Source organism: Paeniglutamicibacter sp., from assembly GCF_046714615.1.
Classification (GTDB): Bacteria; Actinomycetota; Actinomycetes; order Actinomycetales; family Micrococcaceae; genus Paeniglutamicibacter.
Map to the genome: position 1 here is coordinate 1 of NZ_JBKKAP010000081.1, position 57671 is coordinate 57671.

At 64.8% G+C, this 57671-nt stretch carries 49 protein-coding genes and 3 tRNA genes (1 of these 52 running past the window's edge); 12 read left to right on the plus strand and 40 right to left on the minus strand.

From position 1 onward, the window contains the following. Nucleotides 1-73 precede the first annotated feature (73 nt). The 3 genes from ACLQ7E_RS09150 to ACLQ7E_RS09160 are packed head-to-tail and all read right to left on the minus strand — an operon-like array spanning nucleotide 74 to nucleotide 3231. Complete coding sequence (locus ACLQ7E_RS09150) at nucleotides 74-1708, minus strand: tripartite tricarboxylate transporter permease (protein WP_411732331.1); 1635 nt, start codon at nucleotides 1706-1708, stop codon at nucleotides 74-76. A 15-nt stretch (nucleotides 1709-1723) separates the two neighbouring features. Beyond that, nucleotides 1724-2227: a tripartite tricarboxylate transporter TctB family protein gene (locus ACLQ7E_RS09155; protein WP_411732276.1), complete on the minus strand. Its 504-nt coding sequence runs from the start codon at nucleotides 2225-2227 to the stop codon at nucleotides 1724-1726. Continuing rightward, nucleotides 2224-3231 (minus strand): Bug family tripartite tricarboxylate transporter substrate binding protein, encoded by a 1008-nt coding sequence (locus ACLQ7E_RS09160; RefSeq protein WP_411732277.1) that lies wholly within the window; start codon nucleotides 3229-3231, stop codon nucleotides 2224-2226. The genes ACLQ7E_RS09155 and ACLQ7E_RS09160 overlap by 4 nt, the downstream gene beginning before the upstream one ends. Nucleotides 3232-3489: 258 nt before the next feature. Here ACLQ7E_RS09160 and ACLQ7E_RS09165 point away from each other — a divergent pair, with 258 nt between their 5' ends. Together ACLQ7E_RS09165 and ACLQ7E_RS09170 are read left to right on the plus strand one after the other, a co-directional pair. Then, entirely contained in the window at nucleotides 3490-5064 is a 1575-nt protein-coding gene (locus ACLQ7E_RS09165; protein ID WP_411732332.1) for an ATP-binding protein, read from the plus strand. Next, entirely contained in the window at nucleotides 5061-5732 is a 672-nt protein-coding gene (locus tag ACLQ7E_RS09170; protein ID WP_411732278.1) for a response regulator, read from the plus strand. Before ACLQ7E_RS09165 ends, ACLQ7E_RS09170 begins: the two co-directional genes overlap by 4 nt. Nucleotides 5733-5738: 6 nt before the next feature. On the opposite strand, the gene ACLQ7E_RS09175 is transcribed toward ACLQ7E_RS09170, so the two are convergent. Both ACLQ7E_RS09175 and ACLQ7E_RS09180 read right to left on the minus strand, forming a co-directional pair. Next, nucleotides 5739-6269, minus strand: coding sequence for a MaoC family dehydratase (locus ACLQ7E_RS09175; protein WP_411732333.1), 531 nt, complete (start codon nucleotides 6267-6269; stop codon nucleotides 5739-5741). A gap of 141 nt (nucleotides 6270-6410) precedes the next feature. After that, a complete protein-coding gene (locus ACLQ7E_RS09180; protein WP_411732279.1) occupies nucleotides 6411-7574 on the minus strand; it encodes an acyl-CoA dehydrogenase family protein in 1164 nt (387 codons plus the stop codon). A gap of 246 nt (nucleotides 7575-7820) precedes the next feature. On the opposite strand from ACLQ7E_RS09180, the gene ACLQ7E_RS09185 reads away from it, so the two are divergent. Both ACLQ7E_RS09185 and ACLQ7E_RS09190 read left to right on the plus strand, forming a co-directional pair. Continuing rightward, entirely contained in the window at nucleotides 7821-8435 is a 615-nt protein-coding gene (locus ACLQ7E_RS09185; protein WP_411732280.1) for a TetR/AcrR family transcriptional regulator, read from the plus strand. A gap of 37 nt (nucleotides 8436-8472) precedes the next feature. Next, nucleotides 8473-8937, plus strand: a complete 465-nt coding sequence (locus ACLQ7E_RS09190) for a GNAT family N-acetyltransferase (RefSeq protein ID WP_411732281.1) — start codon at nucleotides 8473-8475, stop codon at nucleotides 8935-8937. Nucleotides 8938-9021: 84 nt separating this feature from the next. Here ACLQ7E_RS09190 and ACLQ7E_RS09195 read toward each other — a convergent pair whose 3' ends face one another. The 11 genes from ACLQ7E_RS09195 to pdhA form a co-directional block, all read right to left on the minus strand. After that, entirely contained in the window at nucleotides 9022-10728 is a 1707-nt protein-coding gene (locus ACLQ7E_RS09195; RefSeq protein ID WP_411732282.1) for an ABC transporter ATP-binding protein, read from the minus strand. Next, the gene (locus ACLQ7E_RS09200) at nucleotides 10725-11765 is read right to left on the minus strand and encodes an ABC transporter permease (RefSeq protein WP_411732283.1); all 1041 of its coding nucleotides are present in this window, start codon (nucleotides 11763-11765) and stop codon (nucleotides 10725-10727) included. The genes ACLQ7E_RS09195 and ACLQ7E_RS09200 overlap by 4 nt, the downstream gene beginning before the upstream one ends. 40 nt (nucleotides 11766-11805) lie before the next feature. Further along, nucleotides 11806-13323 (minus strand): ABC transporter permease, encoded by a 1518-nt coding sequence (locus tag ACLQ7E_RS09205; protein ID WP_411732284.1) that lies wholly within the window; start codon nucleotides 13321-13323, stop codon nucleotides 11806-11808. 115 nt (nucleotides 13324-13438) lie between these two features. Continuing rightward, entirely contained in the window at nucleotides 13439-15241 is a 1803-nt protein-coding gene (locus ACLQ7E_RS09210) for an ABC transporter family substrate-binding protein (RefSeq protein WP_411732285.1), read from the minus strand. Nucleotides 15242-15695: 454 nt separating this feature from the next. Continuing rightward, nucleotides 15696-17396: a dipeptide ABC transporter ATP-binding protein gene (locus ACLQ7E_RS09215; protein ID WP_411732286.1), complete on the minus strand. Its 1701-nt coding sequence runs from the start codon at nucleotides 17394-17396 to the stop codon at nucleotides 15696-15698. A 4-nt stretch (nucleotides 17397-17400) separates the two neighbouring features. Then, nucleotides 17401-18360, minus strand: coding sequence for an ABC transporter permease (locus ACLQ7E_RS09220; RefSeq protein WP_411732334.1), 960 nt, complete (start codon nucleotides 18358-18360; stop codon nucleotides 17401-17403). Between the two features lie 40 nt (nucleotides 18361-18400). After that, nucleotides 18401-19327 carry an ABC transporter permease gene (locus ACLQ7E_RS09225; RefSeq protein ID WP_411732287.1) on the minus strand — a complete coding sequence of 309 codons (927 nt, stop codon included), beginning with the start codon at nucleotides 19325-19327 and terminating at the stop codon, nucleotides 18401-18403. Nucleotides 19328-19494: 167 nt separating this feature from the next. After that, nucleotides 19495-21135, minus strand: coding sequence for an ABC transporter substrate-binding protein (locus tag ACLQ7E_RS09230; RefSeq protein WP_411732288.1), 1641 nt, complete (start codon nucleotides 21133-21135; stop codon nucleotides 19495-19497). Nucleotides 21136-21364: 229 nt separating this feature from the next. Then, nucleotides 21365-22765 (minus strand): dihydrolipoamide acetyltransferase family protein, encoded by a 1401-nt coding sequence (locus ACLQ7E_RS09235; RefSeq protein WP_411732289.1) that lies wholly within the window; start codon nucleotides 22763-22765, stop codon nucleotides 21365-21367. Nucleotides 22766-22773: 8 nt separating this feature from the next. After that, a complete protein-coding gene (locus ACLQ7E_RS09240) occupies nucleotides 22774-23781 on the minus strand; it encodes an alpha-ketoacid dehydrogenase subunit beta (RefSeq protein ID WP_411732290.1) in 1008 nt (335 codons plus the stop codon). Then, complete coding sequence (gene pdhA / locus ACLQ7E_RS09245) at nucleotides 23778-24908, minus strand: pyruvate dehydrogenase (acetyl-transferring) E1 component subunit alpha (protein WP_411732291.1); 1131 nt, start codon at nucleotides 24906-24908, stop codon at nucleotides 23778-23780. The genes ACLQ7E_RS09240 and pdhA overlap by 4 nt, the downstream gene beginning before the upstream one ends. A 184-nt stretch (nucleotides 24909-25092) precedes the next feature. Here pdhA and ACLQ7E_RS09250 point away from each other — a divergent pair, with 184 nt between their 5' ends. Further along, on the plus strand, nucleotides 25093-25614 hold the full coding sequence (locus ACLQ7E_RS09250; RefSeq protein ID WP_411732292.1) for an Lrp/AsnC family transcriptional regulator: 522 nt from the start codon (nucleotides 25093-25095) through the stop codon (nucleotides 25612-25614). Between the two features lie 142 nt (nucleotides 25615-25756). On the opposite strand, the gene ACLQ7E_RS09255 is transcribed toward ACLQ7E_RS09250, so the two are convergent. Beyond that, a complete protein-coding gene (locus ACLQ7E_RS09255) occupies nucleotides 25757-27385 on the minus strand; it encodes a cation acetate symporter (RefSeq protein ID WP_411732293.1) in 1629 nt (542 codons plus the stop codon). A 3-nt stretch (nucleotides 27386-27388) separates the two neighbouring features. Beyond that, a complete protein-coding gene (locus tag ACLQ7E_RS09260) occupies nucleotides 27389-27733 on the minus strand; it encodes a DUF485 domain-containing protein (protein ID WP_411732294.1) in 345 nt (114 codons plus the stop codon). A 241-nt stretch (nucleotides 27734-27974) separates the two neighbouring features. Between ACLQ7E_RS09260 and ACLQ7E_RS09265 the strand changes: the two genes are divergently transcribed. Genes ACLQ7E_RS09265 through ACLQ7E_RS09280 form a run of 4 tightly spaced genes read left to right on the plus strand, consistent with a single transcriptional unit; the run spans nucleotide 27975 to nucleotide 31843 of the window. Continuing rightward, nucleotides 27975-29174, plus strand: a complete 1200-nt coding sequence (locus ACLQ7E_RS09265; protein WP_411732295.1) for a sensor histidine kinase — start codon at nucleotides 27975-27977, stop codon at nucleotides 29172-29174. Nucleotides 29175-29220: 46 nt separating this feature from the next. After that, nucleotides 29221-29937: a LytR/AlgR family response regulator transcription factor gene (locus ACLQ7E_RS09270; protein ID WP_411732335.1), complete on the plus strand. Its 717-nt coding sequence runs from the start codon at nucleotides 29221-29223 to the stop codon at nucleotides 29935-29937. Beyond that, entirely contained in the window at nucleotides 29934-30362 is a 429-nt protein-coding gene (locus ACLQ7E_RS09275; protein ID WP_411732296.1) for a hypothetical protein, read from the plus strand. The genes ACLQ7E_RS09270 and ACLQ7E_RS09275 overlap by 4 nt, the downstream gene beginning before the upstream one ends. Continuing rightward, complete coding sequence (locus tag ACLQ7E_RS09280; RefSeq protein ID WP_411732336.1) at nucleotides 30362-31843, plus strand: cation acetate symporter; 1482 nt, start codon at nucleotides 30362-30364, stop codon at nucleotides 31841-31843. Before ACLQ7E_RS09275 ends, ACLQ7E_RS09280 begins: the two co-directional genes overlap by 1 nt. Before the next feature lie 101 nt (nucleotides 31844-31944). Here ACLQ7E_RS09280 and ACLQ7E_RS09285 read toward each other — a convergent pair whose 3' ends face one another. The 6 genes from ACLQ7E_RS09285 to rpsB form a co-directional block, all read right to left on the minus strand. Then, nucleotides 31945-32529 (minus strand): DivIVA domain-containing protein, encoded by a 585-nt coding sequence (locus ACLQ7E_RS09285; protein WP_411732297.1) that lies wholly within the window; start codon nucleotides 32527-32529, stop codon nucleotides 31945-31947. 138 nt (nucleotides 32530-32667) lie between these two features. Beyond that, on the minus strand, nucleotides 32668-33600 hold the full coding sequence (locus ACLQ7E_RS09290) for a phosphatidate cytidylyltransferase (protein WP_411732298.1): 933 nt from the start codon (nucleotides 33598-33600) through the stop codon (nucleotides 32668-32670). After that, on the minus strand, nucleotides 33600-34157 hold the full coding sequence (gene frr / locus ACLQ7E_RS09295) for a ribosome recycling factor (protein ID WP_411732299.1): 558 nt from the start codon (nucleotides 34155-34157) through the stop codon (nucleotides 33600-33602). Before frr ends, ACLQ7E_RS09290 begins: the two co-directional genes overlap by 1 nt. Nucleotides 34158-34256: 99 nt before the next feature. Continuing rightward, entirely contained in the window at nucleotides 34257-35000 is a 744-nt protein-coding gene (gene pyrH, locus ACLQ7E_RS09300) for a UMP kinase (protein ID WP_411732300.1), read from the minus strand. A 206-nt stretch (nucleotides 35001-35206) separates the two neighbouring features. Next, a complete protein-coding gene (gene tsf, locus ACLQ7E_RS09305; RefSeq protein ID WP_411732301.1) occupies nucleotides 35207-36046 on the minus strand; it encodes a translation elongation factor Ts in 840 nt (279 codons plus the stop codon). Between the two features lie 142 nt (nucleotides 36047-36188). Next, nucleotides 36189-37106 (minus strand): 30S ribosomal protein S2, encoded by a 918-nt coding sequence (rpsB, locus tag ACLQ7E_RS09310; protein WP_411732302.1) that lies wholly within the window; start codon nucleotides 37104-37106, stop codon nucleotides 36189-36191. Between the two features lie 433 nt (nucleotides 37107-37539). Between rpsB and ACLQ7E_RS09315 the strand changes: the two genes are divergently transcribed. Beyond that, nucleotides 37540-38061, plus strand: a complete 522-nt coding sequence (locus tag ACLQ7E_RS09315; protein ID WP_411732303.1) for a M23 family metallopeptidase — start codon at nucleotides 37540-37542, stop codon at nucleotides 38059-38061. Here the strand turns inward: ACLQ7E_RS09315 and ACLQ7E_RS09320 are convergent. From ACLQ7E_RS09320 to dusB, 13 genes are all read right to left on the minus strand, one after another. Next, nucleotides 38058-39248 carry a glycosyltransferase gene (locus ACLQ7E_RS09320; RefSeq protein WP_411732304.1) on the minus strand — a complete coding sequence of 397 codons (1191 nt, stop codon included), beginning with the start codon at nucleotides 39246-39248 and terminating at the stop codon, nucleotides 38058-38060. The two genes, ACLQ7E_RS09315 and ACLQ7E_RS09320, sit on opposite strands and share 4 nt — an antisense overlap. 284 nt (nucleotides 39249-39532) lie before the next feature. After that, nucleotides 39533-39606: transfer RNA gene (locus ACLQ7E_RS09325), tRNA-Ile, on the minus strand. 126 nt (nucleotides 39607-39732) lie between these two features. Continuing rightward, complete coding sequence (locus ACLQ7E_RS09330; protein ID WP_411732305.1) at nucleotides 39733-40920, minus strand: glycosyltransferase; 1188 nt, start codon at nucleotides 40918-40920, stop codon at nucleotides 39733-39735. A gap of 92 nt (nucleotides 40921-41012) precedes the next feature. Next, a complete protein-coding gene (locus tag ACLQ7E_RS09335) occupies nucleotides 41013-41924 on the minus strand; it encodes a DMT family transporter (RefSeq protein ID WP_411732306.1) in 912 nt (303 codons plus the stop codon). Then, the gene (locus ACLQ7E_RS09340) at nucleotides 41912-42532 is read right to left on the minus strand and encodes a CDP-alcohol phosphatidyltransferase family protein (RefSeq protein WP_411732307.1); all 621 of its coding nucleotides are present in this window, start codon (nucleotides 42530-42532) and stop codon (nucleotides 41912-41914) included. Before ACLQ7E_RS09340 ends, ACLQ7E_RS09335 begins: the two co-directional genes overlap by 13 nt. Nucleotides 42533-42691: 159 nt before the next feature. Then, nucleotides 42692-43567 carry a phage holin family protein gene (locus ACLQ7E_RS09345; RefSeq protein ID WP_411732308.1) on the minus strand — a complete coding sequence of 292 codons (876 nt, stop codon included), beginning with the start codon at nucleotides 43565-43567 and terminating at the stop codon, nucleotides 42692-42694. 162 nt (nucleotides 43568-43729) lie between these two features. Next, nucleotides 43730-43802: transfer RNA gene (locus ACLQ7E_RS09350), tRNA-Asn, on the minus strand. A gap of 95 nt (nucleotides 43803-43897) precedes the next feature. After that, complete coding sequence (locus ACLQ7E_RS09355; RefSeq protein ID WP_411732309.1) at nucleotides 43898-45580, minus strand: ABC-F family ATP-binding cassette domain-containing protein; 1683 nt, start codon at nucleotides 45578-45580, stop codon at nucleotides 43898-43900. A 90-nt stretch (nucleotides 45581-45670) separates the two neighbouring features. Beyond that, nucleotides 45671-47095 carry a lipase maturation factor family protein gene (locus ACLQ7E_RS09360; protein ID WP_411732310.1) on the minus strand — a complete coding sequence of 475 codons (1425 nt, stop codon included), beginning with the start codon at nucleotides 47093-47095 and terminating at the stop codon, nucleotides 45671-45673. Between the two features lie 143 nt (nucleotides 47096-47238). After that, nucleotides 47239-47314, minus strand: a tRNA-Asn gene (locus tag ACLQ7E_RS09365). 67 nt (nucleotides 47315-47381) lie between these two features. Beyond that, on the minus strand, nucleotides 47382-49259 hold the full coding sequence (gene dnaG / locus ACLQ7E_RS09370; protein ID WP_411732311.1) for a DNA primase: 1878 nt from the start codon (nucleotides 49257-49259) through the stop codon (nucleotides 47382-47384). Between the two features lie 72 nt (nucleotides 49260-49331). After that, entirely contained in the window at nucleotides 49332-50615 is a 1284-nt protein-coding gene (locus ACLQ7E_RS09375; protein WP_411732312.1) for a deoxyguanosinetriphosphate triphosphohydrolase, read from the minus strand. Between the two features lie 8 nt (nucleotides 50616-50623). Continuing rightward, nucleotides 50624-51820 (minus strand): tRNA dihydrouridine synthase DusB, encoded by a 1197-nt coding sequence (gene dusB / locus ACLQ7E_RS09380; RefSeq protein ID WP_411732313.1) that lies wholly within the window; start codon nucleotides 51818-51820, stop codon nucleotides 50624-50626. A 129-nt stretch (nucleotides 51821-51949) separates the two neighbouring features. Between dusB and ACLQ7E_RS09385 the strand changes: the two genes are divergently transcribed. Further along, nucleotides 51950-52963 carry an LLM class flavin-dependent oxidoreductase gene (locus ACLQ7E_RS09385; RefSeq protein ID WP_411732314.1) on the plus strand — a complete coding sequence of 338 codons (1014 nt, stop codon included), beginning with the start codon at nucleotides 51950-51952 and terminating at the stop codon, nucleotides 52961-52963. Nucleotides 52964-53044: 81 nt separating this feature from the next. On the opposite strand, the gene ACLQ7E_RS09390 is transcribed toward ACLQ7E_RS09385, so the two are convergent. From ACLQ7E_RS09390 to ACLQ7E_RS09400, 3 genes are all read right to left on the minus strand, one after another. Next, nucleotides 53045-53962: a GNAT family N-acetyltransferase gene (locus ACLQ7E_RS09390; protein ID WP_411732315.1), complete on the minus strand. Its 918-nt coding sequence runs from the start codon at nucleotides 53960-53962 to the stop codon at nucleotides 53045-53047. A gap of 4 nt (nucleotides 53963-53966) precedes the next feature. Then, nucleotides 53967-55352, minus strand: coding sequence for a glycine--tRNA ligase (locus tag ACLQ7E_RS09395; protein ID WP_411732316.1), 1386 nt, complete (start codon nucleotides 55350-55352; stop codon nucleotides 53967-53969). A 1038-nt stretch (nucleotides 55353-56390) separates the two neighbouring features. Continuing rightward, nucleotides 56391-56627 carry a hypothetical protein gene (locus tag ACLQ7E_RS09400; RefSeq protein ID WP_411732317.1) on the minus strand — a complete coding sequence of 79 codons (237 nt, stop codon included), beginning with the start codon at nucleotides 56625-56627 and terminating at the stop codon, nucleotides 56391-56393. A 186-nt stretch (nucleotides 56628-56813) separates the two neighbouring features. Between ACLQ7E_RS09400 and ACLQ7E_RS09405 the strand changes: the two genes are divergently transcribed. Beyond that, nucleotides 56814-57671, plus strand: the 5' portion of a protein-coding gene (locus ACLQ7E_RS09405; RefSeq protein ID WP_411732318.1) for a helix-turn-helix transcriptional regulator. 2040 nt of this gene lie beyond the right edge of the window; only the first 858 of its 2898 coding nucleotides appear in the window; it begins with the start codon at nucleotides 56814-56816; the stop codon falls past the right edge of the window.

Genomic DNA, 57671 nt, shown 5'->3' on the forward strand with positions numbered 1-57671 from the left:
AAGCAGCTGTGGCCCTCGCTTACCCCGGAACGGAAGGGGAAACGAGGGCAACAGCGAATTGCACCTTGATCGGCTAGGAGCGCCGTCGGCCGCCACGACGGGTGGCGTGGTGCTCTTCGGGCTTCGCGTGTCCGTCTTCGCCGGTCGTGCCGACTTCGGTTTCACCGGCAACGGCCGTCTCTGCATCGGGTTCCGCCAGGACGGGTTCCGTGAATTCCTCGAGTTCGGCTGCCGCCTTCGGGAACAGGCGGCGCAGCAGCCTCGCGACCAGCGGCCACAGCAGGACCACGGCGATGATCACGTAGGCGACCACTGCGACCGGTTCGCTGAACAGGCCCGCCGGATCGCCGGCGCTCAGCTGCAGCGACTTGCGCAATTGCGCCTCGGCACGGGGGCCAAGGATCACGCCAATGATCAGCGGCAACACCGGGATGCCGAAGCGACGCATCGCGAAGCCCAGCAGGCCCAGCACCAAGAGCAGGACCAGGTCGAAGGTCTGCAGGTTCACCGCGTAGGCGCCCAGCGTGGCAAAGAACAGGATGCCTGCATAGAGGTATGGCCGCGGCAATTGCAGCAGCTTGGCCCAGAGCGGTGCCATGGGGAGGTTGATCAGCAGCAACAGGGCGTTGCCGATGAACAGGCTGGCGATCAACGCCCACACCAGCACCGGTTCCTCCTCGAAGAGCAGCGGGCCCGGCTGGATGCCGAACTGCATGAGTGCCAACAGCATGACCGCGGCGGTGGCGTTGGTCGGCAGGCCCAGGGCCAGCATCGGGGTCAGCGTTCCGGCGGCGGCGGCATTGTTGGCAGCCTCCGGCCCGGCGACGCCCTCGATGGCACCGTGCCCGAATTCCTCCGGGTGCTTCGAGAGCTTCTTCTCGGTGACGTAGGACAGGAACGTGGGAATTTCCGCACCGCCTGCAGGCAACGCGCCGAACGGGAACCCGAACGCGGTTCCACGAAGCCACGGCTTCCAGGAACGCTTCCAGTCCGCCTTGCCCATCCACGGGCGCCCGACGGGAATCGTGTGGGTGGCGGTCTTGCGCAGGTGCGCGGCGATCCACAGTGCCTCGCCGATGGCGAAGATCGCCACGGCAACCACCACGATGTCCAAGCCGTCGGCGAGCAGCGGCTGGCCGAAGATCAATCGGCCCTGTCCGCTGACCGGGTCCATTCCGACCAGGCCAATGGCCAGGCCCAGTCCCAGCGCGGCAAAGCCGCGCAGCTTGGAGGATCCCAGGACTGCGGTCACGGCAATCAGCGCCAGCAGCATGATAGCCAGGTAGCTCGGGTTGCCCAGGGACACGGCGAACTTCACCACCCACGGTGCGATGGTTGCCAGCAGTGCGGTGCCGATGGTGCCGGCGACGAAGGAGCCGATGGCTGCGGTCGCCAGCGCCTGGGCTGCGCGACCTGCCTTGGCCATCTTGTGGCCCTCGATGGCGGTGATGACCGTCGAGGATTCTCCCGGGGTGTTCAACAGGATCGAGGTGGTGGAGCCACCGTACATTCCGCCGTAGTAGATCCCGGCGAACATGATCATCGCGGCGGTGGGTTCCATCCCGTACGTCACCGGCAGCAGCAGCGCAATGGCCATGGCCGGGCCGATGCCCGGCAGCACGCCGACGGCGGTGCCCAGAAGCACGCCCAGCACGGCGAAGAGCAGGTTGATGGGGGTTGCCGCGGTGGCGAACCCCTGCATCAGCATGTTGAATGTTTCCACTTAGAGCACTCCCTTGAGCAGTCCGACCGGCAGGTGGATGCCCAGCCCCAGATAGAAGCCGTAGAAGGTGCCCACGGCGAGGGCCACGGAAATCAGTCCGTCACGGATGTAGTTGCGTCCGCCCAGTGCCAGGACGCTGCCCCAGAACAGGATGGTCCCGGAAATGACCCAGCCGAGCATGTCGATGAAGACGATGTTGACGATGAAAACGAGCCCCAGCGGCACCACGACCTTCCAGTCGATGGGCGTTCCGATCTCGATGTCCTCGCCGTCCTCGGGCTCCGCCGCACCCCCGCGCAGGACGTTGATGGCCAGCATGACGGCACAGATAAGAAGCAGTGCGCCGACGATGTAGGGAACCGTCTTGGGCCCCAGTCCGTCGGACTGCCGGTAGGGCACGTTCAGGCCAAACGCATCGATCAGCACAATGGCCCCGACCGCCCCGAGCAAGGCCGCGAAGCCCAGCTCGGAGCGGTCCTTGAGCCAGATGGCTACTGGTTTCATGCCAAGCCAAGTGCGGTCAGGACGTCGGAGACCCGCTTGTCCTGATCGGTGAGGAAGGTGGAGAACTCATCGCCGGTGATGAATGCATCGGTCCAGCCGTTGTCGGTCAGTGCCTGCTTCCATTCCTCGGACTCGTGCATCTTCTCCAGCGTGGAGATCCAGCGGGCCTTGGCTTCTTCGCTGATGCCCGGAGGGGCAACGAGCCCGCGCCAGTTGCTGAATTCCAGGTCGATGTTCGATTCCTTCAGGGTTGGGGCGTCAACGCCCTCGAGGCGCTCGGCACCGGAGGTGGCCAGCACGCGGACATCCCCGGATTCGATCTGCTTAAGGAACTCGCCGGCACCGGATGCCGCAAAGCCCAGCTTGTTGCCCAGGATCGCCGGCAGCAGGTCGCCGCCGCCGTCGTAGGAAACGAAGTTGACCTTGGTCGGGTCGATGCCCACGGTCTGGGCAAGCTGCATCGGCAGCAGGTGGTCAGGCCCGCCGGGCGACGAGCCGCCGCCAACGGCGACCTTGGAGGGATCCTTCTTCCACGCCGCGACGAGATCGTCGATGGTCTTGTACGGGGAATCCTTGGAGACCATGATGGCCCCCGGCTCCTGGATGAGACGGGCAATCGGCGTGGTGTCGGTCAGCCGGGCGTCGGTGTCGTTGGTGTAGCTCGCGCCCACCACGCCCAGGCCCATGAGCATGCCCAGGTCGTTGTTGCCCTTTTCGTTCACGATGCGGGCCAGGCCCACGGTGCCGCCGGCGCCGGCAAGGTTGAAGACCTCGATCGACTTGGCGATTTCGGCTTCCTCCATGACCTTGGCACCGACGCGGGCGGTGGTGTCGTAGCCGCCGCCGGGGCTGTTGGGGACCATGATGCGCAGGCCGGTGACCGGTCCGGTTTCGGTCGCGCTGTTGGAGGCCCCGGCGTCGTTGCCGGTTACTCCACAGCCGGTGGCGGCGAGCATAATGCCGGCGGCAACTGCTGCCAGCCGCAAGATATTGGTTCGTCCCATTGTGATTCCCATCTCAAATGCGAGTGAATGATGAGCACCACATTAGGGCGCGATCGCCCGAGGGCAATTCTTGTGTTCGCAAAGAAAGTTTTGTTCATTGTGTTCACGGTCACATTCGTTGCCCAGGCCCGGTTTGGGTAGAGTACACGCGGATGGCACTTGACGGATCCGGCGATTGGCGCCGGGTCCAGCTTGGCACGGAAGGGACCGCCGGTGTCCAGGCAAACCATTGCCCCACGATTCAGCCGCACCGCCCGGTTGTCCCTCGCAGGACAGTTTCTGGGACTGCAATTGCTGATCCTGCTGGCAGTCATGGTGGGAGTGCTTGCCATGTCCCTGGCCCAGGCAACCCAAACATTTGAACGGGTCGAGTCCCGGCGCTCGCTCTCTGCGGCCGAAAACCTCGCCTCGATCCCCCTGGTGCGGGCCCTGCTGCCCGAGGCCAAGCCCCGTTTCGGTTCGGCTCTTCCCTCCATTGCCGAATCGGTGCGTTCGGTCTCCGGCAGCAGCGAATCGCTGCTGGCCAATGCCCAGGGCATCGTGGTGACATCCTCGGATCCGTCCCTGCTCGGTGAGCAATTTCCCCTCGGCGAATCCGACGTCATGCAGGGCCGTGCCTGGACGGGAGCAACTGTGCGCGGGGACAACAAGATGTTGGAGGCCCATGTCCCGGTGCTGGATGACAACGGAAAGCTCGTTGGCTTCGCCGCGGTGGGGCGGACCTACCCCTCATTCCTGGAAAGGTTGTTGGAGGCCACCCCGAACTTGCTGGTCTATCTGGGGGTTTCAGTGGCCCTGGGAACCCTCGGGTCGCTAATGCTCTCCCGCCGCGTCAAGCGACAGACCATGGGCCTGGAACCGGCGGAAATCACCGGCCTGGTCGAACACCGCGAAGCCATCCTGCACGGAGTCAAGGAGGGCGTGGTCGCCATCGACCTGCGTGAACGCATCACCCTGGCCAACGACGCCGCGCGCAGGCTGCTGGACTGGCCAGATGACTGCGAGGGCCGAACGCTCCAGGACCTCTCCATCGACGCGGCGCTGCGCGAGGTGCTGACCGAGAAGCAGGCGGACGCCGACCGGCTGGTACTGGTCGGCGAGCGCCTGGTGGTGCTCAACCGCCGACCCATGGAATCCCGCGGCCGACTGGTCGGGTCGGTGACCACGCTGCGTGACCGCACCGAATTGACGACCCTGGAAAAGGAACTGGGGGCAACGCGCATGACGACCGAGACGCTGCGCGCACAGACCCACGAATTCGCCAACCAGCTGCACACCATCTCCGGGCTGATCCAGCTGGAGGAATACGACGAAGTGCTCTCCTATGTGAACGGTGTGAGCTTCAGCCGGACCCGGCTGCTCGATGATGTCACTAACCGGGTCGCCGATCCCACGGTTGCCGCGCTGCTCATCGCCAAGTCCGCCCTGGCCTCGGAGCGGGGCGTGGGCATCGACCTGGATCCCGCATCGCGCCTCGGCCGGGTGGACGAGGCCCTCTCCCGGGACCTGACCACCGTGGTCGGCAACCTGGTGGACAACGCCATCGATGCGGTGGCCGGGCGCGAAAGCGCAAGGGTCGACGTCCGGGTCTCCGAGGAGAACGACCAGGTCGTGGTGCGGGTACACGATTCGGGCGAGGGCATTGACTCCGGGAACGTTGCTAAGATCTTCGTTCAGGGCTACACCACAAAGACCTCGTCGTCCGAGGCCGGGCGCGGCTTCGGCCTGGCGTTGACCCGGCTGGTGTGCTTGCGCCGCGGCGGCGACGTCACCGTGGCCAATGACGAAGGGGCCGTCTTCACGGCCCGTCTGGGGAAAAAGGTGCAGTCATGATCAAGGTGCTCATCGTCGACGATGATTTCATGGTCGCGCGAATCCACTCCGGGTTCGTGTCGCAAATGCCCGGATTCGAGGTCGCGGGCGTCGCCCGCACCGGGGCCCAGGCCCTGGCCGAGGCCCGCCGCATCCAGCCGGACCTGGTCCTGCTGGATATCCACCTGCCCGACATCTACGGGTTGGATTTGCTGGTCCAATTACGCGCCGCCGTCCCGGAGCTCGACGTCCTGGTGATCAGCGCCGCCCGCGAGGCCGACACCGTACGCCGGGCGCTGCGCGGCGGCATCGTGCATTACCTCATGAAACCGTTCACCCAGGAGGACCTGCACCAGCGCCTGGAACACTACCGCAGCACCTACCGTTCGCTGGGATCCTCCGACACCGCCGAGCAGTCCGACGTGGATGCCGTCTTCTCCATGGCCGGTTCCGACAAGCCGCTGCCCAAGGGCTGTGGGGCGGAGACCATGGAACGGGTGCAGGCGACCCTGCGCCTGGCCGAGACGGACTTCTCCGCGCTGGAGGTCGGCGAGATGCTGGGCCTCTCCAGGGTCAGCGCGCGGCGCTACCTGGAATACCTCCACGAGACCGGGGCGGTGCAGGTGGACCTGCGCTACGGCGGCGGCCGCCCGGAGCGGCGCTACAGCTGGCGCGGCCCGCGGCCCTAAGGCGGACTAGACCCAGTCGTCCTCGCCGAAGGACCCGTTCTGCAGTTTCAGGTGGGCCTCGCGCGTGAACATCAGGCACACCCGCGTCGCCTCGGCGACGGTGATGCCGTCCTGGTTCTTGCCCACATGGGAAAACGTTGCCACCCCGAGCCCCGGCCTGGAGTTGGAGGGGCGCAGGTCCACGATCCGCGTCTGGGTATAGAGCGTGTCCCCCGGGAAGAGCGGATGCGGGAACCGCACGTCGGTCAGGCCCAGCTGGCCCATCAGCGTCCCCTGGGTCAGCTGCGACACCGACTGCCCCACCATGGTGGCCAGGGTGAACATCGAGTTCATGACCCGGCGGCCAAAGGGCTGGGTCGCGGCGAATGCAGCGTCCAGGTGCAACGCCTGGGTGTTCATGCTCAACGCGGTGAACAGGACGTTGTCCGCCTCGGTCATGGTGCGCCCGGGCGAGTGCACATAGACCGCCTCGGGATCCAGTTCCTCAAAGTACAGGCCCCGCTCGTGGATTTCACGTACATCGTCCTGCTCTGCCATGTTCCTCACGCCCCTCGTCCTGGTGTGGGGTTTCGACGGCGCCGTGCCTCCCGTTGAAGGGAGCGGTGCGGCGGACGAAGCGACCCACGAAAATCCTTGTTCTCGTATCCTACAAACTTTCGGGCCGTTCGCCTTCGATTCCTAGAGACCCAGCGAACGGGCGATGAGCAGCAGCTGGACTTCGGTGGTGCCTTCGCCGATTTCCAGGATCTTCGAATCCCGGTAGTGCCTGGCCACCAGGGATTCGTTCATGAACCCGTAGCCGCCGAAGATCTGCGTGGCGTCGCGGGCATTGTCCATGGCAGCCTCGCCCGCAACCAGCTTGGCGATGGCGGCCTCGGTCTTGAAGTCCTGGCCGGCGAGCATCTTGGCTGCGGCCGCATAGTAGGCCAGGCGAGAGGTGTGCACCCGGGCCGCCATCCGGGCGATCTTGAAGGAGATTCCCTGGTTCGAGCCGATGGGCTTCCCGAAGGTCGTCCGGGTCTTGGCGTAGGCGGTTGCCTCGTCCAGGCAGCCCTGGGCCGCCCCGGTACCCAGCGCGGCAATGGCGATGCGCCCCTCATCCAGGATGGACAGGAAGTTGGCATAGCCGCGCCCCCTCTCCCCCAACAGGTTTTCCTCGGGGACCGAGGCGTTCTCGAACCTCAGCGGGTGGGTGTCAGAGGCGCGCCAGCCGACCTTGTCGTAGGCGGGGTCAACGGTGTATCCCGGGGTGTTCCGCGGCACCAGGATCGTGGAGATCTCCTTGGCGATGGAACCGTCGGCCTTCGTTTGGGTGCCGGTGACGGCGGTGACAGTCACCAGCGTCGAGATGTCGGTTCCGGAGTTGGTGATGAATTCCTTGGACCCGTTGATCACCCAGGCCCCGTCCTTCAGCGCCGCCGTCGTGGCGGTGCCCCCGGCATCGGATCCCGCGCCGGACTCGGTCAGCCCGAACCCCGCCAGTTCCGCCCCGGAGCACAGCGCCGGAAGCCAACGCTCCTTCTGGGCCTGGGTGCCGAAGCGGTGGATGGGCATGGCCCCCAGGCTCACCCCCGCCTCCAGGGTGATGGCCACCGACTGGTCAACCCGCGCCAGTTCCTCGATGGCCAGGGACAGCGCGAAGTAGTCCCCGCCCATGCCGCCGACGTCCTCGCCGAAGGGCAGGCCGAACAGGCCCATCTCGCCCATTTGGGCGATCACCGCGTAGGGGAAGGAGTGCGCCGCATCGTGCTTGGCCGACACCGGCGCCACGACCTCCCGGGCGAACTCGCGCACCGTCGTGGCGAGTTCCAGGTAGTCCTCGTTGAGTTCCAGGTTGATCATGTTTCCCTGTGCCCCTTTCGCTGGTCGGCATGGCTGCCGGATTGCCTGCGGCCGGGTGGGCCGCGTCGCCGCACGGTGCGCTGTTGCGCGCCGCTTGGGCTTTGCCGGTTGACCACGTATTGTTAGTGATCATTAACTGAGTCCGAGGTTAGTGGCGTGCGGCACACTTGTCCAGCCTCCCGGAGAAAGTTGCACCGGCAGCCCATTGGCGGCCGCCGGGGCCCAGGCACGAAGGAACGGTGGAGGGTGAACGGCATTCCCAAGGACCCTGCATCGACCGACCGCGAACGCGCCAAGGCGCAGCGACGCGAGGACCTGCTGACCGAGGCCACCAGGCTCTTCGCCATCCACGGCTATGCCGGGGTTTCGCTGGAGGATCTCGGAGCCGCCTGCGGCATCAGCGGACCGGCGGTGTACAGGCACTTCTCCGGCAAGTCGGCGGTGCTCATCGCCCTGCTGGTGGGCATGAGCCAGGATCTGCTGGACGGCGGCCAAAAGGTTGCCGGCGCCGGCGGCACCGCCGCCGAGACGGTGAAGCGGCTGATCGCCTTCCACACGGACTTCGCCTTGGCCCGCCCCGACATCATCCAGGTCCAGGACCGAAACCTGGAGACCCTGCCTGCAGCCGAACTGCAATTGGTGCGGAAGCTGCAACGCTCCTACATCGCACTGTGGACCGAGCAGCTGCACCTGATCCACCCGCAGGAAACCAACGCCGTCATTCGGTTCCGGGCCCATGCGGCCTTCGGCTTGCTCAATTCAACCGCGCATTCGGCGCACTCCCCGCGCACCTCCAAGGCCGGGTTGCGCAAGCTGCTGAACCAGATGGCGGCATCGGCCTTGTTCACACCGGTAGGCTAGGGCCTAGACGATCACCACAACTAGAGAGGCAGTGACCGTGCATCTACGGCCTTTGCAGCCCGAAGACCTGGATCAGTTCTTCGAACACCAGCAGGACCCCGAAGCCAACCTCATGGCTGCCTTCACGGCCCGGAACCCGGCAGACCGCGGGGTCTTCGACCACCACTGGGGCTTGATCATCAATGATCCCCGGGTCATTGTGCGCACCATCGAGCACGACGGCGAAGTTGCAGGTTCGATCCTGGTCTTCGAAAACGAAACGATCCCGGAGATCAGTTTCTGGACCGCCAGCCGCTACTGGGGCCAGGGCATCACCACCACGGCCGTGGACGCGTTCCTGGCCGAGTACACCGCCCGTCCGCTGCGCGCCCGCGTGCCGCAGGACAACATCGGCTCCATCAAGGTCCTGGAACGACGTGGTTTCAAGGTCATCGAAGAGTCGGCCGATTTCTCCAACGCCCGCGCCGCGGTCGTGAAGGAATTCATCATGGAGCTCAGCTAGCCCCGCCCGCAGACTTCGCCCCCCTGGGGGCATGACAGAGGCCGGGAAACCCTTCGGGGCTTCCCGGCCTCTGTCATGTGCGGGCTATCGGTTTTCCGGCGTCTCCAATTCGAGCAGCAGGTGGCGCGCCTCGCGGCGGATGGCCTGTTCGCGGGGCTCGGGGACCGGGGCCGCGGCCAGCAGCCGGCGGGTGTAGTCGTGCTGCGGTGCGTGCAGCACGTCGCGCACCCGCCCCTGTTCCACCGATTTCCCGTCCTTCATGACCACCACGGTGTGCGCCAGCAGGTCCACCACGGCCAGGTCGTGGCTGACGAAGAGGCAGGCGAACTCGTAGCGTGCCTGCAGCTCCTGGATCATTTCCAGCACCGCGGCCTGCACCGAGACATCCAGGGCGCTGGTCGGCTCGTCCGCAATCAACAGCTCCGGGTCCAGGGTCAGCGCCCGGGCGATGCACACGCGCTGGCGCTGGCCGCCGGAGAGCTCGTGCGGGTAGCGGTTGATCACCGTGCGGGGCAGGTGCACCGCATCGAGCAGCTCGGAGGCGCGCCTGATGCGCTCGGCACGGTTGCCAACCTTGTGCACCACCATCGGTTCGGTGATGCAGTCGCCGATCGGGAAGCGCGGGTTCAGCGACGCCGCGGGGTCCTGGAAGATCACCCCGATCTTGGCGCGGATCGCCCGTGCCGCCTTGGGCCGCAGCGTGGCGAGGTTGGTGCCGTGGACCGCCAGCACGCCCGAGGCCACGGGCAGCAGCCCCAGCACGGCCTTGGCGACTGTCGACTTGCCGGACCCCGACTCCCCCACGATGCCCAGGATCTGCCCGCGCGCGAGTTCGAAGGACAGGTCGTCGACGGCCCGGAACTTGGTGCCGCGCATGTCGTATTCCAGCACCAGGTTCCTGGCCTCGAGCACCAGCGTGCGGTCAGGGTCCACCGGGGCCATCGGCTCCGGCACCCAGGTCCCCGTCACGTCGACGGCTTCCAGCCGGGGCACGGAGGCCAGCAACTTCTGCGTGTACGGGTGTTGCGGGTGGTTCAGCACCTGGTCCACGGTGCCTGTCTCCACCAGCGAGCCGTGGAACATCACCGCAACGCGGTCGGCCAGGTCGGCCACCACGCCCATGTTGTGGGTGATCAGCAGGATCCCGGTGTTCAGCTTGTCCTTGAGCTCGCGCAGCAGATCCAGGATCTCGGCCTGCACCGTCACGTCCAGCGCGGTGGTCGGCTCGTCGGCAATGATGACCTTCGGGTCGCAGGAGATCGCCATGGCGATCACGATGCGCTGGCGCTGGCCGCCGGAGAACTGGTGCGGGTACTGCTTGATGCGCTTGCGCGGGTCAGGGATGCCGACCATTTCCAGCAGCTCGATGGCACGCGCGGTGGCCTCCTTGCCGTAGGCCAGGCCGTGCAGTTCCAGGGATTCGGTCAACTGGCGCTCGATGGTGAGCACCGGGTTCAGGGCCGTCATCGGTTCCTGGAAGACCATGGCGATGTCGGTGGCGCGCATCTTGCGCATCTTGTTCTCGGCCATGCCCACCACGTTGACCCCGCCGACCAGGGCCTTGCCGGTGATGTAGGCGTTGGAGGGCAGCAGCCCGATGGCGGCGGTGGAGGTCACCGACTTGCCCGAGCCCGATTCGCCCACCAGCGCCACGACCTCGCCGGGGTACACCTCAAGGGAGAGTCCCTTGACCGCGTGCACGTCGGAGAACTCGGTCTCGAAGGAGACGGACAGGTTCTCGAAGCTCAGCGCCGTTGCGTTTTCGCCTGCCAATGGTGAGGAGATGCTCATTCGGAAACCACTTCCTTCTGCTTGCGGCGCCTGGCCTTGCGGGTCTGGCGCGGGTCAAAGGCGTCGCGCAGGCCGTCGCCCAGGAAGTTGACGCTCAGCGCGATCGCCAGGATGATCATGCCCGGCCACCAGAACAGCCACGGCCGGTTGGTGAACGCGTTCTGGTACTGGCTGATGAGCAGGCCCAGGGAGGAATCCGGGGCCTTGACCCCGAAGCCGAGGTAGGAGAGCGAGGTCTCCAGCAGGATGGCACCGGCAATCGCGAACGTCGCATTGACCACGATGACGCCAATGGTGTTGGGCAGCAGGTGCTTGAAAATCACGCGGCTGGTTTTCGCGCCCATGGATTGGGCCGCCGCCACGTATTCGCGTTCGCGCAGCGAGAGCACCTCGCCGCGCACCAACCTGGCCAACCCGGTCCAGGTGACCAGGCCAAGCACCAGGGCCAAGGCGATGGTGGTGTTGCCCGTGCGGGAGGCGATCTGCCCCAGCACCGCGGCAAGGACCAGGAGCGGGATCACGATGAACAGGTCGGTCATGCGCATCAGCACGGCATCGACCCAGCCGCGGTAGTACCCGGCCACGGCACCGACGACGGCTCCGATCACGGTGGCAACGATCCCGACGATGACGGCGATGATGATCGACTGCTGGGTGCCGCGCATCACGAGCGCGAAGTAGTCCTTGCCCGTGGAGTCCTGGCCGAAGGGGTGCTCACCCCAGGCCAGGCCGGAACCTCCCAGCCAGGAAGGCAGGAGGGAGAGCGTGGGACGCCCCGCGTCGATGACGGTTCCGGCCGTGGTGTAGTCCTTGCCCCACCAGCCCGGGATGCCCGCGTAGCCGATGGAGGTGAAGGCCATGACGGCAATGAAGAGAAGTGCCACCGTCGAAATCATGGCTGCCCGGTGGGCGAAGAAGCGGCGGCGGACCAATTGGCCCTGGCTGAGCGAGACGGAGTCCTTGCGCGCCAGCGCCGCGTCCTCGGCCTCGGCCAGCAGGAGGGCCGGGGCCTCGGCCGGATCTTTCTCGATGGTCATCTCCGGTCCTCCCGTGCCTTGAAGTGGTTCGTTTGCTTGTTCATACCCTGATCCTCGGGTCCAGAATTGCGTAGAAGATGTCGGCCAGCATGTTGAACACGACCGCAGCGGTGCCCGTCACCAGGAAGAATGCCATCACCGGGGCCGGGTCCACCTGCGTCAGGCCCGTGCGGAACAACTCGCCCATGCCCTTCCAGCCGAAGACCGACTCGGTGATCACCGCGCCGCCGATCAAACCCGCGAAGTCGAAGGCGGCGATCGTGGCGATGGGGATCATCGCGTTGCGGAATGCGTGGCGGAAAATCACCGTGCGCTCGCTCAATCCCTTGGACCGGGCGGTGCGGATGTAGTCCTGCTGCCCCACTTCCAGCATCGAGGAGCGCGTGTACCGGCTGTAGCTTGCCAGCGAGATGATCGCCAGCAGGATGGTGGGCAGCAGCAACTGGGTTCCCTTGTCCAGGAAGTCCTCCCAGAAGGTGCCGGCAAAGTTCGGCGTTTGCGAACCGATGGTTGCGATCGGCCGGGGCTTGAGCAGCAGGAAGCCGGGCCAGGCCCGGAAAATGTGGTCGAGCGTGGTCAGTCCCGCCATGACCAGCCCGGTGGCGATCGAGACGCCCATCGCCGGTCCGCCCAGGCGCCCACCCATGAACTTGCCGATGAGTGCAGGGATGACTACGGCCAGGATGCCTCCGGCGACGAGGATGAACCAGTTCGGGTTCTCCAGCACGCCAAAGGCCACGAAGTAGATGACGGCTCCCAGTGCCACGGTGGCCAGCGCCGGGTAGAGCACCTTGGTGTTCCGCAGGCCCACCGACATGGCAGTGCCGCTCAGTGCCACGCCGAGCCCGAGCAGCAGCACTCCCCCGAATCCCAGCTGCGGGAAGCGGAAGAAGTTCAGCCAGGTGAGGTACGGGACGACGATGGCCACGAAGGCCGCTGCCACGGCGAAGGTGATGATGCGCCGCTTAAGCGGGCCGGCCAGGAAGACCTGCATCAGGAAGCCGACGAGCAGCGCCATGGCGGCGATCTGCAACGGCGAGAAGGCCGGGTCGCGCATCCAGTCGTTGTAGCCGATGGCCAGGTATTCCTTGAGCAGCACGGCCGCCCAGAAGACCGGAAGCGAGAAGAACAGGAAGGTCATGAAGGTGACGCCGTAGTCCAGGCCCGAGTATTGGCGGACGGCGGTCAGCACTCCGATGGCGATGCCAAGGACTGCCGCAAGCACGGTGGCCAGCAGGACCAGGCGCAGGGTGGAGCTGGCGGCCAGGGCGAGTAGCGCGTTGACTTCCACGCCCTGCCGGCTGGTGCCCAGGTCGCATTGGAGGGCGAAGCACTTGCCGACACCCACCAGCCAGGTCCCGTAACGCTGGTACCAGGGCATGTCCAGGTTCATGAACTCGATGCGCCGTTGCATCAGGCTTTCGCGGTTTTCCGCGTTGCTTTCCCGGAGCTCGGCCAACGGGTCCCCGGCGTTGATCACGAGGACGTAGAGCAGGAGCGAGGCGGCGAACAGGATCCCTATCGACGCGCCAAGCCTGCGGAGAATGAATCTCAACACAGCAAGTAGCTACCTTTCCTAGCCTAAGTGTCCGTGGCCTGTAGGCCTACGGACACGTGGGGCCCGACGCTGGTTGCGCCAGGCCCCACATGTGTACCGTTTTACCGCCGGGCGGCTATTCGGCTCGGACCCACTGTTCCGCGTTCCAGACCATCCCGTTCTGCGTGGCCGTCTTGCGGACATTCAGCACGTCCCCGGCGGAGGCTCCCAGGCCCGGGTGGGCGAAGACAGGGATGCCGAAGAGGTCATCCCAGAGCAGCTTCTCGATCTTCTTGGTTTCCTCCGCGTGGACGTTGGTGTCCAGCGTGGTTGCCAGGCGCTTCCAGGCCGCGTCGACCTCGGGGTTGGAGTACTTGCCGTAGTTCTGTGGCTTGTCCGTGGCGTAGATGTTCTGGCCGGAGGCAATCTGGCCGGATCCGGCCCAGGCGAACAGTGCCACCTCGTAGTCGCCGCGTTCCATGGTTCCGCCCGGGGCGAAGAAGTCCGCGTTGCCTGCGTCGACGATCTCGAAGCCGGCCTGGTCGCAGGAGGACTTGATCATGGCGACTTCATCGGTACGGCGCGGGTTCGGCGCCGAGTATCCGATGCGGACCTTCGGCTTGTTCACGCCCTCGGTCTCGAGGATCTTCTTGGCGCCCTCGATGTCGACGTTGTCGTACTGGCCGGCGTAGGAGGCCGCCACGACGTCGTCATAGCTGTCCTGGAATGGGAAGACCTCGCGGGCGTTCATGACCTCGGCCTCCGGGTTCAGCGGCTTGATCAGGTTCTCCACGATCTGCTGGCGCGGGACACACATGGCGAAGGCCTTGCGCAGCTCCAGGTTGTCGGAGAAGAGCGCATCCTTGGTGAAGTTGAAGTCAAGGTGTTCCCACGTGAGCGAGTCGCCCTGGTGGATCTGCACCGAATCGCCGAGGGCCTTGAGCTGGTCGAGGGTGTCGACCGTCGGCTGGGGCTCGATGACGTCAATATCGCCATTCTGCAATGCCTGGACCATGGTGTCGGGTGCGGCAAAGCGGATGACGAGTTCCTTGGTTGCCGGCGGTGTGCCGTAGTAGTTCTCGTTCGCCACCAGGGTCACGGACTGGCCGGCTTCCCAGCTGCCGAGCTTGTACGGGCCGGAGACGGGAATGAGGTCGGCGGCGGGAAGCTTGCCCGGGGCGGTGTTCCATCCGGTGTTCCAGAAGGCTGCTGCCTTCTTCAATGCTGCGGAATCGCCGGAAAGAATTGCCTCGGACAGTTCGGCGGTGCTCATGCCTGCCTGCTTGGCCACGACGTGCGCGGGGCTGTAGATCATGGTCTGGATGGCGAAGTCCGGATCGGGATTGGCGTAGGTAACGGTGAATTCCTTGCCCGCTGCATCGCCCTCGGGTCCCTTGGGGATGGTCTGGCCGAGGTCCTGTGACACCGAGTTGAACAGCGGTTTCTTGCCGTCGGCAAGATTCGTGTTCTGGACGCCCCAGGAAAGGATCGCGTCGGCCACCGTGATGTCGGTGCCGTCTGACCACTTGGCTTCCGGGTTGATGGTGTACTTGACGGTCATCGGATCGTCGCTGACGACCTCGTACTTGCCCAGGTCCTCGTTCGGGTAGATCTTTCCGTCAGTGCCGAAGTACGTGAAGCTGGCAAAGAGGCGGTCGGTGACGGCGGAGTTGTACGTGCTGTAGGACTCAGGTGTCTGGCCGTTGTAGCTGATGAAGTCCTCGGCGCCAACCGAGTAGCTGACCGAGTCATCCTTGGTTGTGATGTCGCCAAGATCGGCGAGACCGGTATTTGCCGGCTCGACACTGAACTTGCCGCTGGGCTCGGCCGCCGGCGAAGTCGCGCCTGGTTCATTCTGGCCGCCGGGGGCACATGCACTCAGCGCAAGTGCGAGCGCAGCACCCACTGCAACAGCCTTTGAAATACGTTGGAAACGCATTTCTCCTCCTAATTAGCTTGGTCTAAATGAAGCCGGGGATCTCACCCGGATGCGGTCCATGCAGTGTGCGATGCCCCACAATTTAGAACCATAGCGCCGATTTCACCGGATGGATATAAAAACACCGCTTCATATTTACCAGCCATTCACGCCTCCACTTAGTGACTCGCGTCACACCGAGCGCCAGTGCGGAATATGATGGGCGCTACAACCGCGAAAAATCAAGGATTCACTTCACATTGAGCTTTGCCAACTACTACTCACAAGTAGGCTGTCGTGGTTGGCCCGGCTTTATAACAGTTTGGAAACATGGCCGCGAAAGGCGTTTCGCACCACCTGGATCGGCTTGCTGCAAGGGCTCTCGGGGTTAAGCATTTGGAGGAGCGAACCTTCCGGTTCGCCCCTCCAAATGCCGTCTTCTATTGCGGGATTGTCACCAACCCCTCACTTGCTTCTACAGCCTCAAGGTGGCACCCGGGATCGAGCGGAGCAGGTTCTTGGTGTACTCGCTCTGGGGGTTGTTGAACACCTCGTCGGTGGTCGAGTGCTCGACGATCCGGCCGTTTTGCATCACGCAGACATCGTCCGCGATCTGGCGCACCACGGCCAGGTCGTGGGTGATGAACAGGTAGGTGAGGTTCAGTTCCTCCTGCAGCTTGTTGAGCAGGTTCAGGATCTGCGCCTGCACCAGCACGTCCAGGGCCGAAACGGCCTCGTCGCAAATGATCACCTCCGGCTGTAGGGCCAGCGCGCGGGCAATGGCGATGCGCTGGCGCTGGCCGCCGGAGAGCTCGTTGGGGAACCGGTGCATCGTGGATGACGGCATCGAGACGTGTTCCAGCAATTCCCTGACCCGGTTCTGCCGGGACTTGGCGTCCCCGATTCCGTGGATCCTCAGCGGCTCCTCGATGGTGCGGTAGATGCTGTACATCGGGTCCAGGGAACCGTAGGGGTCCTGGAAGATCGGCTGCACGCGGCGGCGGAACTTGAAGAGCTCCCGCTCGTTGCTGTCGGTCATGTCCTGGCCATCGAAGCTGATGGAGCCCGAGGTGGGTTTGAGCAGGCTCAGCACCATCTGGGCCACGGTGGACTTGCCCGAGCCCGACTCCCCCACGATCGCCGTGGTGGTGCCGCGCTTGACCGAGAAGGACACGTTGTCCACCGCGGTGAAGTCCTCGCTGCGACCCAGACCCTTGCGGATCTTGAAGACCTTTGTGAGGTCCTTGATCTGCAGGACGTCGTCGTCGGTGATGACGTGGTCGGCCTTCACCACGGCGTTGACTTCCTCAGCCACCTCCGTCGGCTGGGACTGCAGTCGCTTGGAGGCCAGGGACGGGGCCGCGGCAACGAGGCGCTGGGTGTATGGGTGGCGCGGGTTGCGCAGGAGTTCCAGTGAGGGACCGGCTTCAACGACCTGTCCCTTGTACATCACCACGATCTTCTCGGCACGTTCGGCGGCAAGACCCAGGTCGTGGGTGATCAGCAGCACGGCGGTGCCCAGCTCGCTGGTCATGGTGTCCAGATGATCAAGGATCTGTTGCTGCACCGTCACGTCGAGGGCACTGGTTGGTTCGTCCGCGATCAGCAGGCGCGGCCGGCAGGCCAGGCCTATGGCGATCAGCGCGCGTTGGCGCATACCGCCGGAGAACTCGTGCGGATACTGCCCGGCACGCTTAGCGGCGTTGGGCAACCCTGCATCGGACAAGACCTGGGCCACTTGCTCCTTCGAGTTTTTTCCCACCAGGCCATTGGCCTTCAGGGTTTCCTGGACCTGGAAGCCGATCTTCCACACCGGGTTGAGGTTGGACATCGGGTCCTGGGGAACCATGCCGATCGAGCTGCCGCGCAGCTCGATGATGCGGTTCTCGCTGGCGTGGGTGATATCTTCTCCGTCAAAGATGATCTGGCCGCCGGTGACCTTGCCGTTGCCGGGCAGCAACCCGATGGCCGCCAGCGCGGTGGTGGATTTTCCGGATCCGGACTCCCCCACGATGGCCACGGTCTCCCCGGGCATCACCGTCAGGTGCGCCTTGCGCACCGCATTGACCGGCCCCTCCGGGGTGGAAAAGGTGATGGCCAGGTCTCTGATTTCAAGCAGTGGACGGTCCTCTTGCGCCGATCCGTTCACGGTGGGTCCCTTCAATAATTGGCTCATGTTGCTAGCCCTTCCGTGACTTTGGATCGAGTGCATCGCGCACGGCGTCACCGAGCATGATGAAGCTCAGCACCGTGACGGACAGCGCCAGTGCGGGCCACATGAGGATCTGAGGATCGTTGCGCAGGGAGATCTTTGCGTCGGAAATGTCATTGCCCCAGCTCATGATGCTTGGCGGAAGCCCGATGCCCAAGAAGGACAGGGTCGCCTCGGCAACGATGTAGATGCCCAGCGAAATGGTGGCGATCACGATGACCGGAGCCAGTGAATTGGGCACCACGTGCTTGACCAGGGTCAAGAACTTGGACAGGCCCAGCGACCTCGAGGCCATGACGTAATCCGAGCTCTTGGCTTCGATGACCGCGCCGCGGGTGATGCGGGCCATTTGCGGCCAGCCGAAGATCGCCAAGGTGATGATGACGGTCCAGATGCTTCGGTTGTCTCGGAATGCCGGCAACTGCATGATGATGATGGCGCCAAGGATCAGCGGCAGGGCAAAGAAGATGTCGGCCAGACGGGCCAGGATCGCATCCAGCCAGCCACCGTAATACCCGGCAAGTGCACCAAGGATGCCGCCGAAGATGACCACCGCGATGGTGGTGAACAACCCGACCAACACCGAAGCCTGGGCACCGTAGATGATGCGTGCGTAAATGTCGCAGCCCTGGAACGTGAAGCCCAGGGGGTGCCCCGCCGAGGGGCCCTGGCGTGCAAATCCCAAGGAGCAGGTTTGCGGATTGGTGTGGGTGAACAGCCCAGGGAAGGCTGACACGACGATCACCAAGATGATGAGCAGCGCGGAAATGATGAACAGCGGCTGGGTGCGCAACGATCTCCAAGCCTGTGCCCACATGCTTAGCGGGGTCGCGGTTTCGTCGACCTTGTCGACGCTTTGCAGCGGGGTTTCCTCCAGCGGGGCCACGTAATGCTCGATCCGGCGGCTGGAGATCTTGCCGGCCCGCACGCGGGGTGCGACCGGTTCAATAAATTCGGGAGTTGGGTTCTCAGACAAGGCGGATCCTTGGGTCGAGCCACGCGTAGAGCAAATCGACGACGAGGTTGGCGATAACGAATACAAGCACGAGGACGCTGACAACTGCCACCACGGTGGCGCTTTCGCCCTTGAGGATGGCCTGATAGAGCAGGTTGCCGATGCCCGGGACGTTGAAGATGCCCTCGGTGACGATCGCGCCACCCATCAGTGAGCCGAGGTCGGCACCCAAGAAAGTGACCACGGGGATCAGCGAGTTGCGCAGGATATGGACCACCACTACCCGACGGCGGCTCAGGCCTTTGGCCGTGGCGGTGCGTACGTAGTCTGCGTTTTTGTTCTCGATGATCGAGGTGCGGGTCAGTCTCAGCACATAAGCCAGGGACACCAGCCCCAGCACCGCGGCCGGCAAGACCAATTCCCCCCAAGGGGCGCCGGCTCCTACTGTCGGTTTGGCCCAGTCCAGTTTCACGCCAACCACAAACTGCAGCACGAAACCCAAGACGAAGGTGGGGACGGCGATGACAAGCAGCGAGGCGACCAGGACGGTCGAGTCGAAGAACTTGCCCTTTTTCAGGCCGGCAAAGACACCGAAGATTATGCCAAAGACGGCTTCGATGGCCAGCGCCATCACAGCCAGACGTGCGGTCACGGGCATGGCCCGGGCAATGACATCGGAGACGGCCTGGCCGGAGAACGTCTGCCCGAGGTCGAAGGTGACCAGGTTCTTCAGGTAGAGGAAGTACTGCACCCAAAAAGGCTGGTCCAGGTTGTACTGGGCCCGCAGTGCGGACTCGACGGCGGGGCTCATCGGCTTGCCGCCAGAGAGCGCCGCGATGGGGTCGCCTGGGGTGGCAAAGACGAGGAAATAGACTAGCAGGGTGGCCCCGAAAAATACGGGGATCAGCTGCAGGAACCGTTTCAGGGTGAATGTGATCATGGAGCTGCCACCGTGGGTGTCGGGATTGCGGTTGAGTCGATCAACGGACTACTCCTTGTAAGGAAGTTTTGGGCGGAGTGGGTAACGAAAAGTTGCCGCTAAACGCAAGTAAGGAGGACCCGGGTCGGGCCCCCCTTTCTCACGTGTTGCATCAGCGGCGAGACGGACTACTTGCCGACAATTTCGTTATAGACCGGCACACGGTTCCAACTGAACTTCACGGCGGAGACATTCTCGCTCCAGCCGCCTTGGACTGCCTGGTACCACAGAGGGATGACCGGCAGGTCCTTGAACAGGATCTCCTGGGATTCGTTAAAGATCTTGTTGCCTTCCTCGACGGAAGTTGCACTAAGTCCGTCTGCCAACTTCTGGTCGAACTCTTTGCTGGAGTAGTCGCCGTCGTTGGAGCCTGCACCAGTTCCGTACAGCGGGCCAAGGAAGTTGTACAGCGACGGGTAGTCGGCCTGCCAACCGGCACGCGAGGCACCGGTGAGCTTCTTGGAGACCACCAGTTCGCGCATTTCCTTGAACGTCGGAATCGAGTTCAGCTCGGCCTTGATCCCCAAGGTGTTGGAGATCTGGTTAGCCATTGCCGTGATGTATTCCTTGTTGCCGCCAGTATCGATGTTCGAGGTGACGGTGAAGGCCTTGTCGGCCGGCCACGGATCGATTGCGTCGGCTTGGGCCCACAGCTCCTTGGCCTTGTCGGCATTGAAGGTTAGCACCTCGCTACCCGGCAGGGCGTCGGAGTAACCATCGAGGACCGGGGAAGTGAACTCCTTGGCAATCTGCTTATTGCCGAAGAAGATGTTATCAATGATCTGTTGGCGGTCGATCGCCATCGAAATCGCTTGGCGGCGCAGCGCACCGGCCTCGCCCTTGAATTCCGGCAGGTAGTTAGGAATGGTCATGGTGGCGTTGCCTGCGTAGGCCTGGTTGACCGAACGGTCACCCAAGTCGTTCTGGTAGTTCTGAAGCTGGCTCGGCGGGATCTCGTCAAGCACATCAAGGTTGTTGCTCAGCAGGTCTTGGTAGGCGGAATCGGTGGAACTGTAGATCTTGAACGTCACGCCGCCGTTGGCCGCTGTGCGGGGACCCGAGTAGTCGGCGTTGGGGACCAGATCAATCTGGACATTGTGCTTCCAGCCGTCCTCGGCCAACTTGTACGGGCCATTGCCGGCGGGCTTTTCGCCGAAGGCCTTCGGATCCTCGAACGCGGCTGCGGGCAGCGGGAAGAAGGCGGTGTAGCCAAGGCGAAGCGGGAAGTCGGACTCGGCGCGGCCCAGTTCGACGGTGAAGGTGGTGTCGTCGACGACCTTCAGGCCGTCCATCGTGTCCTCGGTTGCACCCTCGGCGCTGACCTTGTCGTAGCCCTTGATGGACTCGAAGAAGTACGAATTCAGCTGGGCGTTCTTGGCGGCTGCGCCGAAGTTCCAGGCGTCGACGAACGACTTGGCCGTGACGGCCTCGCCATTGGTGAACTTCTGTCCGGATTTGATCTTGATGGTGTAGTTTTTGGCGTCGGTGGTCTCGATGGACTCCGCCAGCTCATTGACCGGCTTGCCGGTGATGTCGTAGCTGACCAGCCCCGTGAAGAGCAGGTCCATCACGCGCCCGCCGCCGACTTCGTTGGTGTTGGCCGGCAACAGGCCGTTCTGCGGTTCGGTCCCGTTGGCCGTGATGACCTTCGACGAATCGCCGCCGGTGGTTTCGTCGGCTTCGTTTCCGCCGCCGCCGCCACAGGCGGTCAGGGTCAGGGCCAGGGCTGCGGAAAGCACAAGGGCCTTCGAGGTGCGGTTGTAACGCATTCTTTCTCCTCAACGAGTTTGTTTGGCTGGCGTGAGCGCGTGGTTCTTGCCCCGCCAACCATGGTGAGTCTCATCACTCACAAGTGACACTACTCATAAATCTCTGAAACAACTAATGAACGACTGCCTTGAAACAGAATCTTAATGATTCTGCAACTTATGACCACACGACATACGCAACCCTTTGTTGTAGGCATTCTGACAGTGGCCGTCGCACGGCCGGGCGCACCTACACCAAGACCATCAACATCGACGGGTCTTCAAGGATTTGCCCGATTTCCGAGAGGAACCTGGCTCCCTGCTCCCCGTCGACCACGCGATGGTCAAAGGACAGCGAGAGGACCATTACCTGCCGCAGGGCAATCTCGCCCCGGTGTTCCCAGGGCATTTTGCGCACCTGTCCCATGGCAAGGATTCCGGCTTGCCCGGGCGGCAGGATCGGGGTGCCTCCGTCCACGCCAAAGACGCCCACATTGCTGATGCTGAAGGTCCCTCCGGACAGCTGCGCCGGGGTGATGCTTCCATCGCGTGCGGCACCTGTCAGTTCCCCGATTTCCCGTGCCAGCGTCGCCAGGTCCATGCCCTGGGTGCCGTGGACGACCGGGACCATGAGCCCGCGATCCGTTGCAGCGGCAATTCCGAGGTTCACGTGGCCAAACTCGACGATTTCGCCGTGTTCCCCGTCCCAGTGGGAGTTCAAGGTGCGGTGCCGGGCCAGGGCCAGCGTGACCACCTTGGCCACCAGGGTGGTCAGGGTGATTTTCACGTCGGCCAGGCGCGGCGAGGTCCGCAACCTCTGGAGCAATGCCATGGTCTCGGTGACATCCACACTCAGGAACTCGGTGACATGCGGCGCGGTGAAGGCGCTGGCAACCATGGCCGCGGCGGTGGCCTTCCGCACGCCCCGGATGGGGGTGCGCGTCTCGCCCCAGCTGTCTGAGGTTTCGCGCGGCGACTGGGCCTCGGTGCTCTCGATGCCCGCGCCCGCGGAGGCACGCAGGACATCGTCGCGCGTGATCAACCCTTTGGCTCCGGTGCCCTTGAGCGAACCCAGGTCGATGTTGTGGTCGCGGGCGAGCTTGCGCACCGGCGGGGTGGCCCGCAGGTGGCCGATCCCCCGCGGTTCCTCGCCGCCGGCATCAACCATCCGGAGCCCGGGATTCGGGGGCGCGGGTTTCGGGTCCGCGGCGTCGGCGTCGTCGGCGGAACCCCGACCGGAGGGAACCGCCCCTGACTTCACCGGGGTTTCGCGCGGAGCTTGGACCTTGCGTTCCCGGCGCGCCGGGTGCCCGTTGGATTCGACGGCGGCCCCGTAGCCGACCAGCGTCGGCTGGCGCTTGGCCGGGGCCCCTCCCCCGCCCTGCGGGTCCAGCTCGGCCGTGCCCGAATGATCCGGCACGTCGAAGGAAATGAGCGGGTTGCCGACCTCCACGACGGCACCGACCTGCTCATAGACCTTTTTCACGACCCCGCTGAACGGCGAGGGAAGTTCCACGACAGCCTTGGCCGTCTCGACCTCGGCAATGACCTGGTTCAGTTCCACGCTGTCGCCCACGGCAACGCGCCAGGACAGGATCTCTGATTCGGTCAGGCCCTCGCCCAGGTCCGGCAGCTTGAAGAGTTTCTCCATGGTGGCGTTCATCCTTCCTCTCCCAGCAGGTCCGGCGTGCGTCGCATGGCCCGGTCGACCCCGTCGAGGATCCGGTCAAGATCGGGCAGGTGGTGGCTTTCGAGCTTCGAGGGCGGGTAGGGGATGTCGAATCCGGTGACCCGCACCGGGGCGTGGTCAAGGTGGTCGAAGCAGCGCTCGGTGAGGCTTGCCGCCAGCTCCGCGCCGATGCCGCCGAATTTCGAGGCCTCGTGGGTGATGACCACCCGGCCGGTCTTGCGGACCGAGGCGGAAAGGGTCGCGAAGTCCACCGGTTCGATGCTGCGCAGGTCGATGACCTCGATGTCGATGCCCTCGTCCTGGGCCGCTGCCGCGGCATCCATGGCGGTTTTCACCAGCGGCCCGTAGGCCACCAGCGTCAGGTCCGTGCCCGCGCGCACCACGTTGGCGCGGTAGAGCGACCCGGGGTCCGGCACCAGGTCGGTGTCCACCTCGCCGCGCACGTGGTAGCGGCGCTTGGGCTCGAGGAAGATCACCGGGTCGTCGTCCGCGATCGCCTGCTGCAACATCGTGTAGGCGTCCTGCGGGTTCGAGGGCGAGACCACGCGCAGCCCCGCGGTGTGGGCGAAGTAGGCCTCGGGCGATTCGGAGTGGTGCTCGGGGGAACCGATGCCGCCGCCAAAGGGGATGCGGATGGTCACCGGCAGCTTGACGTTGCCGCGGGAGCGGAAGTGCATCTTGGCCAGCTGGGCGACGATCTGGTCGAAGGCCGGGTACACGAATCCGTCGAACTGGATTTCCACCACCGGGCGGTAGCCGCGGAACGCGAGCCCGATGGCGGTGCCGACGATGCCGGATTCGGCCAGCGGGGTGTCGATGACCCGGTGCTGGCCAAAGTCCTTTTGCAGTCCGTCGGTGATCCTGAAGACGCCGCCGAGCTTGCCGATGTCCTCGCCCATGAGCACGACCTTGGAGTCGCGTTCCATGGAGACGCGCAACGAGGTGTTCAGGGCCTGTGAAAAGGTGAGGGTTTTCATTTGGTTCCCTGCCCATGGGCGGCAAAGCCGGCGAGGTAGTTGGCGTAGTTCTCGCGTTGTTCCTCCAGCCCCGGGTGGGGATGGCTGTAGACGTGGGCGAAGAGGTCGTCGACGACAGGGTCGGGCATCGTGGTGATGGCCTCGCGCAGCCCGGCCGCCAGCTCGTTGGCCGCGGCCTCGGAGCGCCTCTTAAGTTCCGAGAGGTCCGCGCCGAGGGTGTCCAGGTGCGCGGCGATCCTGTCCAGCGGATCCTTCGCCGCCCATTCCTCCAGCTCCAGGGCGTCGCGGTAGCGCGTGGGGTCATCTGCAGTGGTGTGTGCGCCCATCCGGTAGGTGACCGCCTCGATGAACGCCGGCCCGCTGCCGGTGCGCACGTGGGCCAGGGCCGCGCGGGTCGCGGCCATGACCGCGATGACATCGTTGCCGTCAACGCGCCAGGTGGCCAGGCCGAAGCCCTTGGCCCTGTCGGCAATGTGCCCGGTGGTTTGCCGGGCCACCGGTTCGGAGATGGCCCAGTGGTTGTTCTGGCAGAAGAACACCAGCGGTGCCTGGTAGCTGGCGGCGAAGACCATGGCCTCGCTGACATCGCCCTGGCTGGTGGCCCCGTCCCCGAAGTAGGTGATGGCGGCGGCCGAGGAGCCGTCGAATTTCAGTCCCATGGCATAGCCGGCCGCGTGCAGGGTCTGCGCCCCGATGACGATCTGCTGGTTGGCCATGTTGACCTCGTAGGGGTTCCAGCCGCTGGGCGCGGCTCCCCGCCACATGCGCGACATGTCGCTGGGGGCAACTCCGCGGCAATAGGCCACCCCGTGTTCGCGGTAAGAGGGGAAGATGAAGTCGTCGTTTTCCAGCGCCCGGCCGGATCCGATCTGTGCGGCCTCCTGGCCCAGCAGCGGGGCCCAGAGGCCCAGCTCGCCCTGGCGTTGCAGGGCGGTGCCTTCGGAGTCCAGCCTGCGGATGCAGGCCATGTCGATGTAGAGCTTTTCCAGGGCGGGGACATCAATGTCCTTCACCCAGTCATCGAGATCCGCACAGGGATGGCGGGTGCCGTCGGGGGCGATCACCTGGAGGTAGGTATCGGGGCCCTCGGGGGCCGATGAGTCAAACGTGGGGGACACGGTCAGCATCCTTTGCGTCGATGGCGAATCAGGATCGGCATTCCGGTGGGACGTGCCGTTCCTGCGGGTGCGGCCTCGTCGCCGCCACCTATCTGTGATGCTACTCACGTAATGCAGTGCGCACAATCCTTCTTCGATCGATTGTGCAGCTTGCACTATCCGGTGAGCTCACACGGTGCTAATCTTGCGCATTATGCAACAACTTGATGCCACTGACCTGCGGATCCTCACCGCGCTGAGCCTCCGCCCCAAGGCCAGCGCCGTGGCGCTGGCCACCGAGCTGGGCCTGAGCCGCAACACCGTCCAGGCGCGCCTGGTGCGGCTGGAAACCAGCGGGGCGCTGCTGCCCTTCGAGCAGCGGGTGAACCCGGCGGCCCTGGGATTCGGGCTGGTCAGCTTCGTGCACATCCACGTGCGGCAGCGGTTGCTCGGCAGCATCGTGGAGCGGCTGCGGGCGATCCCGGAGATCATCGAGGCGCACGGGGTGACCGGCTCCGCCGACATCCTGGCGCGCGTGGTGGCGGGCAGCGCGGAGGAACTCTTTCGGGTCAACGGGCAGATCCTGGCCATCGAGGGCGTGGAACGGGCCGATACCTCCCTGTCGATGGCCGAGCTCATCCCCCACCGCACCACCGCCCTGATGGAGATGCGGCTCGGGTCCCTGCCGGGCGCCGCGGCACCGACCCGGGAACCGGGGTCCCCCGCCGCCGGCTGATTTGCCGTCGTCGGCGCTCGGGAAAACGCGGAAACACGACAAAGGCGGTGTCGTTTCCCTATGGGGGAAGAAAACGACACCGCCCTTGCGCCTCGGTGGAATCGGGCCATTGCCCTCCTTCATCGTGGATGTTGCATAGCTGCTAGTGGTCGACGGCCTTTTCGGCACCAACACCTGTCAGCGAGCGGACTTCCATTTCCGCGGACTTGAGCGGATCTTCGGTGTTCTTATCGAGAACCGAGCCCAACCAGCCCAGGAAGAAGGCCAGCGGGATGGAGACGATGCCCGGGTTAGAGAGCGGGAAGATCGAGAAGTCGGCTCCGACGATCATCGAGGTCGGCAGACCGGACATCACCGGGGAGAAGACGATCAGGATGATGGCCGAGGCCAAACCGCCAACCATGGACCAGACAGCGCCCTGGGTGGTGAACTTCTTCCAGAACAGCGAGTACAAGATGGTCGGCAGGTTCGCCGATGCTGCCACAGCGAAGGCCAAGGCCACCAGGAACGCAACGTTCTGCCCCTGAGCGCCAATGCCACCGAGGATGGCGAAGATGCCGATGACCACCACGGTACGGCGGGCCACCTTCATTTCCTTCTCCGGGGTGCTCTTGCCCTTGGCTATCACCGAGGCGTAGACGTCGTGGGCGAATGAAGCAGCTGCGGTGATGGTCAGACCGGCGACCACGGCCAGGATCGTGGCGAAGGCAACGGCCGAGATCAGGCCCAGCAGAAGCGGGCCGCCGAGTTCGAAGGCCAGCAGCGGGGCCGCGGAGTTCACGCCGCCCGGGGCGGCCTTGATCTTGTCGGCACCAATCAGTGCGCCGGCGCCGTAGCCAAGCACCAGGGTGAAGAGGTAGAAGCCGCCGATGAGCCAGATGGCCCAGACGACCGACTTGCGGGCTTCCTTGGCGGTGGGAACCGTGTAGAAGCGCATGAGCACGTGCGGCAGGCCGGCGGTGCCAAGCACCAGGGCCAGGGCCAGGGAGATGAAGTCAATCTTCGAGGTCTCGGACTTGCCGTAGGCCAGACCCGGGTTCAGGATATCGGGGGTACCGGCGGATTCAACCGCTGCACCTAGCAGTGCAGAGAAGTTGAAGCCGTAGTGTGCCAGCACCATGATCGTCATGACAAAGGCGCCGGCGATCAACAGGCAGGCCTTGATGATCTGTACCCAGGTGGTTCCCTTCATGCCGCCGATGAGCACGTACACGATCATCAGCGCGCCGACCACGACGATGACCAGGGACTGGCCCAACTTGCCATCGATCCCCAGCAGCAGCGACACCAGCGCGCCGGCGCCGGCCATCTGTGCCAGCAGGTAGAAGACGCAGACCGCGAGGGTCGAGATCGCCGCGGCAATGCGCACCGGTCGCTGCCGCAGGCGGAAGGAAAGCACGTCGGCCATGGTGAACTTGCCGGTGTTGCGCAGCAGCTCGGCGACCAGCAGCAGGGCCACCAGCCAGGCGACCAGGAAGCCGATGGAGTAGAGGAAGCCGTCGTAGCCGTTGATGGCGATGGCCCCGACGATGCCCAGGAAGGATGCGGCCGAGAGGTAGTCGCCGGCGATCGCTGTGCCGTTCTGGGTCCCGGTGAAGGACCGTCCGCCGGCGTAGTAGTCCGCGGCGGTCTTGTTGTTGCTCGAGGCCTTGAGCACCACGATCAGCGTGATGCCCACGAACAGGCCGAAGATCCCGATGTTGACCCACGGGTTGCCGACCTTGGTCGATTCCGCGGCCGCGGCGAGGACCGATGAAGAGAGGACGTTCATGGCCTACTCCCCTTCCTGTGCTTCGAGGCGCTTGCGGATCGCAGTGGCCTTCGGGTCAAGCTTCTTGTTGCTGTAGGACACGTACGCGGCGGTGATGCCGAAGGTGGAAACAAATTGCAGCAGGCCCAGCAGCAGTCCGACGTTGAAGTTGCCCCACACCTTGATGGACATGAATTCGTGCGCGTAGTCCGCCAACAGGACGTAGGCGAAATACCACAACAGGAAAATGACTGCCATGGGGAAAACAAAGCTGCGGTGCGTCTTGCGCAGTTCGCGGAACTCTTCCGAGTCCTGTTCCTTCTCAAAATCGATGCCGGTTCCAAGGTCCGACTCCGGGGTGGTGCTCATGACTCCTCCTTCACAAGGGGCTCAAGGCGCCAGGAGCTGTACCTTGCCCGATTCGACCGGTCCAGGCCGGTCTGTGGGGTACGCCACCTGGCATGGTGACTAGGATCACTCTGTGCCATGGGCGCACCGCCCGGGAAGAGCGCGGGGCGCGGCAACCTGCAAACGGTCCCCCGGATGCGCCAAGCGGCACCGGCCGACGACGAACGGCATGCCGGTCCGGGCTCCGCGTAGGCTTGGGAACATGCTCTCCACCGCACTGCAGATGACCCTGATTGTCACCACCGTTGTGGTCGGCGGCGCCCTGGTGGGCTTCCTCGGGTTCAGGATCGCGCGCTCCACCAAGGACCTGGGCACAGACGCCGAGAAGGCCACGTTCGAGACCCTGCATCGGGTCTCGGTCGCCGCCCCGCACCTGGCCCAGGGCCTCACCCCGGAGGGCGCCGCCGCGGCAGGGAAACACCTGCGTGCCCTGCTTGCAGCCCAGGCGCTTCTCATCACCGACACCTCCGCGGTGCTCGCGGTGGACGGCACGATCCCGGACACAGGGGAAAACGGCACCGCCGCGGCGCTGGAACTATCGGCCGCCGCGCTTTCAACCACCCGCACCCAGGTCAAGCGCTCGGATTCCGGCGACATGGTCTGCGCCCCGATCATGGTCGGGGACGCCCCGGTGGGCACCGTGTGCGCGTACATCCCGCGCGCCGGGGCCGGGTTCGTGCGCGCGGTGGCCGAGGTCGCCGCCTGGGTGGCCGCGCAGGTGGGACTGGCCGAGCTGGATGCCTCCCGGGCGCTGCTCATGGAGGCGGAGGTCCGCGCGTTGCGCGCACAGATCAGCCCGCACTTCATCTACAACTCGCTCAACGCCATCGCCTCGTTCATCAACACAGACCCGGCCCGGGCGCGCGAGCTGGTGGTCGAGTTCGCCGACTTCACCCGCTACTCCTTCCGCCGGCACGGGGACTTCACCACGCTCGCCGAGGAACTGACGGCCATCGACAGGTACCTGCTGCTGGAGAAGGCCAGGTTCGGCGATCGCATCAGGGTCTCCCTGGCCATTGCCCCGGAGGTGCTGGCCACCGCCATCCCGTTTTTGAGCCTGCAGCCGCTGGTGGAAAACGCGGTGCGCCACGGCCTGGAGTCCAAGCCCGGCGGCGGAAGGATCACCATCAGCGCCTCCGATTCCGGGGAGTACGCGTTGATCACCGTGGAGGACGACGGGGTCGGCATCGACCCGGTGGCCCTGGCGGCGGTGCTCGCCGGCACCACCGAATCCGTCCACGTGGGGCTGCGCAACGTGGACGTGCGCCTGCGCCAGGTCTACGGGGATGCCCACGGGCTGGTCATCGACACGGCCCCGGGCGCCGGCACGCTGATCACCATGCGCATCCCCAAGTTCCGCCCCGGGGTCGAGCCCTCGGCCCCGGGCATGGCGGCCCACTAGCGCGCCGGGCCCGGCTCCCCGCCGGCGGGCGGGTAAAATGACGTGCATGATTAACGTGGTCGTCGCCGACGATGAACTGCCTGCCGTGGAGGAACTGGCGTATTTGTTGTCGCTCGATTCACGGGTGGGCACCATCCACCGGGCCAACTCCGGGGCCGAGGCCCTCAAGGCCCTGGAGGAATTCGAGGTCGACGCCCTTTTCCTGGACATCCACATGCCCGCACTCTCCGGGCTGGACATTGCCCGGGTCATCTCCCGTTTCACCCGTCCCCCGGCGGTGGTCTTCGTGACAGCCGACGAGGACCAGGCACTGGAGGCCTTCGAGCTGGCCGCGGTGGACTACGTGCTCAAGCCGGTGCGTCCCGAGCGCCTGGCCGAGTCGGTCCGCCGCATCTGCGAGCTGGCCGAGGAGGACACCGCGAAACCGGAGATGGTCACGGTGGAGAAGGGCGGGATCACCAAGATGATCCGCCGGGATGAGATCCGCTTTGTGCAGGCCCAGGGCGACTACGCCCGGCTGCACACCAACGACGCCAGCTACCTGATCCGGGTCCCGCTCAACGACCTGGAACAGCAGTGGGGGCCTGCAGGCTACGTCCGCATCCACCGCTCCTACCTGGTGGCCATGGACAAGATCGACACCGTCAAGCTGGCCACCGGCAAGGCCGTGGTGGTCATTGGCGGCACCGAGCTTCCGGTCTCGCGCCGCGCCCTGCCGTACCTGCGCGAGAAGCTGGCCGCGAATCGAGTCCGGCCACTGTGAGCGAGTCCGGCGCCGCCGCCGAGCCGCCGCGCGAATCCCCCGAGCCCAGCCCGGCCCCGGTACCCGATGACATGCTGCCGGCGCCCACCGGCACCCGGGTGCGGGTCAGTGCACCCGCAGGCACCATGCTGAACATCGCCCGCCGCTCGGCCCCGGATGCCGCCGACACCTTCTACGTCCACTCGCTGATCCGCTCGCAGCTGCGCCTGGCCGCCTCGGTGGCCCTGGGCTTCCTGTTGCTGCTGGTGGGCCTGGCCGTCATGGTGTTCACCTGGCCGCAGATCAACGACATCCGCCTGGCGACCATCCCGTTGCCGTGGTGGCTGCTGGGCGTGGGGGTGTACCCGCTGATCATGCTCTGCGCGTTCCTGTTCAACCGGGCGGCGGCACGCAACGAGGCCAAGTACCGGAGCATCGCCAAATGATCAATCCGGCGGTGGCCCTGCTCTCGGTGTTGCTGGTGTCCCTGGCGACTGTGCTCATTGCTGTCAACGGGCTGCGGCTCTCGCGCACCACCGGCGACTTCTACGTGGCTTCGCGCACCGTCAAGCCCTGGTGGAACGCCAGCGCCATCGGCGGGGAATACCTTTCGGCGGCATCGTTTCTGGGGATTTCCGGGCTCATCGTGGTCTCCGGGCAGGACGGGCTGTGGTTCCCCATCGGGTACACGGCCGGCTACCTGATGCTGCTGCTCTTCGTGGCGGCCCCGTTGCGCCGCTCGCGCGCCTACACGATCCCCGACTTCGCGCAGATCCGGCTCGGGTCCATGAAATTGCGCCGCCTCACCAGCTTCCTGGTCGTGGTCATCTGCTGGCTGTACATCGTCCCGCAACTGCACGGGGCCTCGCTGACGCTGGCCATCAGCACCGGGCTGCCGGGCTGGCTGGGCTCGCTGCTGGTGATGGGGATCGTGTGCCTCACGGTGCTGGCCGGCGGCATGCGCTCGATCACCTTCGTCCAGGCCTTCCAGTACTGGCTCAAGCTCGCGGCTCTGACCGTCCCGACCGTCTTCCTGCTGCTGCACCTGGGCCTGACCGGGGAATCGGCGACCCTGGGCGGTGCGGTCTTCGATCAGACCGGCGACCAGTCGGCGAGCAAGGGCCTGTACTACAACATCTCGCTACTGGTCGCCCTGCTCTTTGGCACCCTGGGACTGCCGCACGTGCTGGTGCGTTTCTACACCAACCCCGACGGGCCCTCGGCCCGCAAGACCACCGCGATCGTGCTGGGCCTGCTGTCCCTGTTCTACCTCTTCCCCACGGTGCTGGGCATCCTGGGCCGGGCGTACACCCCGGAACTGGCCACCAGCGGGAACGCCGATGCCACGGTGTTGCTGCTGCCCGGGCTCATCGTGGGCGGGACCGCCGGGGACGCACTGACAGCGATCATCATCGGCGGAGCATTCGCCGCGTTCCTCTCCACGTCCTCGGGCCTGGTGGTCTCGCTGGCCGGCACCATCTCGCAGGACCTTTTCCGCGGCACGGTGCGCGGATTCAGGATCTCCACGGTCATCGCCACCGCCATCCCCCTGCTGCTGGCCATGGGCACCTCCAGCCTGGCGCTGGCCGGGGCCATCGGCTCGGTCTTTGCCTTCACCGCCGCGACCATCTGCCCGCTGCTGCTGCTGGGCATCTGGTGGCGCGGGCTCACCGTCGCCGGGGCCATTTCCGGCATGGTGACCGGCGCCGTGGCCTGCGGGGCGGCCCTGATGCTGGCGGCCTCGTTGCCCAACGAGCGGGATTCGTTCCACGCCCTGCTCGCCCAGCCCGCCGCCTGGTGCGTGCCGCTGGCGTTCCTGGTGATGATCTTCGTGTCGCTGGCAACCAGGCACCGCGCGCCGGGGCGCATCGACCAGGTCATGGCCCGGCTGCATGTTCCCGAGCCCCAGACCGGCCCGTTGCCCTGACGCGATTCGCTCGCGAGGCCCGGGCCGTGGCACAAAAAATGCGGTTGGCCTGATGTCAGACACCAAACCAACCGCATTGAATCCTTCGGGTGCCCCCGACGCTAGTCGATCGAGGCCATGAGCTCCACGACGCGGTCCAGGAACGCATCGACCTGCGATTCCTCGTAGCCGTGCTCGCCCTCGGCCCGGCGGAACTCCGCCCGGCGCACCGCATCCACGCTCATCGGGACGTCCTTCTCAAAGTAATCGATGAGTTGGGCGCAGAGCTTGTCCACGTCCTGCACGTTGTAGCTCGAGGCACTGGCTCGCGAGGGCCGGCGGAAGCGTTCGCCCGGGGACCGGTGCAGGCGTCCGCGCAGGATCGCCGAGAGCCGCCCGACCTGCTGCAGCCAGGCGTCTTCGCCGTTGGTCTGGATCAGGGCGTCGCGTTCCCGCTGGGCAAAGACGTCTTCAAGCCGATCCAGCGCGCCGTCTACCTCGCGGGCGCTATAGCCGCCGCGCTGGGCCGGGAAGACGGTGCGGCGCACCATGTGGCTGGTGACGATCGAATCATCGTCGCCGTCGCCGTTGAACGTGGCGCGGGCGCGGGAGAGGAACACATCCACCTGTTTGGTGTTGTAGCCGAATTCCTTCTCCCCCACGCGCTCAAACGGTGTAGGGGCCGGCTGTGCCTTGTCCTGACTCACAATTCTTTCCTTGATCCTGGTATTGCGTACCGGAAGACCGGCACCTTGGTGCTGCGGGTGGTGCGATGGCCCGGTTTCGACCGGGGCGGGGTGGCGCCTGCCTGCATCTCCATCTTAGGGAACCTTTGGCACAGCCGCCTAAAGCGCGCCGGGTATCAGCAAAATGGTGAGGATATACGTCGTCGGAATGGCGAAAACCACCGAATCGAGTCTGTCCATGACTCCGCCGTGGCCGGGCAGGATGTTGCTCATGTCCTTGATGCCCAGTTCCCGCTTGACCATGGACTCGGCCAGGTCCCCGGTCGTCGCGGCAACAACCGTCGCAACCGCCAGCGGGATGCCGACCCACCAGGGTGCGTCCAGCAGGAACACGGCCGCGGCGATACCCACCACGGTGGCCCCGGCAACCGACCCGGCAAAGCCCTCCCAGGACTTCTTGGGGCTGATCTTCGGGGCCATGGGGCGTTTTCCGAACAGCACGCCCACCAGGTACCCGAACGTGTCGTTGGCGACCACCAGCAACAACATGGTTGTCACCAACAGGTGCCCGTCCGGCTCGTTCAACAGCAGCACCGCAAAGCTCAGCAGCAGCGGCACCCACGTCAGGACGAAGATGCTTGCAACGATCGAGGCCACGGACTTGGCCGGGCCCTCGATGATGCGCCACAGGAAGACCAACAGCGCGCTGGCGGTGAACGCCATGCCCAGCGCCTCGAGGCCGCCGTAATACGCGGAAAACGGCAGGGCCACCCCGGCAACCGCCAACGGGACGAGCGGCGTGTCGACTCCCCCGGCGTTCAGCGCCCGGGAAACTTCCCAGCTGCCCACCACGCCAAAGACCGCCACCGTGGCGACGAACGCCAGCGGCAGCCAGAACAGTCCGGTCAGCACCACGGCCAACAGCACGACGCCCACGACGATGGCCGCAGGCAGGTCGCGTCCGGCCCGCGAGGTCTTGGCCGGCTTGGCCTTGCGGCTGCGCCTGGTCGGTGGTTCAAGCCCGCCGGGTTCCGGCGACGGCTCCGGAAGGGACCCCGCGGCTCCTTCGCTCGGCTCGGTGGGGTTGGGCATTAGACTTCCAGCAGCTCGGCTTCCTTGCGCTTCAGCAGGTCATCGATGCCGTCGGTGTGGGACTTGGTCAGCGCGTCGAGGTCCTTTTCGGCGCGTGCGCCTTCGTCCTCGCCGACTTCGCCGTCCTTGACCAGCTTGTCGATGGCATCCTTGGCCTTGCGGCGCAGGTTGCGCAGCGCGACCTTGGCGTCCTCGCCCTTGACGCGCACGACCTTGACGTACTCCTTGCGGCGTTCCTCGGTCAGCACCGGCATGATCACGCGGATGGCCTTGCCGTCGTTGGACGGGTTGGCGCCGACCTCGGAATCGCCCAGGGCCTTTTCGATCTCGCGCAGTGCGGAAACATCGTAGGGGCTGATCATGATGGTGCGCGCGTCCGGGGTGGCGAAGGATGCCAGTTGCTGCAGCGGGGTCGGGGTGCCGTAGTAGTCCACCATGACCTTGGCGTACATTCCCGGGTGGGCGCGGCCCGTGCGAATCGCGGAGAAATCTTCCTTGGCGGATTCGATGGTGCGGTCCATCTTGTCGGCAACTTCGGCGAGGGTTTCCTCAATCACGGTCTACTCCTTTGAATCGGCCCCCCAGTGGATGGGCTGGCCGGGTAATTTTGGGCTTGTGAACAATCCTATGCCACGCGGAGGCATGGCACGGGGTACCTAGACGGTGACGCGGGTGCCGATCTTTTCGCCAAGGATCGCGCGGGTGACGTTTCCGTCGCCCTCCATGCCGAAGACCATCATCTCCAGCTTGTTGTCCTTGCACATCGTCATGGCGGTCTGGTCCATGACCCGGATGTCCTTGATGAGTGCCTCGTCGTAGGTGAGGTGCTCGAGCTTGGTGGCGGTCGGGTCCTTCTTCGGGTCTGCGGTGTACACGCCGTCGACCCCGCTCTTGGCCATCAGGACCACGTCGGCGTCGACCTCGAGGGCGCGCTGGGCGGCCACGGTGTCGGTGGAGAAGTACGGCAGGCCCGCACCGGCACCGAAGATGACCACGCGGTCCTTTTCCATGTGGCGGATGGCGCGGCGCGGAATGTAGGTCTCGGCGACCTGCGCCATGGAGATCGCGGACTGGACGCGGGTGTCGACACCGGCCTGTTCCAGGAAGTCCTGCAGGGCCAGGCAGTTCATGACGGTGCCAAGCATGCCCATGTAGTCGGCACGCGAGCGGTCCATGCCCGAGGCCGAGAGCTCGGCGCCGCGGAAGAAGTTGCCGCCGCCAACCACGATGGCGACCTCGACCTTGCCCACTGTCGCGGCGATCTGCTCGGCAATGCCACGCACGGTGACCGGGTCTACGCCCAGCTTGCCGCCGCCAAAGACCTCTCCGGAAAGCTTGAGCAAGACCCTCCGGCGACGCGGCGTCTGGGTGTGTTCGGTCGGTTCGAGGGTTGCGTCCATGGGGTTGTCATTCCTCCTGCGTGCGGGTCGGTTCGGGCCCACGTCGTTGCTGTTTGGGGTGGCCCGCCCGCAAGCGCTGGCGGGCTGGGGGCTGGCAGGAAAAAGGGGCGGCCACCTTGCAGTGGCCGCCCCCGTTACCTTGGTGTGAAGCAATCGGTCTCCGGTGCCTGGGCCCCGTGAACCAATTTACCTGCTAGTGAAGCTAATTAGGCTCCGACGCGGAAACGCGTGAAGGCGGTGGCTGCAACGCCGGCTTCTTCCAGCACCTTGCCCACGGTCTTCTTGGTGTCCTTGGCGAATGCCTGGTCGACCAGTACCATTTCCTTGAAGAAGCCGGTCAGGCGGCCTTCAACGATCTTGGTCATGGCGGCTTCCGGCTTGCCCTCGGCGACTGCGGTCTCCTGGGCGATGCGACGTTCGTTCTCTACGGTCTCGGCAGAGATCTCGTCGCGCGACAGGAAGGAAGGTGCCATTGCAGCGGTGTGCACTGCAACGTCGTGTGCCACGGTGGCGGCGGCTTCGCCGGCGCCATCCACTGCAACGAGGACGCCAACCTGTGCCGGAAGATCCTTGGCGGTCTTGTGCAGGTACGCATCAACCGATGCACCCTCAACACGGGACAGGCGACGGACGATAATCTTCTCGCCCAATACTGCGCCCTCTTCGGTGACGAAGTCGGCAAGGGCCTTGCCCTCGACGTCGACGGCCAGCAGGGTTTCCAGGTCGGCTGCGGCCGAGGAAACGGCAACTTCCAGGACCTTGGCTGCCAGAGCGATGAACTTGTCGTTCTTGGCGACGAAGTCGGTCTCGCAGGAAAGCTCGATCATGACGCCGACGGTACCGTCGATGACCTTGGCGGCAACGAGGCCTTCCGAGGTCGAGCGGCCTTCGCGCTTGGTGGCGCCCTTGAGGCCCTTGATGCGGATGAGCTCCATGGCCTTGTCGGCGTCGCCGTTGGCCTCGTCGAGGGCCTTCTTGACGTCCATCATGCCAGCGCCGGTGCGCTCGCGCAGAGCCTTAATGTCAGCAGCGGTGTAGTTTGCCACGTGCAACCCCATTCATAAGTGGTTTTGAGCTTTTTCGCCGAAGGACGGGCCATTGTGGCCCGTCCCGCGGTTTGTCCCTGGCTGCCGGAGCTCCTCCCGCTAAAGGGAGGGGCACCGGCAGCCCGGGACCTTGGTTTTGTGACTACTCGGCCGAAGCGGCCGGTGCTTCCTCGGCTGCCGGAGCAGCTTCAGCGGCCGGTGCTTCCTCGGCTGCCGGAGCAGCTTCAGCGGCAGGCGCTTCTTCAGCAACCGGAGCGGCTTCAACAGCAGCTTCAGCGGCAGGTGCCTCGGCCTTGTCGGCCTCGAGCAGTTCGCGCTCCCACTCGGCCAGCGGCTCGGCCGGAGCTTCGGTGTTGCCTGCAGCCTTGTTGTTGCGGGCGATCAGGCCAGCGGCAACGGCGTCGGCAACGACGCGGGTGAGCAGGTTGACGGAGCGGATGGCGTCGTCGTTGCCCGGGATCGGGTACTGGACTTCGTCCGGGTCGCAGTTGGTGTCGAGGATGGCAACAACCGGGATGCCCAGCTTGCGTGCCTCATCGATGGCCAAGTGCTCCTTCTTGGTGTCAACAACCCAGAGGACCGAAGGGGCCTTCGTCAGGTTGCGGATACCGCCAAGGTTGGTCTGAAGCTTGGTCAGCTCGCGCTTGAGCAGCAGCAGCTCCTTCTTGGTGTGGCCCGAACCGGCAACATCCTCGAAGTTGATCTCTTCCAGTTCCTTCATGCGCGAGATGCGCTTGGAGACGGTCTGGAAGTTGGTGAGCATGCCACCGAGCCAACGCTGGTTGACGAAGGGCTGGCCAACGCGGGTAGCCTGGTCAGAAATTGCTTCCTGAGCCTGCTTCTTGGTGCCAACGAACAGAACGGTGCCGCCGTGGGCCACGGTCTGCTTGACGAAGTCGTAGGCGCGGTCGATGTACGACAGCGACTGCTGCAAGTCAATGATGTAGATGCCGTTGCGCTCCGTGAAGATGAATCGCTTCATCTTCGGGTTCCAACGACGGGTCTGGTGTCCAAAGTGAACGCCGCTGTCGAGCAGCTGGCGCATGGTTACGACTGGCATGTCGCAACTCCTTCCGGCAGTAGCTGGCCGGCCCATCACTGGGCCGCGGTAACTGCCATGGTTATCGGTTGATGGTGCGCATCCGGAATTGGACGCGACCCCTGGCATGAGCAGAACGGCAAACCGTTCCTTACCTGGCCCCTCCCGAAGTAATTCGGACCGCGGGCCTGGCAGTCGCACACAAGCAACCGCCACGTACATGGGGTTTTCGGGTGTGGATGACTCATACGCGAAGTCGGTTTCATGCATTCCCTCCATCAGCGCAAGCGTCAAGAGGGCACAGGGAACCGCATGCTCAAGTGTACTACAGGCAGGTGGACCGAAAATTGACCCATCCGCACAGGAACAAGGGAGGTGCATCACAAGCCGGCGGCCTCCACAGGGCGGCGGGCATCGGACTGCGGGGCATCCGGGCCGAATCATGCTTGGGGACATGAAAATCGTTTCGTCCCTGGCAGGTTTCATGATCGGCGCTGTCGTGCTGCTGGCCCCGGCGGGCGTGCCTCCGCCCGACGCCGACATGGCAAGCCGACGGGTGGCCCCGGCCGGCGCGTGGAGTTGGCCATTGCCCCCGGTGCCGCGGGTCGTGCGTGGATTCGACCCGCCTGCCCAGCGTTGGCTCAGCGGTCACCGGGGGGCGGACCTTGAGGCTGACCCCGGCGACCCCGTCCGCGCGCCCGCCGGAGGCATCGTCTCCTTTGTGGGAACCATCGTGGATCGGCCGGTCATTGTCATCGACCACGGCTCCGGATTGCTCTCCAGCTTCGAGCCGGTGCGCAGCACCCTGGCGGTCGGCGCCATCGTCTCCACCAATGATGAGATCGGCATGGTCGGAACCGGTGCGCACTGCGATGCGCGTTGCCTGCACTGGGGACTGCGACTGGACGGGGAATACATCGATCCGTTGCTCACGATCATCGACACCCGCCCCTCGATCCTCCTGCCGCTGGATTAGCTGCCGGGCAGGCTCCGGGACCTGAACTCGCGATCCGCTTCCTCATAGACCTTGACCATGAGTTGGGTCTGCCGGCTTTGCAGGAACGATGCCGGGTCAAAGGCGGACGTTTGCGGGCCGTGGCCCGACCGCAGCTGGTCGACGCACTTGCCCAGGGCCTGGGCGAGTCCGGCAATTGAGTCGTCCTCGGTGAGCCAATAGACCCCTTCCGGCAGGTCCTCGGCGATGCTTCGGTCGCTGAGCAGCGAGGGCGTGCCCAAGGCCGCCGCCTCGTAGACGGTCATGCCTTGGGTCTCAAACCCTTGGGACGTCTGGATCAGGGCGTCGGCCCGCCGCAGCTCCGCAAGCATTTGCCCGTAGGGAACCTTGCCGCGGATGATCACGCTCGGCCTGTCCATGGACCTGGCCTTGGCTTCCGCCTTGGCCCTGTCGGCGCCGTCACCGAAGACATGGATCTCGGCGTCTATATTGGCGATTGCCACGGCGTCCAGGAACGGAAGCAAGCGCTTCTCAGCACTGAATCTGCCGACCCATGCCAGCCTGGGTCGCGGGTTTGGTTCAGTGGGCGGCTGGGCCAGCAACCCGGCCGCAAGCTCATCGTCCATGCCGTTGGGAACGACATCGACGTGGGCGAAAACGCCTTCGTCCTGCAGCAGCCGGGCGAAATGGCTGGAGGGTGCGGTCACGTGTTGGGCATGGTCGGTGAACCGGCGCAGGTAGGTCCATGCATCGGCCGCCACCGGCAGACGGGTGTGCAGGAACGCCTTTTGCGCAAAGCCGAACCCGCGCTGGACCAGGCCCGGCAGCGGCATCGTTGCGGCGATTCCCACATCTAGCCGGTTGTGCATGGTGTGGACGACCGGAAGGTTGTTGTCCTTGGCGAAGCGGTAGCCAATGATGGCCTGCCAGAAATCGGCTTGGACGTGCACCACATCGACGGACTCGCGGGGGGCCATGGCCGTGGCCAGCATCCTGTCGCTGCCTTTGCCGGGAATGGCCATCGAATACTCCCCCGGCCCCAGCGGGACCGAAGGCAGCTCGATGACCGCCGGGTCGGCGGTGTGCTTGCCCCGGTACCTGGGCGAAACGATCGTCACCCGGTGTCCCGCCAGCTCGAGGAACCGCCGCTGCAACCGGACGGAGGTTTGCATTCCACCCAGGGTGTCGGGGTGCTGGTCGACAAACATAACGCAATGCATTGACCGGGCTCGTCCTTTCGGCGGTTGGGCGTGAAGATGAAGGTTCGGCAGGCGAAGCATGTCCGGGCGAAAGGCCGCAGGGTTCCCTTCGCTGCCGCAAACCGAGCCTATCGGAGAAGCAACTGCCACCGGGGAAAGCCACGGCGGGTCGTCTCGCGGGAAGCCGGATGAACGCTGCACCGTCCGGAAACTCCCACCAAAACTACCCTCAAACGCGAAAAACGGCCTAGCCAAAATCCCTGATAGCAGGGTCTGGCTAGGCCGTTCACGTGTAGGGCGGGTGGGGCTTGAACCCACGACAAAGGGATTATGAGTCCCCTGCTCTAACCAACTGAGCTACCGCCCCAACATTGGGATGATCGATCGATCCACCGCCAACGGCGGCAATCGGTGAAACATCCCCAGCCATCCTAATGGATTCCCCTGCGGGTTTTCATCTTCCCCTGCCAAAAACCCATGGCCATCACGGGTATTAAGGAAGGAAGTCCTCCGCCACGGCACCGCGGTAGATCGCCTCGAAGGTGTCCATGGTCTTGCTGTGGCTGTGCAGGGCTGCTTTCGCGTGCCCCGCCTTGCCCATGACCGCCTGATCCTCGGGTGCCATAGCCAGGATCGAGTCCAGCTTGTCGGCCAATTCAGCGCGGTCACCTGGCTCGAACAGATAACCGTTGACGCCGTCATCGACCAGGTGCGGCAACGCCATCGCATTGGCCAACACCACCGGCTTGGATGCCGAAAGCGCCTCCAGCGTCACCAGGGACTGGAGCTCGGCGGTTCCGGGCTGGCAGAACACGTCACAGCGCAGGTAGGCGCTGCGGAGTTCCTCATCATCGACGTGTCCCAGGAAGTGCACGCGGTTCGCAATGCCCTTTTCCCGGGCCAGCTTTTCCAGCGGAGCCCGCTGCTCACCGCCACCGATGACTTCCAGGTGGGCGTCGGGCACGGTCTTCATGAGCGTCAGGGCGTCAATGATTTCATTGACATTCTTCTCCACAGCCAGCCTGCCCACGAACAGGATCGTGGGATACGGGTTGCGGTCGATCGACTCCATGGCCCCGAGCTCATAGTTGCTGGAGTCGATCCCGTTGGACAGCGGGAGGACCGTGCCCAATCGCGCATACTGGGTCATGGCCCGGGCTGCCAGCGGGGTCGGCGTGGTGACGACATTCGCCTTGCCCATGATCTTGCCCATGTCGCGCCAGGAGTTGCGTGCCACGATCCGCTTGAACCACTGGGGGAAGGGCAGGAACGGATCCAGGTTCTCCGGCATGAAGTGGTTGGTGGCCACGGTCCGGATGCCCTGCTTCTTGCCGAAGGCCAGGGCTCCCTGGCCGATCATGTAGTGGCATTGGGCATGGACGACGTCAGGCTTGATCTCGTTGAGCAACTGCTTGATTTCCGGGTTGATTTCCCAGGGGAAGCAAATGCGGAAGTATTCGTGCGTCGGCACCGCATGCGAGCGCAGCCGGTGAACGGTTGCCTCGGGCAGGACCTCGGTGACCGTGGGCCCCGTGTCCGGCCGGGTGGCCATGACGTGCACTTGGTGCCCACGCTCGGTCATGGCCGTGGCCAGTCGATAACAAAATACTGCTGCGCCGTTGACATCCGGATGATAGGTATCCGCCGCAATCACGATCTTCAATGGTTTATCGCCCGTCACGGGGTGTGTTCACTCCTTGACATGACCGCATTTCGAGGCCACGGTTGTCGTTTCATTGTCTTGGTTGGGCAATCGCAGGAATTCGGTGAAGTCTATTTGCCATCGCTGACCTTGGTGCGTCGTTTGGCTTCGGCCTTGCGTTCAAGCACGTCCGGGTGATGTCGCGACAAGGCGATCACCCCTACGATAGCAATGCATCCGGCGCCGACCATGCTAAGCGCAATGGCGGGTTGGACATTGGGATCCAATTCGCCCAAGATCACAATCCCGATGGAGATCCCCACAATGGGGTCGATGACCGTCAACCCGGCAATGACCAGGTCGGGCGGGCCCTTCGAGTAAGCATTCTGCACGAAGTAGGAACCCAGCAGTCCCGCCACGGCCACGGCAAGGATGGAGTACCAGGAAACGTTGGCCAGGAACCGCCCGTTGGGATCAAGCAGGACCACGGAAATGGTGCGCACCAGCACCGCCACGAACCCGAAAAGGACTCCGGCACCCAGGATGTAGAAGAATGCGCCAAGCCGATGAGGGAAAAGCACGACGGCCCCGCCGAATAAGGCCACGGCAATCGCCAGGATCAAGATGGTCAGCAACTCCTGGCCACTGGTGATCCGGTGTTCCTCGGCGCTGACCTCGATGGCCAGGAAGACGAAGGCCGCGCTGCCCACCATGCAGGCAATGATCGCCAGGATCGTTGGCCGATTCATCTTGATGTGATGCTCGCGGGCATTGACCACCGTGGTGATGACCAGCGCAATCGCACCAATGGGCTGGACGACCGTCAACGGTGCGCTCGCCAACGCATATACATTCAGGCTCATCCCCATGGCGAGCAAGACCAACCCGAACACCCAACGGGGCGTCCTGAAGAATCGGAGCATCCCCCATCCGGTAATGTCCAAACCGCCGGCGCTGGCACGTACCGCGCTGGATTGCCGCTGCGTACCAAAGGCCAAAAAGAACGCCCCGGCGATCGCGGCCGTGACCGCTAGCCAGACCATTCAGTTCCCGACTTGAGTGCCTTGGCCTTGCGCTGTGCCAGCACGAAGTACTGCACCGCCGCAATCACGTGAAGAACGCAGGCCAGGGCAAGTGCCCACGTCGCGATGTCCCCCAGGATGGTTCCCTTGCCCCAATTGGTGTTCCCCAAAAGCAACAACGGTGTTCCGACCAAAAGCAGCGCGGTACGGAACTTTCCCAGGTTGCTGACCGGGAGGTTGGGGTTGCCCCGAAACAGCACCCACGCGTTGATGATCAAGACAGCATCGGGAATCACAATCGAGAACACCAGCCATGCCGGGGCTATCTCGGTGGCCACAAAAGTCGTGGCAATGACAATCAGGGCAACCCTGTCGGCGACGGGATCCAGCCATTTGCCAACGGTGGATATCTGGTCGAGGCGGCGGGCCGCATAGCCGTCGATCCAGTCTGAGGAACCCAGGATTGCCAGGGTGAGTGTCGCCCAGCCGTAGTGCATGGTCAGTGTCTGCCAGACAAAGAGCGGCACCAGAAGGAATCTGAGAACAGTTATCAGGTTCGGAACCGTCCAGAAGGTCGTGAGCTCGCGGTATTCAAAATTGTCGCGTGTCCCCGCTCCAAAGATGCGCATGCCCTCCTCTTTCATGGTCTGTTCTGTGGTCCTGGACTGGTGGGACTATTCAAGGGCGCTTGGCCCAGGTTCCCCATCTCCCGCTTGCGATGCTCTGCGGGAGTGGCAACCGGAGGTGGAACGGTTCAGGGATTCCAGTCTGACCGCACCTGTCATCGACTACTTGCGCAGCAGCTTGCGCAAGAAGACGAAGAACATCGTGACCGATCCGGCCATGATGGCCAAAGGCCGCCACCGCTCACGCAGGGCCTCCTTGGCGTTTTCGCCTTCGAGGCCGCTGAGGGATGCGAGCTTTCCAGTTGCCCGTTCCACCCCATCGGAAAGCTTCCCCGACGCGGTGCCCGCCAGGTGCCTTGCTTGGCCGGCGGCCTTGGTCACTGCGTCGCCGGCAGCCTGCCCTGCGTCCGAGAATTTTTCGCCCAGGTGAAGGGGCACTTCAAGTTTTTGTCCCAGGCCATCGCGATGCAAGGCAATCTCCTCGCGGCGTTCACGGGTGCGGATGATCAACTCGTTGTGCGTTGGCTTCTCGGCCTTCGCCTCGTGATCGTCGTCCTTTTTGGCGTCCTCCTCAGCGTCCTTCTTTGACGGCTTCTGCTCATCGAGCGTCGAGACATCGAAGGCGCTGCCATCCTTGACCACTCCGAGGTCGTGCCGGATGCCGCGGATGGCTTCCTCAGGCAACAGCGGCATGGCCTTCTTGATCTTGAAGAAGGCGAATGCCGCAAGGATCAGTGCAAGGACCAGGAAACCGGCGGCTACCAACAGCGCTGCCAGCCAAGGTTCAATGACGGTTCCGATGCCCATGATCAAGGCCACGACCAGGGCAATCACCATGAGGCCAAGCAATGCCAGTGCCACGATCCCGGCGCCGGCAGCAATGCCAACGTTGATGCCCTTTGACTTAAGGACGTTGGCGGCAATGCGCGCTTCGTCAGCCAATTGGTTCGGGATCAGGTGGCTTAGACCGCTTACCTGTCCCTTGAGGGTTCGTGGCGTTGACTGGTATTGGGTTCCAGTCGATTCCGATCCAGACATGGTGTCTCCGTTTCATGCGGCCTAGTCCTGGCCCGCTCAACCCAAAACTATCACTCGGACGTGCTTAAACGGCTCAACCTGAAGAGGTACGCCCAGGGTATGAGATCGTGTGGAGACACGAAAACCCCGCTCTCCAAAGGAGAACGGGGTTTCTCATGAACGCTCCTCCGACTGGACTTGAACCAGTAACCCTTCGATTAACAGTCGAATGCTCTGCCAATTGAGCTACGGAGGAATGAAGCAGGTAAAACACTACCAGAGCCCCGAATGGAATCCCAAATCGAAATCGCCCTCCGATCCGTGTCTCCGCACCCACGGAGCGGGCCGCTGCTACCGCTGGCGTTGTACCCGGGTCTCGTCCCAGACCGGCTCCGCGGACTCGTAGACTTTTCCATCGGAACCGAAGACCAGGAACCGGTCAAACGACCGGGCGAACCAACGGTCGTGGGTCACGGCCAGCACGGTGCCGACGAACGATTCGATGGCGCGCTCCAGCGCCTCGCCCGAATGCAGGTCGAGGTTGTCGGTGGGTTCGTCAAGCAGCAGCAGCGTTGCTCCGGAAAGCTGTAGCAGCAGGATCTGGAAACGCGCTTGCTGTCCGCCAGAGAGGGAATCGTATTTCTGCTCTGCCTGGCCGGCCAGGCCGTAGCCGTCAAGCGCCCCGGAGGCGGCTTCCCGGGCCATGCCCGATCGGTGTTCGTCGCCGCGATGCAGGATATCCAGCAGCGTCCGGCCCAGGAGATCGGGACGGCTGTGCGTTTGGGCAAAGAACCCGGGACGGATGCGCGCACCAAGCTTCACCGTTCCGCTGTGCGGGACCTCGGCAATCTCGACCTCCGAGACAGGCAGGTGCTCGCGTTCCGGGTCCGTTCCACCCGAGGCCAATAGGCGCAGGAAGTGGGACTTGCCCGATCCGTTTGATCCCAGGACCGCCACGCGGTCCCCGAACCAGATCTCGTTGCTGAAGGGCTTCATCAGCCCGGTGAGTTCAAGCTTCTCGGCCACGATGGCACGCTTGGCCGTTCGCCCGCCCTTGAGCCGCATGTTGACGTTTTGTTCCAGCGGGATTGCCTGGGGCGGGCCCGCCTCAAGGAACTTGGCAAGCCGAGTTTGCGCGGCGTGATACCTGTTGGCCATGTCGGAGCGGAATGCAGCCTTGTTCTTGTACATGTTCACCAGCTCCTTGAGCTTGGCGTGCTCTTCATCCCACCTCTTGCGCAGTTCCTCGAAGCGTTCGTTGCGTTCGCGTCGCGCATCGACGTAGGAACCGAACGCGCCGCCGTGGATCCACGCGGTGGCCCCGGAGAGGCCGGGTTCGAGGGTGACGATGCGGTTCGCGGCGTTGTTCAGCAATTCACGGTCGTGGCTGATGAACAGGACGGTCTTCGTCGAGGCGTTGAGCATTGCCTCGAGCCAGCGCTTGCCGGGGACATCGAGGTAGTTGTCCGGCTCGTCAAGCAGCAACAGCTCATCCGGCCCTTCGAAGAGGGCCTCAAGCACCAGGCGTTTTTGCTCGCCACCGGACAGTGTGGATGCCAGGCGATGACCGGCGCGCTCGAAGGGGACGCCGAGCGCCGCCATGCAGACCTTGTCCCACGCGGTTTCCAGCTCGTAGCCGCCGGCGTCTCCCCAGTCGATGATGGCTTGGGCATAGCGCATCTGGATTTTCTCGTCGTCGGATTCCATCATGAGCAGCTCGGTTTCATCCACGGCCTTCGCCGCTGCCGCAAGGTCCGCCGATGCGGTGGACACCAGCAGGTCGCGCACCGTCGATTCATCGCGCACCTGTCCCACAAACTGCCGCATGATGCCCATGCCTCCGGACCTTCCGACCACTCCTTCGTCCGACTTGAGGTCCCCGGCGATGATCTTGAAGAGCGTCGTCTTTCCTGCCCCGTTGGGGCCGATGAGAGCGGTCTTCGATCCCGAGGTGACCTTGAAGGTCACGCCACCCAGGAGCTGGGTTCCGTCGGAGAGGAAGTAATGGATGTCGGATACGTCGATATGAGCCACCGTCCCATCCTACTGATCTCCTGGCCCGGCACCCCACCGCGTCATGCCGAGCCCGGCGGCCAGGACGTCCTGGCATCGCGCAGCTGCAGGTCATTGCCGGGCAACGGGACCGATCACCAACAGCCGCCGGTCACGCACCCAATGGGCTCCGGTGCTCCTGTGCTCCGCGGCAGTGGTGAAACGGTAGCGGTAGGTGAGCACGCGAATGAAGCGCGGTTGCCTCCCGGAGAACGGATCGTGGCCCAACAGTGCCAAGGTCCGGCCATCGGCCTCCAGCAGCCTGCCCAACAGCGCATGGAACCAGCGCTGGTGTATCGAGTCCAGCGGCAGGAACCACATCATCCAGTCCAGGCGCAGGTGGTAGGGCGCGAATTGGCGCGGTCGCCTGGACACATCCCCCGGCTTCCCCTTGAATCCGTACTCAAGCCAGGTCGCCTCGTCGGGTGATTCGCTCTCGGTGCCCTCGATGACGACCTCGATCCGCTGCCGGGTGACCGTGCCGAAGGCTCCGTAGGCGTTGCCCAATTGCCACCGGTTGAAGGATGCATTCATGCGCTGGCGGGACGAGAACAGGTTGCGCAGCGCCGGAATGGAGAGCACTGCCAGCAACGCCGTACCGGCCAGCACGACCACGGTCCACCAGAGTGGAGTCTCGGCTCGCGGGCCGGTCGCGGGCGAAAGCCAGGGGATGATCTGGCGCAGCACCGGATCGCTGATCCGGCAGGACGCCAGCACGATGGTGAGCCAGTTAAGCCAGGCGAAGTTGCCAGTGGCCACCAACCACAGCTGCGTGGCGATGACGATGCCGGCCGCGATGGAAGCCAGCGGTTGGGGTGCAAAGAGCAGGAAAGGGATCACCAGCTGGGCACCGTGGTTGCCCACCGCCTCGCAGCGGTGCCACCATTTCGGGGCCAGGTGGGCCAGGCGGCTGAACGGCCCGGGCATCGGCTGGGTCTGGTGGTGGTAGTACATGGCCGTGAGGTTTCGCCATGCCGGGTCCCCACGCCATTTGATCATGCCGGCTCCGAATTCCAGCCGGAACACCAGCCAGGCAATCAGCAGCAGGATGGTTTGCGGTGGCGGGACCTGCCGGGAACCGAGCAGGCCCACGGTGAACCCTGCCTCGAGCAGAAGCATTTCCCAGCCGAAACCATAGAACGCCTGCCCCACATTCACGATCGACATGTACAAGCCCCACAGGGCCAGGAAGCCGAACAGCGGTAGCCACGGGGGTCCCGCCTGGGGAAGGCCGACCACCAGCACCCCGGAGATGGCGCACCCTGCGGCACACACGGCCACCAGTTTCCGGTCCGAGTACCCGATCCGGCTGAACAACGAAGGACCGTGGGCACCGGGTCTCCGAAGCAACCGGGGCACGGGAAGCAACCCGCGTTCGCCTGCGAGGGCACGGAACTGGTTCAGTGTCGAGATGAAGGCAACCAGGTAGATCAGCGCTACCCCGCGTTGCAGGATTTCGCGGGCCATGCCGTAGTCGTACGCCGCCAGCCACTCCATGGCACCAGCCTAGATTCACCGGGGCGCTGCTGCCATGCCCTGCCGCCCCGGATTGGCCGCCCTTGGACCGGGCCTGTCGGCAACGGTGGATTAATGCAAAAGAATCCGCATTTTCTGTGAAGAAAATACGGATTCCTTTGTTTTGGCTCCTCCGACTGGACTTGAACCAGTAACCCTTCGATTAACAGTCGAATGCTCTGCCAATTGAGCTACGGAGGAATGCAACGAGAAATACTCTACACAAGGTTTCGGGAAAACAAAAATCGTCCCTCGCCCCCTGCTGCAGCTAGTCCTGGCGCAGTGCCCGGCGGCGCAATTCCAGCTCCAAAAGCTCCCGGTTGATGCGCTGGAAGCCCTCCGGATCCCCCGCAGGATCCATCCGCTGCAGCTCCCCCATCTTCTCGGCCTTCAAATGTGTGATTTGCAACTCGAAGAGGCGATTGATGATGTCGTTGCAATAGCGCAGCAGGGCCTCGGTGCTGTTCGCCGGGAGCGGTGTCACGGCCAGTTCGGAGACGAAGGAACGCAGCGGTTCGGGCACTTCCTGCCGGATGGCTTCGACCCATTGCGACGGGGTGGCACCCGACAGACCTGCGGCACGAACGGCATCGTGCACTGCGGCATGGGCCGGGGCCATGAACCGGGCATCGTAGAACGCCTGCCACTGTTCGGGTGTCAGCTGTGCCGGCTGCTGGAGCACGACCTCGAGCGCCTCGCGCTCCATCCGGGATACCGGGTCGCGCGGATCGGGACGCGAGTAGACGGGAGCAGCGGGTTGCTCCGGCGCACCATGGCCCTGGTTGCCGTGGACAGGTTCGGCCGCCTTGGGCATCCGGTTGCGTCGCACCGAGGCCCCCACGGCCCGGTTGACGTCCTCCATGTCCATGCCGAGCCAACCGGCAAGTTCGCGGGCGTAGGCCGGGCGAATGGCCGAATCGCGGATCTCTGCCACGATGGGGGCGCTGACGCGCAGCGCCTGCACGCGGCCTTCGACGGTGTTGAGGTTGAAGTTCTTCAAGCCGGCCTTGATGGCGAACTCGAAGAGCGGGCGCTTCGAGTCGATGAGTTCGCGCACCGCCTCCGGGCCGCGGGTCTGTCGCAGGTCGCAGGGGTCAGCACCGGTCGGCTCGACCGCGACATAGGTCTGGGCGATGAACTTCTGGTCTTCCTCGAAGGCCCGAAGTGCGGCCTTCTGGCCGGCGGCGTCGCCGTCGAAGGTGAAGACCACCTCGCCGCCGGATCCGTCGTCGCGCAACAGGCGGCGGGCAATCTTGATGTGGTCGGTGCCAAAGGCGGTACCGCAGGTGGCCACAGCGGTCCCGATGCCCGAAAGGTGGCAGGCCATCACGTCGGTGTAGCCCTCGACGACGACCAGTTGGCGGGTCTTGGTGATTTCCTTCTTCGCCAAGTCGACCCCGTAGAGGACCTGGGACTTCTTGTAGAGCTGGGTCTCGGGGGTGTTCAGGTACTTGGGGCCCTGGTCATCCTCGTAGAGCTTGCGCGCACCGAACCCGATGGTGGCCCCGGTGAGGTCGCGGATGGGCCAGATCAGCCTGCCGCGGAACCTGTCATAGATCCCGCGGTTGCCCTCGGAGAAGATGCCGGTGAGCTTGAGCTCCTCGTCCTGGAAGCCGCGGCCGCGCAGGTGCTTGAGCAGTGCGTCCCAGCCCTGGGGCGCGTAGCCGACGCCGAAGTGGGCGGCTGCCTCCGCATCGAAGTCGCGTTCGGCGAGGAATTTCTGGCCCGCGGCGGCACCGGGGGTGGTGAGTTGTTCGCGGAAGAACTCCTCGGAGATCTTGTGGGCGTCGAGCAGGCGCTGGCGGCGGCCGGTGTCCTCGCGGCGCGGGCCGGTGCCCCCGTCTTCGTAGTGCAGTTCGATGCCGACGCGGGCGGCGAGCTGCTCGACGGTCTCGGAGAAGGTGCCGTGGTCCATCTTCTGCATGAAGGCGATCACGTCGCCGGATTCGCCGCAGCCAAAGCAGTGGAAGGAACCGACCTGCGGACGCACGTGGAACGACGGGGAACGCTCGTCGTGGAATGGGCACAGGCCCTTCCAGGAGCCGACACCGGCGGATTTCAGCGTCACATATCCGTCGATGACTTCCTTGATGTCCGTGCGGTTGCGGACTTCGTCGATATCTTCACGCTTAATCAGGCCTGCCATACACCCCAGTCTAGTGACGAAACCCGAATGGGATGTGCCGTTCCGCTGCGGGCTGTGGATCGGGCCGCGGGCCTAGAAGAGGCGTTCGTTGAAGCTCTTGCCCAGCACCAGGGTGGCGTGCCACTCGATGGCCGAGGCGTCGGTGAGCGAAGCCACTTGGTCGATGACGGTCCGCAGCCGCCCCGTGTCGTCGGCGGCCTCGCGCCAGTCGGCCGCGAACAGCGGCTCGAGGTACTTGTCCCCGGTCTCGGCAAGCAGGTTCACCAGCTCGGCCAGGATCTCGCTTTGTCGCGCATAGATTGGCTTGCGCTCGTCGCTGGTCATCACGTACGCGGTGGCCAGGCCCTTCATCGCGGCAATCTCGTGTTCGGTGGATTCGGGGACGATGAGCGCTGCGTTGAAGCGGGTCAGCTCCCCGGGCCCGAACTGCTCGCGGGTCGCGTCGATCGCGGACTGGCAAAAGCGCCCGATGAACTGGCTGGTCATGTCCTTCAGCGCTGCCATGGAACGGCGCGAGCCGTCTGCGTGCGGCACCCATTCGTTGGTGGCCTCGAGCCGGGAGAAGGCCGCATCGATGACGGCGTCCTCGACGTGGGGCAAGTACCACTGCCGGGTGAAGGTGACCGCTCGGGCGCGTTCGGTCCGGTCCTTGATCCAGCGCAGCTGGAAGCGCCCTGCATTGATCGCGTCCTCGACGTCGTGAACCGAGTAGGAGATGTCGTCGGCCAGGTCCATGACCTGGGCCTCGATGCAGGTTTGCCCCGCCTGGGCGCCGGAACCGGAGCGCAGCCAGTCAAAGACCGGGGCGTCGTCGACGTACACGCCGAACTTGGAGGTCGTCTTGCCGTGCTTTTCCGGGGCGTCGGCCCGCAGCCACGGGTACTTGCAGGCGGCATCCAGCGAGGCGCGGGTGAGGTTCAGCCCGGCGGAGGCACCGGTGTGCCTGAAGGTCTTGGTCTCGATGCGGGTGAGCAGGCGCAGGGTCTGGGCGTTGCCCTCGAACCCGCCGATGTCGCCGGCCAGCTCGTTGAGCGCGGTTTCGCCATTGTGGCCGAAGGGCGGGTGGCCCAGGTCGTGGGCCAGGCAGGCTGTGTCCACGACGTCCGGGTCGCAACCAAGCGTCGCGCCGAGCTCGCGGCCCACCTGGGCCACTTCCAGTGAGTGGGTGAGCCGGGTGCGGACGAAGTCGTCGGAGGACGGGGCCACGACCTGGGTCTTGGCTCCCAGCCGGCGCAGGGCCGAGGAGTGCAGCACCCGGGCGCGGTCGCGCTCGAACGCGGTCCGGTACGCCTTCTTGGGCGGTTCGGGTACCCATCGATCCTGGTCCGCCTCGGTGTATCCGGGAATCTGCAACATTGGGCTCCTTAGCCGCCGGAAACGTCTAGTTCGGCCGCGGAAATCATGGCCTTGTGCTTCTCGTCCATCTCGCGCGTGGCAAGCCAGCCGTCGGGCAGGTGCGTCTTCTTCGGGGATCCGGCCCGTCCGCGCTGTCCCTCGGCGTCCTTGCCCGGGTAGGGCATGGAGTGATCCAGCTGGGCCAGCAACTCGCGCAGCACCTCAAGGGTGGGCACCTGGGCCAGGGCGGAACGGATGTCCCCGCCGACCGGGTAGCCCTTGAAGTACCAGGCCATGTGCTTGCGGATGTCGCGCAGGCCCTTGAACTCGTCCTCGAAGTATTCGGTGAGCAGTTCGGCGTGGCGGTAAACGGTCTCCGCGACCTTGGCCAGGCCGGGGGTGTAGCGCTTGTCGGTGCCCTCGAAGGCTGCCTGCAGGTCCCCGAAGAGCCAGGGGCGGCCCATGCAGCCGCGGCCCACAACGATGCCGTCGACGCCTGTCTGCTTGACCATCGCCACGGCATCCTCGGCGCTCCAGATGTCCCCGTTGCCCAGCACCGGCATGTCCGGCAGGGATTCGCGCAGGCGCGCGATCGCGTCCCAGTCGGCCTTGCCCGAGTAGTACTGGCTGGCGGTGCGCCCGTGCAGGGCCACGGCCGCGACGCCGTGGTCGCGGGCGATTTTGCCCGATTCGATGTAGGTGAGGTGGTCCTCGTTGATGCCCTTGCGCATCTTGATGGTCAAGGGCACGTCCCCGCGGGCCGCCTCGGTGGTGGCTGCCTTGATGATGGAGGTGAAAAGGTCGGTCTTCCAGGGAAGCGCCGCTCCCCCGCCCTTGCGGGTGACCTTGGGCACCGGGCAGCCGAAGTTCAGGTCGATGTGGTCCGCGCGGTCTTCCTCGACGATCAGGCGCACCGCCGCTCCGACGGTCTTGGGGTCCACGCCGTAGAGCTGGACCGAGCGCAGGGATTCGTCGGGGTCGTGGGAGATGATGCGCATGGACTCGGCATTGCGCTCCACCAGGGCCCGGGAGGTGACCATTTCGGTGACGTAGACCCCGCCACCGTATTCGCGGCAGAGCCGGCGGAAGGCCTTGTTGGTGATGCCGGCCATGGGGGCCAGGATCACCGGGGTGTCAATGGTGTGTTTTCCCAGCTGGAGCGGGGGCAGCTCAAGTTTCGCCGCCGAGGGCGCGCCGGTCTGGGATACGTCGGAAATTGCAGTCACTAACCCATTCTCTCAAATAGATCCAAATCCGTGGCGGCCGGGCGGCAACTTGTGCATCACACCGGGAATAATGGGTGGCGTCCCGCGGCTGTACCCGAGGTACATACGTTTGCATGCAAAGGATGAAGCGTGAAAAAGATAGGGTTCTTGACCTTCGGCCATTCGGGAGGCTCCAGCAATTCCCCGGTGCCCACCGGGGCCGACGCCGTGCGCCAGATGATGGATCTGGCGGTCGCGGCAGAGGAATCCGGGTTCGACGGAGCCTGGATGCGGGTGCACCACTTCGGCAATTCGCTCTCCAGCCCGTTCCCGCTGCTGGCGGCCATGGCGGCGAAGACCACCACCCTTGAGGTCGGTACCGGGGTGATCGACATGCGCTACGAGAACCCGCTGTACATGGCCGAAATGGCCGGGGCCACCGACGCGATCAGCAACGGGCGGCTGCAGCTGGGCATCAGCCGCGGTTCACCCGAATCCGCCCGCGACGGGCAGCACCAGTTCGGCTACGACTTGGAGGCCGGGGACACCTGGGCGAACGAGACCCGCCGGCGTGCCGCCCGCTTCCGCGAGGCCATCACCGGCGCAGGCATGGCCCACCCGATGCCCGGTGGCCACCACGACCAGGACGAGCTGCTCCCGATCAATCCGCTCTCCCCCGGGCTGGAGAACCGGATCTGGTGGGGTGCCGGAACCATCGGCGCGGGGCTGTGGACCGCCTCGGTCGGCATGAACCTGCTCTCCTCCACGCTGCTGCTCGAGGACGACGGGCGGCCCTTCCACGTGCTGCAGGCCGACCAGCTCCGCCAGTACAAGGCTGCTTACGCCGCCGGCGGCCACAGCACCGGCGGAATGACCGCGGTGACCCGCAGCGCGTTCCCTGTCACCACAGACACCGACGAGATCTACTTCGGGCGCCGCGAGCGCGGCGACTCCGTGGGCGTGCTGGATGGTTCGAGGGCGCGTTCGGGCCCCACCTATTCGGGAACGCCCGAGGAGGTCGCGCAGCAGTTCATGGCCGACGAGGCGATCACCGAGGCCGACTACGTGCTCTTCGCACTGCCGAACCAGCTCGGCGTGGACTACAACACCCACGTGATGACGGAGATCGCGAACATCGCCCGTGAACTGGGCTGGAAGAAGTAACACCACTCGCAAACAACGATGGCGCCGGACGCTCCCCTTTGCGGGGAAACATCCAACGCCATCGGCATTATGGCCGTGAAACTACGCGGTGGCCATGATGTGCGTGGTCGCGGTGACCGTGGCGTGGTTGGCACGCACCAGCGCATCGATGAGCGAGGAAAGCACGACCATCGAACCGTCGACCTCCAGCTTCACCGGGTACTGGTGTGCCAGCATTGCGAGCATCCCGCGGATCGGCTCCGCCGACTCGTCGTAGCCCAGCTCCGGGTTCCAGCCCAGCAACACGTCGGCCGGCGCATCGACGCGCGCCGGCGTGTAGCTGATGGCAAAGGTCAGGATCTTCCCGCCCTTGGCCTTTGGCCTGTCGCGGAACACGATCACGCCCTGGGCGCCGGTGGCGTCGTCGAGCAGCATCTTCTGCGCACTGCCCAGCGTCATGTTCGCCGGGTCCCACTCATGGGTCGCGTTGTAGAACTCCACGACCAACTTGGTCAGCTCGACGCTGCCGGTTGCGATGTCGTCCAGGGTCAGCCCGTCGTCCTCGAAGAACGGCAGCTGCAGTCCCCCGGGCTCGACGACCACGTCGCGGGCGACCTGGATTTCCTGCATGCCCAGCGACGCGCAGAACCCGGCGGCCGTGGCCGCATCGGTTCCGGGAGTCACGGTGTAGCGGGCCTTGAGCTCGGCGGGCTGCCCGGCAGGCACCAGGGCGCGCAGGCGCGCCACCAGTTCGGTGCCCAACCCGGTGCGGCGGTGTTCACGCGCCACCTCGACGTAGAGCCACAGGCGCGTCGGGTGCAGCGTGGAGGCGAACACCACGCCCGCCGCCACCGCGATGCCCTGGTCGGTGGCCACCAGCGCGCGGCTGAACGGCGCGTTCGAGTCGCCGCGGAACATCGTCCGGTCCTGGTGGGCGTGCGGGGACGCCGGATCGCCGAAGAGCTCCAGCAGCGCCAGGTCGTCGCCGTCCCGCCAGGGCCGGAATTCGAGTGTCGACATGTGGCTAGGCTCCGTTGAGGCGCTCGGACAGGTAGGTGCGCACCTTGTCCAGTGCCACGCGTTCCTGGGTCATGGTGTCGCGGTCGCGGATGGTCACGGCCTGGTCCTCGAGGGTGTCGAAGTCCACGGTGATGCAGAACGGCGTGCCGATCTCATCCTGGCGGCGGTAGCGACGGCCGATGGCGCCTGCATCGTCGAAGTCGATGTTCCAGGTCTTGCGCAGCTCGGCGGCAAGCGCCTTGGCCTTCGGGGACAGGTCCTCGTTGCGCGAGAGCGGAAGCACCGCGGCCTTGACCGGGGCCAGACGCGGATCGAGCTTGAGCACGGTGCGCTTGTCCACCCCGCCCTTGGCGTTCGGGGCCTCGTCCTCGACGTAGGCGTCGACCAGGAAGGCCATCATCGAACGGGTCAGGCCGAAGGACGGCTCGATCACGTACGGGGTGTAGCGTTCGCCGGTGGCCTGGTTGAAGTAGGACAGCTCGGTGCCCGAGCCCTTGGAGTGGCTGGTCAGGTCGTAGTCGGTGCGGTTGGCGACGCCCATGAGCTCGCCCCACTCAGAGCCCTGGAAGCCGAAGCGGTACTCGAAGTCGATGGTGCCCGCGGAGTAGTGGGCGCGCTCGTCCTCGGGGACGTCGAAGCGGCGCAGGTTCTCCTCGCTGATGCCCAGGTCCAGGAACCAGGCCCAGCAGTCCTCGACCCACTTGTCGAAGAACGCCGGGGCGTCCTCGGGGGCGGTGAAGAACTCGATTTCCATCTGCTCGAACTCGCGGGTGCGGAAGATGAAGTTGCCGGGGGTGATCTCGTTGCGGAAGGCCTTGCCGATCTGGCCGATGCCGAACGGCGGCTTCTTGCGGGAGGCGGTGAGCACGTTGTTGAAGTTCACGAAGATGCCCTGCGCGGTTTCCGGGCGCATGTAAGCCATGCCGGCGGCCGTGTCGACAGGGCCCAGGAAGGTCTTCATCAATCCGGAGAACATTTGCGGTTCGGTGAATTGGCCCTTGGTGCCGCAGTCGGGGCAAGGAATTTCGCTCATGCCGTCAACCGGCTGGCGCTTTTTCTTGGTGACGAAGGCCTCAACGAGGTGGTCCTGGCGGTGGCGCTTGTGGCAGGAGGTGCACTCGACCAGCGGGTCGGTGAAGGTGGCGACGTGGCCGGAGGCTTCCCAGACGGCCTTGGGCAGGATGATGGAGGAATCAAGGCCCACCATGTCCTCGCGTCCGCGGACGAAGCTCTGCCACCATTCGCGCTTGATGTTTTCCTTGAGCTCGGTGCCCAGGGGTCCGTAGTCCCATGCGGAGCGGGATCCGCCGTAGATTTCACCGGCCTGGAAGACGAAGCCGCGCCGTTTGGCGAGGGAGATGACTTGATCGAGCTTGGACTGAGGCGCCATAACAACTCCAATGGTTCACGAGGCCGCTGGTTGCGGTCCGTTGGGCGAAAACATACTCGCCAAGCCTAACGTGTTTGGGTTGCGAAGTTCGAGCATCCAGCAGGCGGCACCAGGACCCCGGTTGTCGGTGCTCGGACGCGGAGCCTTGTCGTCATGGCAGGACATCGATCCGTACGACCGCCCAAACCGTGCGGGCCGGGACCTCCGGGTGGCGCCGAGCCGAACCCGCCGGACCAGAGGGGGGTTGGCCTCCGCCCTCTTAAACAAACCTGGCCGACCATGGCCGACATCGTTTGCCATGGCCCGCCAAAAGGACCAAGTTATTCCCGGGAAAGCAGGGTCTTTCCGCCTTGGCCGGAAAGGACCGGGATATGGGCTGCGGGCCGTTCAGGCTCCCGCAGCCACGGCGGGGTACTGTCCCCGCCCCCGGCGGGGACAGTCACAACGAATCACTTGCTCCTCCACGCCCGGCACCACGCAAAAGTAGCCGGTTTCCCCTTGAATCGTGATCACAGCCGCGCCAGGGTCTTCCGTTGCCATCGCGGAAAGAGGACCCTGACCCGCCAAAAGCAGTGTGCCGGCGGCCAAGCCGGCGAACCCCGACGCCTTGTGTGGGAAAAACGTGATGCCACCTTCCATATTTCCTAAGTTCGATACTTCAAAAATGCTCTCGGACACCGTGCCCTTGCATCAGAGGTGACCACCCGGAAGGCGATGTAAATACCGTGGATTCAGGGCCCTCAGCAGGCACATCTCAAACATGTTGCGCAAAACAGGCACCGCGAACCGCCTGGAACTTTCCGGGTTTGTCACCCGCCAGGGCACCGACCACGCGGCGCGGCATGGCCATTCCTGATCCGCTAAAAAAGCAACCTCGCCCCGTTGGCCAGCGGGTCGGCTACTGACTCGGGTTTCCCATGAAGGTCCCCCGCCAAACCACGGCTGCACCTCATCCCAAGTCCACGGCCTGCGGATTACGGCAGAGAAACCCGGCCTGGCGCATGCCAAGCCGGGGTGCGGCCAGGAGGTGTTCGGCGCTCAACGTTCGGGAACCCAGGCAGGGGCCCTGACGCCTGCCCCGGTGAGGCTGTCGCAGTGGACCAGTTGGGCCCCGATCCTCGCCAGCGGGCACGCGGGGCTGGTGGTCGCCGTCTCAACAACGGCAGCGCCTCCCGGGTCAAGCTTGGCAAGCGCCGGGGAAGGACCAGCAAGGGCCAAGGCCAAGGCGATGGCGGCGAGGCCTGCCAAGCGAGGGGCCTTGTGTGGGAAGTTCATGATGTTGCCTCCATATGGGGGGGTGTGATTCCGATACCTCCACGGTGCGCCCGGGTACCCTCCGCCGGCATCGGGAACGAATCCTCAAGTTTCATGCGAAAGCCCTCAGTATCCCCAGCCCGCGCGCCGGGTTGGTGGCACACTGGACCTGTGGCACAAGGGCTTGGGCTGATTGGCCCGGATCTCGTGGGGAGAGGAACCGAGCTGGCCGAGATCGAGGCGTGCCTGGACGGCACGGCCGCAGGCAGCGCTTACACCCTTGTGGTCTCGGGCGATCCCGGAATCGGGAAAACGGCACTCGTGCACCAGGCCTGCGCCGCGATGACTTCCGAGGTTCTGGTTCTTTCCGGATCCTGCCTGCCGCTGGCCTCGATGACGGTCCCCTTCCTGGCCCTGCGCTCGGCCATCCGCCAGGCCCCGCCGGTTGACGGCATCGAAACTCCGGTCCTCGGAACCAGCGGTTCCGCCTCCGACGCAGTCATTGTCGCCATCGACGAATGGCTGACGCGGCTGTGCCGGATCCGGCCGGTGGCACTGGTGGTCGATGACCTGCAGTGGGCGGACCAAGGCACCCTGAACACCCTGATGTATCTCATTGCCGGACCCGGCGCCCGGCGCCTGTCCATCCTGGCCACGTTGCGCAGCGGGGAGATCGGGGAAACCCATCCATTGCAGCGCTGGCTCGCCGACATCCGCCGCATGCCCAGGATTTCCTGGCTGAGATTGGGACCCTTGGACAGGATCGCGACCGGGGCCCAGATGGCGCGGATGCTGGGAGCTCCCCCGCACCAGTCGTTGGTGCAGGAAGTCTTTTCGCACACCGCCGGCAATGCCTACCTCAACAGGTTGATCATCGATGGCCTGGGACCGGACACCCGGCACCTGCCGGTGCGACTGCCGGAGGACTTGAGGGCCGCGGTCCTGCGTTCCTGGCACGGACTCTCCGACGGTGCACGGCAGCTCACCCAGCTGATGGCCGTCGGAGGCAGGCCCATTCGCGCCCAAGACCTGACAGGCCTGGCCAGGCAGGCCGGGACTCCTCGC

Coding starts and splice junctions, on each gene's coding strand:
- ACLQ7E_RS09265 (WP_411732295.1), top strand. CDS start 27,975: ATGCTCTCCACCGCACTGCAGATGACCCTGATTGTCACCACCGTTGTG.
- ACLQ7E_RS09390 (WP_411732315.1), bottom strand. CDS start 53,962: ATGTCGACACTCGAATTCCGGCCCTGGCGGGACGGCGACGACCTGGCG.
- ACLQ7E_RS09200 (WP_411732283.1), bottom strand. CDS start 11,765: ATGACCATCGAGAAAGATCCGGCCGAGGCCCCGGCCCTCCTGCTGGCC.
- ACLQ7E_RS09240 (WP_411732290.1), bottom strand. CDS start 23,781: ATGAAAACCCTCACCTTTTCACAGGCCCTGAACACCTCGTTGCGCGTC.
- ACLQ7E_RS09250 (WP_411732292.1), top strand. CDS start 25,093: ATGCAACAACTTGATGCCACTGACCTGCGGATCCTCACCGCGCTGAGC.
- ACLQ7E_RS09160 (WP_411732277.1), bottom strand. CDS start 3,231: ATGGGACGAACCAATATCTTGCGGCTGGCAGCAGTTGCCGCCGGCATT.
- dnaG (WP_411732311.1), bottom strand. CDS start 49,259: ATGGCAGGCCTGATTAAGCGTGAAGATATCGACGAAGTCCGCAACCGC.
- pyrH (WP_411732300.1), bottom strand. CDS start 35,000: ATGGACGCAACCCTCGAACCGACCGAACACACCCAGACGCCGCGTCGC.
- ACLQ7E_RS09270 (WP_411732335.1), top strand. CDS start 29,221: ATGATTAACGTGGTCGTCGCCGACGATGAACTGCCTGCCGTGGAGGAA.
- ACLQ7E_RS09255 (WP_411732293.1), bottom strand. CDS start 27,385: ATGAACGTCCTCTCTTCATCGGTCCTCGCCGCGGCCGCGGAATCGACC.
- ACLQ7E_RS09320 (WP_411732304.1), bottom strand. CDS start 39,248: ATGTTTGTCGACCAGCACCCCGACACCCTGGGTGGAATGCAAACCTCC.
- ACLQ7E_RS09395 (WP_411732316.1), bottom strand. CDS start 55,352: ATGGCGCCTCAGTCCAAGCTCGATCAAGTCATCTCCCTCGCCAAACGG.
- ACLQ7E_RS09400 (WP_411732317.1), bottom strand. CDS start 56,627: ATGAACTTCCCACACAAGGCCCCTCGCTTGGCAGGCCTCGCCGCCATC.
- rpsB (WP_411732302.1), bottom strand. CDS start 37,106: ATGCCAGTCGTAACCATGCGCCAGCTGCTCGACAGCGGCGTTCACTTT.
- ACLQ7E_RS09150 (WP_411732331.1), bottom strand. CDS start 1,708: ATGCTGATGCAGGGGTTCGCCACCGCGGCAACCCCCATCAACCTGCTC.
- ACLQ7E_RS09175 (WP_411732333.1), bottom strand. CDS start 6,269: ATGGCAGAGCAGGACGATGTACGTGAAATCCACGAGCGGGGCCTGTAC.
- ACLQ7E_RS09225 (WP_411732287.1), bottom strand. CDS start 19,327: ATGATCACATTCACCCTGAAACGGTTCCTGCAGCTGATCCCCGTATTT.
- ACLQ7E_RS09290 (WP_411732298.1), bottom strand. CDS start 33,600: ATGCCCAACCCCACCGAGCCGAGCGAAGGAGCCGCGGGGTCCCTTCCG.
- ACLQ7E_RS09230 (WP_411732288.1), bottom strand. CDS start 21,135: ATGCGTTACAACCGCACCTCGAAGGCCCTTGTGCTTTCCGCAGCCCTG.
- ACLQ7E_RS09235 (WP_411732289.1), bottom strand. CDS start 22,765: ATGGAGAAACTCTTCAAGCTGCCGGACCTGGGCGAGGGCCTGACCGAA.
- ACLQ7E_RS09375 (WP_411732312.1), bottom strand. CDS start 50,615: ATGTTGCAGATTCCCGGATACACCGAGGCGGACCAGGATCGATGGGTA.
- ACLQ7E_RS09345 (WP_411732308.1), bottom strand. CDS start 43,567: ATGTCTGGATCGGAATCGACTGGAACCCAATACCAGTCAACGCCACGA.
- ACLQ7E_RS09195 (WP_411732282.1), bottom strand. CDS start 10,728: ATGAGCATCTCCTCACCATTGGCAGGCGAAAACGCAACGGCGCTGAGC.
- ACLQ7E_RS09360 (WP_411732310.1), bottom strand. CDS start 47,095: ATGGAGTGGCTGGCGGCGTACGACTACGGCATGGCCCGCGAAATCCTG.
- pdhA (WP_411732291.1), bottom strand. CDS start 24,908: ATGCTGACCGTGTCCCCCACGTTTGACTCATCGGCCCCCGAGGGCCCC.
- ACLQ7E_RS09215 (WP_411732286.1), bottom strand. CDS start 17,396: ATGAGCCAATTATTGAAGGGACCCACCGTGAACGGATCGGCGCAAGAG.
- ACLQ7E_RS09260 (WP_411732294.1), bottom strand. CDS start 27,733: ATGAGCACCACCCCGGAGTCGGACCTTGGAACCGGCATCGATTTTGAG.
- ACLQ7E_RS09315 (WP_411732303.1), top strand. CDS start 37,540: ATGAAAATCGTTTCGTCCCTGGCAGGTTTCATGATCGGCGCTGTCGTG.
- ACLQ7E_RS09155 (WP_411732276.1), bottom strand. CDS start 2,227: ATGAAACCAGTAGCCATCTGGCTCAAGGACCGCTCCGAGCTGGGCTTC.
- ACLQ7E_RS09335 (WP_411732306.1), bottom strand. CDS start 41,924: ATGGTCTGGCTAGCGGTCACGGCCGCGATCGCCGGGGCGTTCTTTTTG.
- ACLQ7E_RS09210 (WP_411732285.1), bottom strand. CDS start 15,241: ATGCGTTTCCAACGTATTTCAAAGGCTGTTGCAGTGGGTGCTGCGCTC.
- ACLQ7E_RS09180 (WP_411732279.1), bottom strand. CDS start 7,574: ATGATCAACCTGGAACTCAACGAGGACTACCTGGAACTCGCCACGACG.
- ACLQ7E_RS09340 (WP_411732307.1), bottom strand. CDS start 42,532: ATGCGCATCTTTGGAGCGGGGACACGCGACAATTTTGAATACCGCGAG.
- ACLQ7E_RS09170 (WP_411732278.1), top strand. CDS start 5,061: ATGATCAAGGTGCTCATCGTCGACGATGATTTCATGGTCGCGCGAATC.